This is a genomic window from Pseudomonas sp. PVC-5-1, assembly GCF_057444345.1.
Window position 1 is genome coordinate 4,453,981 of record NZ_CM172024.1, and the last position, 55,353, is coordinate 4,509,333.

A 55,353-nucleotide genomic window follows, 5' to 3' on the forward strand; every position below is an offset into this window, starting at 1 on the left:
TGACCAGCGAAGCCAACGGCCAGCACGTGGAGCTGTGGGTCGCGCCACAACGCTGTGTAGACACCGCCACCGGCGCCATCCGCCACTTGCGTGCCGAACTGCGCATCGACGGCAAGAGCCTGCTGGGCTGCGGTTACTATGGCGGTGCACGCGACAACTGATCGCCGGGTGCTTTTATCCTGCCAGTCGGGGCGGCGAACAGCTTATACTTGGCGGTTTGTGTAAAGCCGCCGGCCGCCCATGGCCGGGATACTGGACCCTGCCATGCTACGAATCACCGAACTGAAGCTGCCCCTGGACCATCCCGACGAAGCCCTGCGTGAAGCGATCGTCCAGCGCCTGGGCATCCGCGACGAGCAACTGCTCAGCTTCAACCTGTTCAAGCGCAGCTACGATGCGCGCAAGAAGAGCAGCGAACTGCTGTTCATCTACACCATCGACCTGGAAGCCAGCAACGAAGCCGAGCTGCTCAGCAAGTTCGCCGACGATCGCAATATCGGCCCGGCGCCAGACGTAACCTACAAGTTCGTCGGCAAGGCCCCTGCCGATCTGCAGGAGCGCCCGATCGTGGTCGGCTTCGGCCCGTGCGGCATCTTCGCCGGCCTGTTGCTGGCACAGATGGGCTTCAAGCCGATCATCCTCGAGCGCGGCAAGGAAGTACGCCAGCGCACCAAGGACACCTGGGGCCTGTGGCGCAAGAGCGTGCTCAACCCCGAGTCCAACGTGCAGTTCGGCGAAGGCGGTGCCGGTACCTTCTCCGACGGCAAGCTGTACAGCCAGATCAAGGACCCGCAGCACCACGGCCGCAAGGTGCTGGAGGAGTTCGTCAAGGCCGGTGCGCCGGACGAGATCCTGTACATAAACAAACCGCACATCGGTACCTTCCGCCTCACCGGCATGGTCGAGCAGATGCGTCAGGACATGATCGCCCTCGGCGCCGAAGTGCGCTTCCAGCAGAAGGTCACCGACCTGCTGATCGAGGATGGGCAACTGACCGGCGTGGTGCTGGAGAGCGGCGAACAGCTGCACTCGCGCCATGTGGTGCTAGCGCTGGGCCACAGTGCCCGCGACACCTTCCGCATGCTGCACGCCAAAGGCGTGTACATGGAAGCCAAACCGTTCTCGGTGGGCTTCCGTATCGAGCACCCGCAAACGCTGATCGACAAGGCGCGCCTGGGCAAGTACGCCGGTCACCCGAAACTCGGTGCCGCCGACTACAAACTGGTGTACCACGCCAAGAATGGCCGCTCGGTGTACAGCTTCTGCATGTGCCCAGGCGGCACCGTGGTCGCAGCAACCAGCGAGCCAGGCCGGGTGGTTACCAACGGCATGAGCCAGTACTCGCGTAACGAGCGCAACGCCAACTCCGGCATCGTCGTCGGCATCGACCCCGAGCGCGATTACCCGGGCGGCCCGCTGGCCGGCATCGAGCTGCAGGAACGCCTGGAAGCCCACGCCTACGTGATGGGCGGCAGCAACTACCAGGCCCCGGCACAGCTGGTGGGTGACTTCGTCGCTGGCCGGCCGTCGACTGCACTGGGCAGTGTCGAGCCGTCCTACAAACCGGGCGTGACCCTGGGCGACCTGGCGCCGAGCCTGCCGGACTTCGCCATCGAAGCCATTCGCGAGGCGCTGCCAGCGTTCGACCGGCAGATCAAGGGCTACAACCTGCATGATGCAGTGCTGACCGGGATCGAGACCCGCACCTCCTCGCCGCTGCGCATTACCCGCGGTGAGGACTTCCAGAGCCTGAACCTCAAGGGGCTGTTCCCGGCGGGTGAAGGGGCCGGGTATGCGGGCGGGATCCTGTCGGCGGGTGTCGATGGGATTCGCATCGCTGAGGCGGTGGCGCGGGATATGCTCGGCCTCTGAGCCTTTATTGCCTGCCAGGGCCCTTTCGCGGGCTTGCCCGCGCCCACACGTGCCGCGCCAGATCTGAATGTGGCGCGGAACCTGTGGGAGCGGGCAAGCCCGCGAATAGGCCCTGACAGCAATCAGAATTATCCAACCCAGAGATCAGACTCTCCCTCCCCCTTCCTTCCCCATCTGCATCTAGGCTTCCCTCAGCCCAGCCAGTAACAACATATAACAAAAACGAATATGGTTTTTGTTTGAAAGCATATCGCCAAAGGCTAGGGTGTACGCCCGTTCCATTGTCAACTGCTCATGGAGAGCCTATAGCCCGTGCGTAGCCTGTTCACCCGCTTCTTCCAGCTCGAAGCCGCCAGTGGCCTGTTGCTGATCGCTGCGGCCATCCTGGCCCTGATAATCAACAACTCGCCGCTGTCCTACCTGTACAGCGGCCTGCTCGACGTTCCCGTCGCCGTTCAGGTCGGTGCGCTGCACATCGCCAAACCGCTGTTGCTTTGGATCAACGACGGCCTGATGGCCCTGTTCTTCCTGCTGATCGGCCTGGAGGTCAAGCGCGAGGTAGTCGACGGCCACCTGTCCAAGCCCTCCCAGGTAATCCTGCCAGCCACCGCCGCAGTGGGCGGCATGGTGATACCGGCACTGATCTACTGGTTCATCAACCGTGACAACCCTGCCGCCATAGCCGGCTGGGCTATCCCCACAGCCACCGACATCGCCTTCGCCCTCGGCGTACTGGCCCTGCTGGGCAAGCGCGTGCCGGTGTCGCTGAAACTGTTCCTGATGACCCTGGCGATCATCGACGACCTGGGTGCGATCATCGTCATTGCCCTGTTCTACTCGGGCACCCTGTCGAGCATGTCGCTGCTGCTGGCTGCCGCCTGCCTGGTATTGCTGGTGTCGATGAATCGGCTTGGCGTGGTCAAGCTTGGGCCCTACATGGTCGTTGGCCTGATCCTGTGGGTCTGCGTGCTCAAGAGCGGCGTGCATGCCACCCTGGCCGGCGTCGCCCTGGCCCTGTGCATCCCGCTGCGCACGCGCCATGCCGAACGCTCACCACTGCTTGCCCTGGAACACGCCCTGCATCCTTGGGTTGCCTACGCCATCCTGCCGCTGTTCGCTTTCGCCAACGCCGGTGTATCGCTGGCAGGCATGACCGTAGAAAGCTTCACCCACCCGGTGCCACTGGGCATCGCCGTGGGGCTGCTGCTGGGCAAGACCGTGGGTGTCTTCGGCCTGACATGGGTCGCGGTAAAGCTGCGCCTGGCCGCGCTGCCTGCAGGCGCCAGTTGGGGGCAATTGCTGGGTGTGGCGATACTTTGCGGTATCGGCTTCACCATGAGCCTGTTCGTCGGCTCGCTCGCCTTTGTGCCTGGCAGCAGTGATTACGCCGGGATGGACCGCATGGGTATTCTCACCGGCTCGTTCTTCGCCGCCGTGATCGGCTATGCAGTAACCGCCATGGCCAGCCGCAAGTCGAACGTCGGCTGACCTGGCCGCAGCATGAAAAAACCCCGACTGGCGAGCGCCATGTCGGGGTTTTGTCTTGTTGGGCTACGGTCAGTGCGTGACGCGGCTGGTGCCATCGACGGTCATGATGCGCACGCGGTCGCCAACGCGGAAGATCTCGTTCTGCTGCACGGCCTGCACATAGGCACGCATGCTGCCATCGTCCTCACGCACGGTGATTTCGACACCCTGGGTACGGGTCAGGCCCTCTTCGGCGGCGGAACCCGCCAGGCCACCGGCAACGGCACCGATCACGGCGGCGACGATGCTACCACGGCCACCACCCACGGCGCTCCCGGCCACGCCACCGACGATGGCGCCAGCACCGCCACCGATCGGGGTCTTGGTGCCTTCGATCTTGACCGGACGCAGGGACTCGATAGTGCCCATGCGCACGGTTTGCACGCGGCGGGCCTCATCACGGGAGTAGCTGTCACCGGTCAGGCTCGAGGCACAGCCACCCAGCAACAGCGACATGGTGGTAAAGGTCGCCACCAGCAAAGCGGATTTACGCATGGGTAAGGTCTCCATAAGTCAGGTGCTAATTAGACGCTGCACGTTGACGGCTGTCACGGTACAAACGTAATAAAATTGTTTTCATTCAGCCAAGGGACAGCCTGCACGGCTGTGTCGAGGCCTTTCAAGTGAGACCAAGGATAGCCATGGATTACTTCATCGTCGTGGTCACCACCGTTGCGGGGCTGTATTTCCACTGGTGGCTGTATGTGCGCATGCGCCGCTGGATGGACCGTGACCTGGCGTTGTCGCTGGCTGGGGCGGACCCCGGAAAACGCGCTTATATGGTGCAAAGGCTGGAGCAGGCGCGGGTGGAGAAGGTGGGGCGCAAGCAGTTGGCGGGGTGGCTGGAGCGGGAAGCTGCGGGGTATCCTGGGTAGCCTGATGGAGTGCCGGGGCTGCTGCGCAGCCCTTTCGCGACACAAGGCCGCTCCTACAGGGGGCCGCGTCAGTTGCCGGGATCGCGATCTCCTGTAGGAGCGGCCTCGTGTCGCGAAAGGGCCACAAAGCGGCCCCAACAATCTCAGGGCGCCAACCGCTCCCGCAGCCATTGCCCATCTACCAGCCGGTAGTTCAGTCGGTCATGCAGACGGCTGGCCCGCCCCTGCCAGAACTCGATGCGTTCAGGCAGCAAACGATACCCACCCCAATGTTCCGGGCAATGCGGCTGGGTGTCGGAAAAGCGCGCCTCGGTGGCCTTGACCAGCCCCTCCAGCTCCTCACGACCGGCAATCACCTGGCTCTGTGGCGAAGCCCAAGCCCCCAGGCGGCTACCCAGCGGGCGCACCTGGTAGTAGGCGTCAGACTCCTCGGGGGTGACCTTTTCCACCCGCCCTTCGATGCGCACCTGGCGCTCCAGCGCTGGCCAGAAGAAGGTCATGGCGGCGAAAGGGTTGACCAGCAGTTGCTGGCCCTTGGCACTATCGTAGTTGGTGAAGAAAGTGAAGCCACGCTCATCGAGCCCCTTCAGCAACAAGATACGGCAGTGCGGGCGGCCTTCACCGTCGACAGTGGCCAAGGTCATGGCGTTGGCTTCCACCGGCACCTGCTCGGTTTTCACCGCTTCGGCGAACCACTGGTGGAACAGGGCGAACGGCTCCCCCGGGGCCTGGGATTCGGCCAGGCCATCACGGGTGTAGTCGCGGCGCATATCGGCCAGGGATTGGGTCATTGCTGCGTTCCTTGACGATCAGTTGGTCTTCGCAGGGCTGTTGGCAGCTACTTTCTTTTCAGTGGTAGCTTTCTTGGCAACCGGCTTGGCCGGTGCAGCTTTTTTCTTGGCCGTGGTCTTGGCTGGCGCCTTGGCCTTGGCTTTGGTCACAGGCTTCTTCGCCACAGCCTTGGTGGCCGGCTTGCTGTCGGCAGGCTTGGCAGCAGGTGCTTTGACATCTTGCACCGCCACCATTGGCGCGCGCGCCGGGGCGGCTTGCTGGTACTTGGCCAGCAGGGCGACCATGGTGTTCTGCGGGGTCAACAGCATTTCCACACGGCGGTTCAGGGCACGGCCCTCGGCGCTGTCGTTGGCGGCGCGCGGCATTTCCGAGCCCATGCCCTTGAGGTTCAGACGGTCACGCTGCAGGCCGCTGAGGCGGAAGATGGCCGACACCGAAGCGGCGCGCTCCAGGCTGAGCTTCTGGTTGGCGGCAGCGACACCGCTACTGTCGGCATGGCCGAGTACCAGCACGGCGGTCTTGGCATCGCCTTCGACAGTCTTGGCCACACGGGTGATCGGGCCCAGGGTCATCGGCAGCAGCATGTTTGGGCGATCGGGGTTGTACGAACTGTCCACCGGGATGGTTACGGCCAGCACGTTGTCACGACGCTCCAGCTCCAGCTTGCTGCCCTTGATCGCCTCACGCAGCTTTGGCTCGTACTCGTCCAGCCAGGCCTGGGTGGCCTTCTGGTCGACCTTCGGCACCACCGGCCCCTTGGCCTGCTTCTGTTCACCGCCGAACGGCCACCACCAACGGCTGGCGTTGTCGGACTTGGCGTCGGCCTTGGCCACATTTTCCGTGACGGCTTGCTTCACTTCCTGCTCGGCAACCTTGTCCGAACCGAAGGGCCACCAGCTCGAGGCGCTGTCCTTCGAGCCGTCCTGGGGGTGACTGGCGCAGCCGGTAACGGCGGTCAGGCACAGGGCGAGTGCTAAGGTTTTGTGTGAAGACATCAGCGATACACCATGAAATAGAAAGAAATTTTGCTTACGCCCTTCAGGCGTTGGCATTGAGGATAGTCAAAGGGCTGGGGCAATACCCGCATTACCCGATCAAAGGCAACTGGCAAGGACGCGTACCAGTTTCTGGGCTCGCGGGTCCATGAGCACATAAGGGCCAAGGGTATTGACCACGAAACCGAAGGCCACATCGTGTTCCGGGTCAGCGAAACCAACCGAGCCGCCGGCGCCTGGGTGGCCGAAGGCGCGGGCCCCGAGGCCGAACGTGGCATTGGCCACGTCTGGCTGGTCGAGCATGCAGCCCAGGCCAAAACGGGTCTGGGTGAGCAGAGTACGATCCTGGCCGAGGCTGTGCTCACGGGTGAGATCGTCGAGCAGCTCTGATTCGAGCAGGCTACCGTCCAGCAGCCCGGCATAGAAGCCCGCCAGGCTGCGCGCATTGCCATGGCCGTTGGCGGCTGGCTGCTGCATGCGCCGCCACTCCGGCTTGTTGGTACTGGTCAGGATCGCCGGCGGGTTGGTGAAGGCGCGGGTCGACAGGGCCTCGGGCTCGCGCATGGTCACCTGCAGCAGGCGCTGAGCTGCAGCGTCCCCGGCGTTGCCCTTGCCACGGGCGATATGCGCTACGCGATGAAACTCATCGTCCGCCAGGCCGATATGAAAATCCAGCCCCAACGGCCGAGCGGTACGGGCCACGATCGAGTCGCCGGGGCCACGGCCGTCGGCACGGCGGATCAGCTCGCCGATCAGCCAGCCGTAGGTAATGGCGGCATAGCCATGCTCGCTGCCGGGTGTCCACCAGGGCGTTTCGGCAGCCAGAGCATCGACCATGGCCTGCCAGTCATACAGTGCCTCGGCCGGCAGCAGCTCACGGATGGCCGGCAAGCCGGCGCGGTGGCTGAGCAGCTGGCGCAGGGTGATCGCCTGTTTGCCTGCCTGGGCGAACTCGGGCCAGTAGTTGGCCACCGGCGCATCAAGGGCCAGCTTGCCCTCGCCGACCAGTTGCAGGGCGGTGACAGCGGTGAAGGTCTTGGTGCAGGAGAACAGGTTGGCGATGGTATCGCTGTGCCAGGCCTGCTGGCCGTCCTTGTCGGCACTGCCGGCCCACAGGTCGACCACGGTTTCGCCACCAACCTGGATGCACAGCGCGGCGCCACGCTCCTGGGGATCATCGAACAGCGCGGCGAAGGCTTCGCGCACTGCTTCGAACTTCAGCTCATAGTGACCCTGGATCTGCACCCGCTGTTCTCCGTACGACCAATTCCGAAAATGGTGTGCATTGTTTCAGTAGTTGCGTGTTTTGCAAACTGGCTTGGGCCAAGTGGTCGCGACGAATGGCAGCCAGAACTAACGGTGCCCCTGTAGGAGCGGCCTTGTGTCGCGATGGGCTGCGCAGCAGCCCCGGCAATTTGTGCATTGCGACTGAGATCCTGGGGCTGCTGCGCAGCCCATCGCGACACAAGGCCGCTCCTACACCAGACCGCGTCGTCCTGGGCTAGGGCGCCGGTTGTTCCAGTTGGACGCGCAGCTGGCTCATTGCCTGGAAGTTGCTCTTGCGCACGGCATCGACAAACCCCGGGTATGGCATATCGGTGATCGCCACCAACCCTAGGTGACCGTTCTCGCCATCGAGCAGGCGGCCGCTGGCCGGCTGGTCGAGGTACTGGAACCAGTGCGCGCCAACGATCATCGGCTGCGCCAGGGCCGCCTTGAGGAAGTTGCCGTAGGCCGGGCCACGGTCTTCTTCCCGCGCCACTTCCAGCGGCCCCGGCCAGAACGGCCCGCGATCGCGCGAGCCGAACTGGAACTCGGACACCAACACCGGCTTGTCCAGCTCGGCCAGGCGGGTGAAGTCGTAGCCGTCCTGCGGCTTGAGGGTATAGAAGTTGAAGCTGAGCACATCGCAGAACTCGGCGCAGGCCTTGACCGCCTCCGGCGTGCTGACGGCATAGCGGCCACCCAGCAGCAAGTGATTGGGCGCATGCCACTTCAACGAGTCGGCAATGGTCCTGAAGTAGGTTTCGGCGAACACCTGCTGGAAGTGCTGGTAGTCACGCTCGATTTCCGGGTGCTCCGGGTTCGGCAACGGTGCCTCGAAGCCCGGGTCCTCCATCAGTTCCCAGGCGCTCAGCTCGATGCCCCAGGCCTTGGACAACCCTTCCTGATTGCGGTACTTGTCACGCAACTGCTTGAGGAAGGCGCGCTTGGCCGGTACATCGGTAGTCAGGCGCAAGGTTCCGTAGGCCAGGCCGTAACGCGCCTTCGGGTCGCTACCGGGGGCGGCCCAGGACAGTTCGTTGTCAGCGAAATAGCCGATCAGCCAGGGGTCGTCACGGTGATCGCGGGCGGCAATGGCAACGGCGCGCTCGGTGGCCATGGCAAAACGCGGGTCGAACGGGTCGGGCATGCGGCCCCACCAGTCCATGCCGGTGCTGATGCTGGCGTAATCCCCCACGATCGATAGCGGCAAGGTGTACGGTATGCGCCTGGCTTGGCCCAGTGCCGGTTCGCTCCAGTTGCCGACCGTGTTGAAACCCCAGGCCTGCAGGCGGTCGAGCGCATGCGCCTGCCAGCGGGCGGTATCCAGCGCCAATGGTGGGCAGCTTGCCGGCTGCCCCTCTACCGCGGGCGGGCAGGGTTTGCCATAGGTGCGCTGCAGGTTGGCGGCATAGAAATCGAACCAGCGCCCCTGCTTGAAGTTGCGACCTTGCGACGAGGGGTTGCCATCGTCGTTGTTGCCATCACCATAGAATGCGGCCAGTGCATCCCCCTTAACCGGCAACCCCTTGAACATCCCCTCACGCCCGGCGACGTAGGTACGCCCGCCATCCGCGGCGACGGCATTCACCCCCAGGGAATAGAACGGATGCCCCTCGGGCGTTACCAGGTACCAGCGGCCGTCACGCTTTTCGGTGCGGAAGAAGCCTTTGGCCTCGAACGCCGGCCCGGCCAGCAGGCCTCCGTAAGCGTCCAGCTGCTGCTTGCCACGCTCTGCCAGCCAGCCTTTGAGCTGTTGCTGCTCGCGTACATCGGCCGCCTTGAGCTGCTCGTCATTGGTAACCTTTTCTGGCCAATGGCCGCGGGTGGACTGGCCATAGGCATCGATCAGCTCCTGGTAGGCCGCCTTGTATGCCTGGTCGTCATCCTGAATGCCCACCCGCTCGATCAGCAGGTTCTGCGCCACCTTGGGGTTGGGGATACTCAGGCTGACCGACGTCACCTGCTTGAGGTCGACCGCACCGGCGCTGCTGGTCAGCAGCAGGCGCTGGCCGCCATGGTTCCAGGGCATGGGCGGGCCGGCGCGCATGCCTTGGCTCAACGGCGAACTGGCCGTCAGCGGTACCATCACGGTTTGTGCAGGACCGGCCGGAAGGTCGATGCGGCTGGTCAACGTGCGCCCATCACTGCCCTGCACCACCACATCCACGGTCAGCGCCCAATCCATCGCGCTTTGCAGGCGCAAGGTCAGGAACTGACCGCCGGACCAGTCCCACACACCGCTTTGCGGGCTCAGGCGCAGGGTCGGCCGCTCGGCCGGGTTGAACACCACGCGCCGCAACACTTCGCCTTCGGCCGTCTGCTCCGCGTTGTACTGCGGCATGCCGGCATCCTCGGTCGCCACATTGACCACCGAGGCCGGGCGCACGAAGCTGAAAAGCGTCTGCTGCCCAGCCAGCAACGGCGAGCTGAACAACAGGGCAAAAACGGCGGGCAGGGTACGGCGGACCATAAGGCTGGGGCTCTCCTTCAGGGCCCTCATGGCCCACGACTGAGTAATGGACAACGCACCGGAGCAAGTGTGCTCCGGCGGTCAGGAAATCTCCCGCCGGAACGGCGGCAGCGCATTGAGAATAGCCTTGCCGTAGCGCTGGGTGACCAGACGCCGGTCAAGCAAGGTGATAACACCGCGGTCCTGTTCGGTTCGTAGCAGGCGGCCGCAGGCCTGGATCAGCCGCAGCGAGGCATCGGGCACGGCAATTTCCATGAACGGGTTGCCACCGCGAGCCTCAATCCACTCGGCCAACGCCGCTTCGACCGGATCATCAGGCACGGCAAAAGGAATCTTGGCGATCACCACGTGCTCGCAGTAGGCACCCGGCAGGTCGACACCCTCGGCAAAGCTGGCCAGGCCGAACAGCACGCTGTGCTGGCCATCGTCGACCCGTGCCTTGTGCTTGTTCAGGGTTTCCTGCTTGGACAGGTTGCCTTGGATCAGCACTAGCTTGCGCCAGTCACGGTCCAGGCCATCGAACACGTCCTGCATCTGCTTGCGCGAGGAGAACAGCACCAGCGCGCCACGGGCATCTTCGACGATGTTCGGCAGTTCGCGGATGATCGCTGCGGTATGCGCCGCCGCATCCCGCGGGTCGGCCTTTAGGTCGGGGACCCGCAGCAGGCCGGCATCGCCATGCACGAACGGGCTGGGCACCACGCAAGTAACCGCGTCACGGGGCAACCCCGAGCGCATGCGGAAGCGGTCGAACTTGCCCAGCGCAGTCAGCGTCGCCGAGGTCACCAGTGCGCCATGTGCCACGCTCCACAGGCTGCGGCGAAGCATTTCGGCGGCCAGGATGGGGCTGGCATTGACTTCGATGTCGAACAGCGCACCGCTCTCGGCCAGGGTCAGCCAACGGGCCATGGGTGGGCTGTCTTCCGGGTCTTCGGCGGTAAAGGCCGTCCACAGTTCCCAGTTGCCCTGGGCACGGGTGACCAGGCTACCGAACAGCGGGTACCACTCCTCGGCCTGGTGGCTGGCGATGCCGATGTTGACCTCACCGTCCATGCCTTCCTTGAGCAGGTCGGCCAAGCGGGTGAACAGGTCGTTGAGGCGGGCAAAGCCTTTTTTCAGCTCGATGCCCACTTCGCGAATCTGCTCCGGCACCACGCCGCCTTCGAAGCGGTAGCGCGGGCGCTCACGGCCTTCGTTGTCCTCGCTGGGGCGGAAGTCGGCAACCTGCTCGCACAGGGTGAACATGAACTGCTGCTGGGTGCGCACTTCCCGCGCAAGCTCCGGCACCTGCTCGATGTACTTGCCCAGGTCACCGGGCAGCGGGTGCTGGGCCAGCAGCTTGGTCAGGTTCTTGGCGGTCTGCTCCAGCCAGTCGGCAGTAGAGCGCAGGCGCGAATAGTGGGCGAAATGGCCGATAGCCTTGTCCGGCAGGTGGTGGCCTTCGTCGAACACGTACATGGTGTCGCGCGGGTCGGGCAATACCGCGCCGCCGCCCAGGGCCAGGTCGGCCAGCACCATGTCGTGGTTGGTGACGATCACGTCGACCTTGCCCATGCCTTCGCGGGCCTTGTAGAACACGCACTGCTGGAAGTTCGGGCAATGACGGCCGGTACACTGGCTGTGGTCGGTGGTCAGGCGTGCCCAGTCCTGGTCTTCCAGGGCTTCGGGCCAGCTGTCGCGGTCACCGTCCCAGCGGTTGCCGGCAAGCTTCTCGATCATGCTGTTGAACAGCTTCTGGCTGCGCTCGTCGACTTCGATGTGGAAGCCTTCTTCCTCGAACAGCTGGGCGGTGGCCGACTGGGCGTGGCCCTCCTGCAGCAGGATGTCGAGCTTGGACAGGCACAGGTAGCGGCCACGGCCCTTGGCCAGGGCGAAGCTGAAGTTCAGCCCGCTGCTGCGCATCAGGTCGGGCAGGTCCTTGAAGACAATCTGCTCCTGCAGCGCCACGGTGGCGGTGGCGATCACCAAACGCTTGCCAGCGGCCTTGGCGGCCGGAATGGCAGCCAGGCTGTAGGCCACCGTCTTGCCGGTACCGGTGCCCGCCTCCACTGCCACCACGGCAGGCTCGCCGGCACGGCGGCCTTCTTCGTCGCAGGCGATGTCGCCGAGCACCTTGGCCACTTCGGCGATCATCAGGCGCTGGCCATAGCGCGGCTTGAGGCTCTTGGCTTCGAGAAAACGCGTGTAGGCGCCCTGGATGGTGGCTTTGAGTTCGTTGCTGATCATGGTCTGCAGGCGCCCGGAGGGCTGGATATATTTTCAGTGTTTCGCATGGGGCGGCTATCATACCCCGCTATTGCCCTTTATGCCGCATGGAGATCCGGATGCTTGCCTTTGCCCTGCCCTACACACTGCATGTCCTGGCCGCCCTGGTGTGGGTCGGCGGCATGTTCTTCGCCTGGCTGGTGCTGCGCCCGGCAACGGTTGCAGCCCTTGAAGGGCCTGCCCGGCTGCGCTTGTGGGTGGAAGTTTTCCGACGCTTCTTCGGTTGGGTCTGGCTGGCCGTGGCGATTTTGGCGATAAGTGGTATCGGCATGTTGCACATGCGCTTCAGCGGCTTCGAGACTGCACCGAAATATGTGCAGGTGATGATCGGTGGGGGCATCGCCATGTTTGCCCTGTTCATGCGCATCCAGGCGCTGCTGCTGCCGGAGCTGAGGGCGGCGGTGCAGGCCGAGGACTGGCCGGCAGGTGCGGTCGTGCTGGGGCGGATTCGGCGGATGGTGGGGATCAACCTGCTGCTCGGTCTGGCGGTGGTAGCCGTGGCCAGTTCGCGGCTGATGTTCTGATATTGCCTGCACCGGCCCTATCGCCGGCAAGCCAGCTTGTGTCTTCAAGGTCTCTTAAACTCGAAAGGGTGAGAGCAGTGGATGGCAGACTGAAAGCCAGATGTGCTCTAAAGCACGAGTGGGAGCCTAGTCGCCATCCACCTCTCACTCTGACCTAAGCCCGAACAGTTGAATGAGTGGCGAACTCGTAGTCACAAGCTAGGGCTAAGTCAGAGTGCTCTCACTTCTTGAGTGTAAGAGGGCTTGGCGATGATTTCCTACTTCGTTGGTCTCGACGTTTCGAAAGCGACTCTGGATGTGGGCTTTCTTCCTGAAAGTATTCCCCAGTTCCAGGTCAGGAATGACCCAGAGGGCTTTGCGCAACTGATCGCATGCCTGAACGAGCTTGAGGTCGAACGGGTCTTGCTGGAAGCCACTGGTGGCTATGAACGAGCCGTATTCAAAGCCTTGCGACTGGAGGGTTTGAACGTCATCAGGGTCAACCCCAAGCGCTGTCGGGACTATGCGAGTGCCATGGGCAAAATTGCCAAGACTGACAAGATCGACGCCCAGATGCTGGCGCGGTTTGCCAGGGATTTCGAGGACTTGCCGCAGATAGAGCCTAATCAAGATCGGGATGAACTGGGAGAGCTCATCAAACTCCGTGGCAATCTTGTCCAGCATCGGGATGATGACAAGCGTCGGATGAAACAAACCACTTCAGTTACGGCCATTACCGTTTATACCGAGCATGTCGCTTACCTGAATGATCAGATTAAGGCTTTGGACAAGGCGATTGAGCGCGCCTCGAACGTGCTGGATCGCACGACAGCCATGCGGCTAAGGTCTGTGAAAGGGATTGGCGTCATCAGTTGTGGCACCTTCATGGCCTACCTACCTGAGCTGGGAAGCGTGACGGGGCGCGAAATTGCAGCCTTGGCTGGGTTAGCGCCGTACAACAAAGACAGCGGCAAGAAGAGTGGCCCGAGGAAGATCGAAGGCGGGCGTTACAGAGTCCGCAAGGCGGCCTACATGTCGATCTGGTCAATGATCCAGCATGTCCCAGAAGTTAGAACCCGCTATGAAGACCTGATAGCCCGAGGCAAGTGCGCAAAAGTTGCCGCAGTGGCGTGCATGCGCGTGTTGCTGGTGCGCCTGAACGCAATGCTGCGTGACGGAACGGAGTGGAAAGAGCTCAAGCCTCAGGTACCCGCAACCTGATCACGAACGAGGATCGATTTTCTACAAATGCGGGCTTCGCCAACGACACCGCTACGCGGTATCGAGCGAAGCCCTGCCCGAATGGCACGCTTGAAAATAAACTTCTAAAGACAGTTGCTCCCACAGGTACTGCACATGGCTTGCAGCCGATGCGGTCGCAGTGGGAGCTGGCTTGCCGGCGATAGGGCCAGTACAGGTTTTCACAAGCGCTGCAGAATCAGCTCACCTGCAGCGCCGGCCAACCCAGGTTGGCCCGGCTGCCCCGGCCGGCCATTGGCGCCGGCGTCTGTGCGGTACACCAGGCAACCCTTGCTAGCCCCGCCCTTGCCGGCCTTGCCTGCAGCCCCGGCCTTGCCCGGTGCGCCGCCGTCCAGGCGGACCACGATGCGTTCCTGCGGGAAGCCCTGCGGCACGCTCAGGCGGATGCGCCCACCCGGCGCGCCATCGTGCCCGTTGCCGCCGTCATCGCCGTTGGCACCGCGGCTGGCCTGGCCCCAGGTGCAGCCACCGGCCTGGCCGTTGGCGCCATCCAGCCCCACGTACCCCGGCGCACCGGCACCGCCACGGGCATCGATGGCCAGGCGCTCGGCATCCACTTCAGCCAGTTTCAGGTCCAGGCTGCGGCCTGACCGGGCTCCCCGCTGGTAAGTGCCCGCCGCTCCCGGCGCACTGAATTCGCTACCCTCACCCAGCCGCGCGCTGCGCGCCTCGATCAGCAACGGGCTATCGGACGGCGCAATGGCGATACGCGCATCGCGCCCCAGCTCCAGCTGGTCGACCTTCAATTCCGCGAGCGTGGCAGGCAGCAGCAGGGTTGCGGCATCGGCGACACGCAACTGTGCCAGGTGCACGCTGGCAGACTTGTCGGGCAGGCGCAGCATGGAATTGGCAGCAACCTCCAGGCTTTCGGCCTGGGCCAGGGGAGCGGCCAACATGGCCAGCAACATCAGATTACGCATTTCGCGGCGCCTCCTGCACACGGGGGATGGACATGACATGGAAGATACCCGTCAACAGGATCTGCAGACGATCAAACCAGCGGTGGCTGCGCCCGCGCAGGCTGCCATTGAAGAACAGCACCTCGAGCAGGTGCAGGCCCAGCAAGGTGATGCCGGCGGCGTTGATCAGCAGGTTGAAGGGCAAGGGTTGTGGCATCAACTGATTGAACAACACCACACCCCAGAAAGCGACTGTCAGGACCTTGCCCAAGCCCAGGATGAACCTCATATCCCGCCCCCATGGATTGCTGTTATGTCGAGACGGCCCGTTCGAGCGGGCCGTGCGACCAACATTAACTGCAATGCCAGGACAGGCGCCAGCACCACTCAGTTGAGGTGCAGCTCCACCCGTCGGTTGCGGGCGCGGCCCTCCTCGCTTTCGTTGTCGGTGAGCGGTTCACTCTCGCCGCGCCCCTGGCTGGTGACCTTGCCCGCCTCCAGCCCCTGGCTGATCAGGTAAACGGCCACGCTGCTGGCGCGGCGTTCGGAAAGTGCCTGGTTGTAGCTGTCGGAGCCGACGTTATCGGTATGCCCGATCACGCTTACTTTCGCCACCGTCGGTGAATCGAGTTTTGCCACCAGGCCTTGCAGGCGCTGCTGGGCCGCAGGGGTCAGCTCGGCGGAATCGAAGGCGAACATCACCGCGCCGTTGTCATCCAGGATGATCACCTCCGGCGAGGGTTCAGGTTCAGTGGCAGGCGGCGATGCGGGGTACACCTTCAACGGGCAACCCATGTGGTCGACCGCAGTGTTGGCGGGGGTATCGGGGCAACGATCGCGGCGGTCGAAAATGCCGTCGCCATCTTCGTCGCCATCCTGGGCGTAACAGATCAGGCCCCCGGCGATGGCGCCAAGGGCACCGCCGCCAGCCGCCCAACTCGAACTTTCGATGGCGCCAAGGCCACCACCGACCAGGCCGCCGAGCAGGCTGCAGATGGGCCAGGTCCTCTGGTTGAGCGGCGCGCTGCCATCGCTGTGGGTGGCGCAGCCCGCTAGCAGGCTGGCAGCCACCAACAGCGGCAGCGCCGCCTTCGACGTCACACTCATGCTGAATGCTCCTGTGTCATTGGCCACGGACGGCTGACCGCCGTGAAGACGCGCCCGTACCACTGCTCAAGGCACGGGCGCACGCCGATCTACCGCTGGATCTTGATCTCGGTACGGCGGTTCATGGCACGCCCCTCGGCCGTGGCGTTGTCTGCCACCGGCTGGGTTTCACCAGCACCGACCACCGACACGAAGCTGCTGCGCGGCACACCGCTCTCGACCAGGTAATCGGTCACCGAGTGGGCACGGCGCTCGGACAGTTTCTGGTTGTAGCTGTCGGAGCCGACGCTGTCGGTATGGCCGCTGACGCTCAGGCGGGCGGACGGCGCCTCCTGTTTCAGGCGCGTGGCGATGGTGTTGAGGCGCTCCTTGTCGCTGGCGGTCAGGCGCGCAGAGTCGAACTCGAAGTGCACATCGCGGATGACGATGACTTCTTCCTTCTGCACCACCACTTCCTCGACCACCGCGGCCGGCTCCGGCGGGCAGCCGTTGGCATCGACCTGCACACCGCGCGGGGTGCCTGGGCACTTGTCACGGCTGTCCGGCACGCCGTCGCCATCCTCGTCGCCATCGCCATGGGCCCAGCAATAGCCCGCCGCCAGGCCACCGCCCAGCAACGCGCCCCAACCAGCCCAGCTGGAGCTCTCGATGGCGCCCAGGGCAGCGCCGCTTACACCCCCGACGGCGGCACATTTCGGCCAGTCGGTCTTTTGCAAACCTGCACAACCAGTCAACACACTGGTGAGCAGAACCAGGGGTATCGCTGTGCGTACTATGCTCATTTCATTGCTTCTCCTAGGGGGAATCGGCATAAGGCCGATTTCAGGGAGTAAAGACCGAGCATCTGATCCCTGCCACCAATAAGCCACGACACAGTCACATGCCTCTTTGCCCGCACGCTGCGGCCCGCTAGTCTTGGACGACTTCAACGAGGATTGGCAATGACCGACGGTTTTTCCCAGCGCACCCCGCAGCAGGCCCTGGCGGCCCTGCTCGAGCGCTTCACCCCGCAACGCCTGCTGCTGGTGGGCACGCGCTTCCCGGCGCTGGACGCCTTCGCCCAGGCGCACCCACAGGTAACCATCGCCACGGCCGCCCCAGGCCCGCTGCCGGCCGAACTGGCAGCCCAGCGCTTTGACCTGGCGGTACTGGTGGACTGCCTGGAGCACCTGCCCAAGCGTACCGGCCTGGAATTGCTCGGTGGCATTCGCAACCTCAATGCCAGCCGGGTCGCGGTGCTGGCCGACCTGGCCGCCTGTGGCTGGCAGGACACCGATTTCTTTGCCCTTGCCCTGTCGGCCAGCGAGAAATTCCGCCGTGACCAGCAGGTATTGAGCCTGTTCACCTATGATCTACATGACTACAAGCAGGTACCGGACTGGCTGAATGCCAAGTTCTGGGCCAACCCTGAAAACTTCGGCAAGTACTGGTGGTAATGATGAGTCTCTCGGTCTGCCCTTGTGGCAGTGGCAACCTGCTCGACGCCTGCTGCGGGCACTACCATGCCGGCACCCCGGCACCGGATGCCCAGGCGCTGATGCGCTCACGCTACAGCGCCTACGTGCTTGGCCTGGTCGACTACCTGGTGGCCACCACCCTGCCCGCCCAGCAAGCCGGCCTGGACCGTGCCGCCATGGCCGCCTGGAGCGCCCAGAGCACCTGGCTGGGCCTGGAGGTGGAAAGCGCAGAGGTGCTGGGCGGCCAGCCAGAGCACGGTTTTGTCACCTTCACTGCTCGCTGGCACGACCAGGAGGGCGACCATCAGCACCGCGAGCGCTCGGCATTCGTCCAGCACGCCGGGCGCTGGTACTTCATCGACCCCACGGTCGGGCTCAAGGCCGGGCGCAACGACCCCTGCCCCTGCGCCAGCGGCCAGAAGTTCAAGAAATGCTGCGCCAGTTACGTGGGTAGCTGACCATGATCGCCCGCACCCGCCCGCTGCTGCTCGCCACCCTGATGGCATGGCTTGCACTGCTGGCGGGCTGCGCCAGCTGGGGCGGTGACGACTGGCGCGAACCCGAGGTGCACCTGGTCGAGGTGGAGACAGTCAAGGCAAGGTTGCTGGAGCAGGAGTTCGTGCTGCATCTGCGAATCGACAACCCCAATGACAGCCGCCTGTTCATCCGCAACCTGTCGTATGCCATACGCCTCAATGACCTGTTGCTGGTGCAGGATGAAACCAGCGTGTGGCGCAGTGTCGGCGGGCATGCCCGGCGTACTTTCAAGATCACCGCACGGACCAACCTGTGGCAGCACCTGAAACCGCTGGCCAAGCTGCTGAAAAGCGAACAGCCACTGCATTACAGCCTGCAGGGCGAGCTGGCGACCGGGTTGCTCATCCATCGGGACCTGCACTTGTCGCGCAGTGGTGAGATAATCCCCGGCGATTACAAACCGGAGTGACCCTGCAATGTCCCAGCAACCCCACGTTCATGGCCCTGACTGCAACCACGATCATGATCACCACCACGATCATGGCCATGTACACGGCCCGCACTGCAACCACGGCCACCAGGAGCCGGTACGCAACGCCCTGAAGGACGTTGGCCGTAACGACCCGTGCCCGTGTGGTAGCCAGAAAAAGTTCAAGAAGTGCCACGGCGCCTGACCTGAACAGCACTCGCGCGTCCCTGCTGCGGGCCGCGCGGAGGGTAGCCGGGGTCTAACTGGCCCTGGCAGGCCCTGAAACCTTGCGCTGCAGCAACCCTGCGGTGGCCATGAGCAGCACAATGCAGAGGGCCATGCAAATGGCATTGGTGCCATCCCAGCCGACCGTACCCAGCAACAGCGATGGGCTGAATGCACCAACGGTCGCGAACACCGCAATGGCCAGATCGTTCTTCCCCTGCATCTGCATCGCTGCCGGGCTGTTTTGCAGCGTCTGCGCCAACAGCGCCCCACCGCCCACGTAGGTCAGGTTCCAACCCAGGCCCAGGGCTATCAGTGACAAGGTCATCATCGCGTAGCTGTGCGACCACATGTTCATGGCCGTGCAACCGATCAGCAGGCACAGGCCGAGACAGATGGTGGCCCTGATGCCGAGCTTGTGGATGATGGCGCCGGTGAAGAACGACGGCGCAAACATGGCAATCACATGCCATTGAATCGCCAGGCGAACGTCGGAAAAGTCCTCATGCATGTGTTTCATGTGCATGGACGCCTGGATCATCAGCAAATTCATGATCCCATAGCCCAGCGCGGCCACGGCCATGGCCACGGCAACCACCGGGCTCAGCGGCTCGGCGGTAGTGCCAGCCGGTTTCGCTGCACGGTCGTTACTGGCGGTGCCGGTATCGCCGGGCAGGCAGGCCGCTGTCAGCAACGACATCACCGCCAGGCCGACAAAAGCGGCGTAGCACAGCGAAAACAGCGGATACCCACCAACGTCCCTCAGCCACTCGGTGAGCGCCGGCCCGACCACGGCGGCGATCACCCCACCGGCCACCACCAGGGAAAGCGCCTTGGGCTTCAGGTTCTGGGCCAGATTGTCGGTGGCCGCGAAGCGATTGAAGTTGGCAAACGCAATGTAGATGCCCAATGCCGAATGGCTGATCACCAGCATCGGGAACTGCTGGTACTGCACCGCCAGGTAACCACTGATGCCAGACACCGCCAAAGGGATCGAGCCCAGCATGAAGGCGCGCTTGCGGCCAATACGGCTCATCAGCCTGGAGACCGGATAGGTGGCCAGCATCAGGCAGAGGAACTGGAAACCATAGGGCACGGTGGACCACGTGGCGGCAGGCGCCAGCGCCGCCCCGACAATGGCCGCCATGGTCACGGACATGACCGCAGTCGTCAGGTTGATCGATTGCGCGGTGAAATACAGGTACGTGCGCCGCGGAAGTGTGCTCGACATAGCGTGTGCTCACGGTTGGTGGACGGGTCGATTCGGCATTGGGAAAGATGCCGACAGGCGCATGGTCGCATCTGCCACGCCCTGAAATTCGAACAGTCGACGCGCTTTCCGGTTAACTGTTAGGCTGTTTTTTCTAACAGCAGCTGGACCCGCCATGCGCCCGCACAGCCTTCATGACCAGTTGAAACAGCGCCTCGAAGCCGGCGAATGGCTGCCCGGCCAGCGCATGCCGTCCATCCGCAAGCTGACGGCGGCGGCTGGCTGCAGCTACCACGATGTCGTCTCCAGCTATGCCCGGCTGGTCAGCGAAGGTGTGTTGACCGCCATTCCTGGCCGCGGCTACTTCGTCGCCAGCCACACACGGCAAACCAGCGCGGTGGATGCGCCCGCAGGCATGGCCGGCGACCCGCTGTTCAAGCTGCTGCAGGGGGGCCAGCACTACATCAAACTGGGCAGCGGCTGGCTGCCACCCGCCTGGCGTGACACCGAGCTGCTGGCCAAGGCGATTCGGCGCACGGCGCGGCTGGAGCAGAGTTCGCTGGCGGAATATGGCGACATCCAGGGCTACCTGCCCATGCGCAAACAGCTGTGCGTGCACCTGAAACGCCTGACCCGTGTCGATGCCCGGCCAAGCCAGTTGCTGACTACGCTGGGCGCCACACAAGCGCTGGACCTGGTGGCGCGGTTGTTGATCAAGCCAGGCGATCACGTGTTCGTCGACGAGCCCGGCAACGGCAACCTGATCAAACTGATCCAGTTGGCCGGCGGCCACGTGGTCGGGGTGCGCCGAACCCAGGACGGACCAAGCGTGGAGGACATGAAGGAGCACCTGGCCAGGCACAAGGTGAAGGCGTTCTTCTGCAACAGCACCTTCCACAACCCGACCGGCGGCAACATCAGCCCGCACAATGCCTTCAGCGTCCTGCGCCTGGCGGTGGAACACGACTTCTTCGTGGTCGAGGACGATGTCTACGGCGACTTCAGCCCGGGTGTGCGCCAGACCTTTGCCGAACTGGACGACCTTGAGCGGGTCATCTACATCGGCAGCTTCTCGAAATGCCTGTCCGCCTCATTGCGCGTGGGCTACATCGCATGCTCGGCAGAGCTGATGGAGCCGCTGACACGCCTGAAGCTGCTGACCTGCGTGGCGGTACCGGCGTTTTGCGAGCGCTTCGTCAACACCATTTTGTCCGACGGCACCTATGCCCGGCACATGCAAGACCTGCAGCAGCGCCTGATCCGGCAGCAGGCGCAGACCCAGCAGTTGTTGCGGGCGCGTGGCTGGCAATTCGACATAACGCCCCAAGGTGGCATGTTCCTGTGGGTCTACCACCCCGAACTGGCCGACCTGAAGCCCTTCATGCGTCGCCTGGAACAGCACAAGGTGCTATTGATGCCAGGCTCTGCCTTCGCCGTCAGCCGTGACTATCAACGCCTTGCTCGCATCAATTGCACGCACTTTTCCGACGCCGTGGCCGAACATTTCAAGGTTTGATTGCATGTCTTGATTTTTGAGGTGGCGCGCAAATCGAGCGCCGCCCGCGCGGCGCTTCGCAGCACAAGGCTGCTCCTACATCTGTTTCGGGCCAGTAATGCCTATGCCAGTGCACGCGACCGCCTTGTTCGTACAACGCGATATCGAGCCATGCGCCAAAGCGTTCGCGCACAAACCTCACAGGAATAATTGGCCTGAAACAAATGTAGGAGCAGCCTTGTGCTGCGAAGCGCCGCGCGGGCGGCGCTCGATCTGACAGGCACCATACACCCCACGCCAAGCACAAAAAATAAACCGCCCAGGGACCTTGCACGGCGCCTGCGCGCTCACTACCTTAGCGCCTTTCGAAACCCGCCACGCCTTGCAGGAGCCCTTGTCATGGCCGCCCCCGCCTTTCCTCCATTCCGCCCGCGGTTCGCAACCGCTGCCACGCTGCTCGGCATGCTCGTGCTGGCCGGCTGCCAGACGGGCGGCTACCAGGACAGCGTGCCGCCGACCAGCGGTGTGCAGCCACTCAAGGGCCTGGCGCAGAACGTCTCGGTACGGCGCAACGCAATGGGCGCACCACTGATCGAAAGCAGCAGCTTCCATGACGCCCTGTTCAGCCTGGGCTATGTGCATGCCGGCGACCGCATCGAGCAGATGGTCGCCATGCGCCTGCTGGCCCAGGGCCGCCTGGCAGAACTGGCCGGCAGCGACGCGCTGGACATCGACCGTTTGATGCGCGCGGCCAACCTCAAGCAAAGCGCCGCCCAGCAGTACGCCGACGCGTCGCCACGGCTCAAGCGCTTCTTCGAAGTGTATGCACGCGGGGTCAACGCCTACCTGTTCCGCTACCGCGACAAGCTGCCCGCCGGCTTGGCCAGCAGTGGATACCGCCCCGAATACTGGAAGCCCGAGGACTCGGCACTGATCTTCAGCCTGTATGCGTTCAGCCAGTCGGTGAACCTGCAGGAAGAACTGAGCGCCCTGACCCTGGCGCAAAAAGCCGGCAGCGACAAGCTGGCCTGGCTGCTACCCGGTGCCCCGGACGAGCCGTTGGCCGAAGCCGAAGTGGACAAGCTCAAGGGCCTGAACCTGGCCAGCCAGTTGCCGGGGCTGCCAGCCCTGGCAGCCGCCAGCCAGAAGCTGGCCGACCTCGACCTTCTGGGCAGCCCGGGCTCGGCCAACCTGGCCCTGGCGCCGCAGCGCAGCCGCAGCGGCAAAAGCTTGCTGGCCAGCGACAGCCGAGCCGCCTGGGCCCTGAGCCCGGTGCAGATCCACACCGGCAAGTACCAGGTCGCCGGCCTGTCGTTGCCTGGCCTGCCGATCGTGCTGGCCGGCTACAACGGCAAGCTGGCCTGGAGCAGCAGCGCGGTCATGGCCGACAACCAGGATTTGTATCTGGAGCAACTGCGCTACCAGGGCAGCCAACTGAGCTACCTCGCCGACGGCAAATGGCTGCCGGCCCGCGCCCGTAGCGAAACCTTCTTCGTCCGCGGCCAGCGCCCGCTGCGCGAGGTGATGTACGACACCCGCCACGGCACCCTGCTGGCCCAGCCAGGCAATGCCAGCCTGGGCCTGGCGCTGAACCTGCCACAGTTCAAGGGCGACCGCAGCCTGGATGCGCTGTTCGACCTGACCCGTGCCAAGAGCGTGGAGCGTGCCTTCGACAGTACCCGTGAAGTGACCGCCGCCGCCCTCAACTTCGTCTTCGCCGAACCTGAGCACATCGGCTGGCAAGTCAGTGGCCGCTACCCCAACCGTCGCGAAGGCCAGGGCCTGCTGCCGTCGCCGGGCTGGGACGGGCGCTACGACTGGGACGGGTATGCCGACCCGATGCTGCACCCTTACGACCAGGACCCGCCCGCCGGCTGGATCGGCCACGCCAACCAGCGCAGCCTGCCGCGTGGCTATGGCATGCAGCTGTCCAGCACCTGGTACTACCCCGAGCGCGCCGAGCGCCTGGCCCAGCTGGCCGGCAATGGCCGCCACGACAGCCGCAGCCTGATGGCCCTGCAGAACGACCAGACCACCCTGCTGGCCGACAAGCTCAAGCAGATGTTCGACGCCCCGGGCATGGCCCAGCCGCTCAAGCAGGCGATCGACGCCCTGCCCGCCGCACAGCGCGACAATGCCCGCGACGCGCTGGCCCGGCTCAAGGCCTTCGATGGCCGCCTGAGCCCGGTGTCGGCCGATGCCGCACTGTACGAACTGTTCCTCCAGGAAGTCGCCCGGCAAACCTTCCTCGACGACCTGGGCCCGGAATCCGGCCCGGCCTGGCAGGCCTTCGTCAGCAATGCGCGGTTGTCGTTCTCGGCGCAGGCTGACCACCTGCTGGGCCGCGACGACAGCCCGTTCTGGGATGACCGCAGCACCCCGCAGAAAGAAGACAAGCCGGCCATTCTCGCCCGCAGCCTGGCGGGCGCGGTGGATGCCGGCATCGCGCAACTGGGCGCCGACCGCCGCGCCTGGCAGTGGGGCAAGCTGCACCAGTACCGCTGGCCTGCACCGGCCTACCATGGCCTGGGCGATGCCCTCGGTCGCCCGCCGCTGGCTGCCGGTGGCGACTTCACCACCCTGGCCCTGACGCCATATGCCTGGGGCAGCGAATTCGACACCCGCCTGCCGGCCTCGGCACGGATGATCGTCGACTTCGGCCAGGCCGAGCCGTTGCAGGTGCTGACCAGCAGCGGGCAGTCCGGCAACCCGGCCAGCACGCATTACAGCGATGGGCTGGATGCCTGGTTCCAAGGGCGCTTCATGAGCCTGCCACTGCAGCAGCAGAACTTCGGGCGGGCGTATGGCAACCAGCGTTTGACGTTGGTACCTGGGAAATAAACAATGGCGCCTTTGTTGGGGCCACTTTGAGCCCCAACCATCTCCAGTCGAACTTCCCGCACCTACCATGGTTCCTAACTGGTAACCCAAGCCAGCGCCCATGCCATGGACCTCGTCATCGCCCGCCCCGAAGGCCTGTACTGTCCGCCAGGTGATTTCTACATCGACCCCTGGCGGCCGGTGGAGCGTGCCGTCATCACCCACGGCCACGGCGACCATGCCCGCGTCGGCAACCGCCATTACCTCACCGCCGCCCCAGGCGCCGGCATCCTGCGCAGCCGCCTGGGCCAGGACATCGACCTGCAAACCCTGCCGTACGGCGAACGCCTGCTGCACCATGGCGTAACCCTTAGCCTGCACCCGGCCGGGCATGTACTGGGCTCGGCGCAAGTGCGCTTGGAGTACCAGGGCGAGGTCTGGGTCGCCTCCGGCGACTACAAAGTGGAGCCCGACGGCACCTGCACGCCGTTCGAACCGGTGCGCTGCCACACGTTCATCACCGAATCGACCTTCGGCCTGCCCATCTACCGTTGGCCCAGCCAGGGCGAGATCTTCACCGGCATCAATACCTGGTGGCGCGCCAATAGCGAACAGGGCAAAGCCAGCGTGCTGTTCTGCTATGCCTTCGGCAAGGCCCAGCGAATCCTCCATGGGCTGGACGCCAACATTGGTCCTGTCCTCGTGCATGGCGCTGTCGAACCACTCAACCGGGTGTACCGGGACGCTGGCGTCTACCTTCCGCAAACCCGCTATGTCGGCGATATCCCACGCAACGACCCGCTGCTGCGCCAGGCACTGGTCCTGGCACCGCCTTCGGCGGGTGGCAGCAGCTGGATGCGCCGTTTCGGCGACTACAGCGATGCCTTTGCCAGTGGCTGGATGCTGTTGCGCGGCACCCGCCGCCGGCGCGGGGTAGACCGAGGCTTCGTGCTCTCGGACCATGCCGATTGGCCGGGGTTGCTCTGGGCCATCGGCCAGACTGGCGCAGAACGCGTGATGGTCACCCATGGCTCGGTCAATGTGCTGGTGCGCTACCTCATCGAACAAGGCCTCGATGCCCGCGCTTTCGTGACCGAGTACGGCGAGGAAGATGACGTGGTAGCCGCGGAGCCAGACGCATGAAAGCATTCGCCGAGCTGTACCTGAGGCTGGATGCGACTACCTCCAGCACTGCAAAGCTCACGGCGCTACGCGAATATTTCAGCACCGCCCCGGCTGGGGATGCCGCCTGGGCGGTGTACTTCCTGGCAGGTGGCCGCCCTCGCCAACTGGTGCCTACACGCGTGCTGCGGGAGCTGGCCGGCAGGTTGGCGGGGCTGCCTGACTGGCTTTTCGAGGAGTGCTACCAGGCCGTTGGCGACCTGGCCGAAACCATTTCCCTGCTGGTACCGGAAAGCCACCACCCTGGCGACGACGGCCTCGCCCGCTGGGTCGAAGCCCATCTGCTGCCATTGCGCGGCCTGCCAGTCGAGGAGATCCAGCAACGCCTGCCGCCTCTTTGGGCCCAGCTGGACCGCCCCAGCCTGATGCTTTGCCTGAAACTCATCACTGGCAGCTTTCGCGTGGGCGTATCGAAGCTGTTGGTCACTCGCGCCCTCGCGCAACTGGCCGGGCTGGATGCCAAATGCGTGGCCCAGCGCCTGGTTGGCTACACCGACATCAGCCACCGCCCGACGGCAGCCAGCTATCAACGGCTGATAGCCCCGGAATCAGACGATGAACATAGCTTGCGTGGCGGCCAGCCCTACCCGTTTTTCCTGGCCCACCCCCTGCAGGTATCAACCGAACAGCTAGATACACTGCTCGGGCCGCCGAGCGAATGGCAAATCGAGTGGAAATGGGACGGCATTCGTGCCCAGGTGGTCAAGCGCGAAGGCCAGCTGTGGGTCTGGTCGCGCGGTGAGGAACTGGTCACCGAACGCTTCCCCGAATTGCACAGCCTGGCGCAGACGTTACCCGACGGTGTCGTGCTCGATGGCGAGATCCTGGTTTGGAAACCTGGTGGCTCAGCGGCTGAGCTGGCCGTGCAGCCATTTGCCCTGTTGCAGCAGCGCCTGGGACGCAAGACCTTGGGCAAGAAGCTGCTGAGCGACGCACCGGTCGTGCTGCAGGCCTACGACCTGCTGGAATGGCGAGGCGAGGACTGGCGCAGCCGGCCGCAGCATGCACGCCGCCAGCAGCTGGAACACGTGCTTGAGGAGCACCCATTGGCCCCGGTGTTGCTCTCGCCTCTACTCGAAGGCCGGGACTGGGCCGACCTTGCCTGCCAGCGCGAACAGTCCCGCAGCCTGGGGGTGGAAGGGCTGATGCTGAAACAGCGCGAGGCCTTGTATGGCGTGGGGCGCACCAAGGACATGGGCACCTGGTGGAAGTGGAAGATCGACCCGTTCAGCGTCGATGCCGTGCTGATCTATGCCCAGCGCGGCCACGGCCGGCGGGCCAGCTTGTACAGCGACTACACCTTCGCCGTGTGGGACGCGCCAGCCGGTACGCCGGGTCGGGCACTGGTCCCCTTTGCCAAGGCCTATTCAGGGCTCAGTGACGAAGAAATGCGCAAGGTCGACGCCATCATCCGCAAGACCACGGTTGAAACCTTCGGGCCGGTGCGCAGCGTGACGCCGACGCTGGTGTTCGAGTTGGGCTTCGAGGGCATCGCCCTGTCCAGGAGGCACAAGAGCGGCATCGCCGTGCGCTTTCCGCGGATGCTGCGCTGGCGGCTGGACAAGCCAGTGGAAGAAGCGGATGACCTGGCTACATTGCAGGCGCTGCTGGCCTGAAACCATTTCGATACCGCGTTGGCTTTTTCGCGGGCTCGCCCGCTCCCACAGGTTCATCACAGGCCGGGAGGATTGTGAAGTTCCTTGTGGGAGCGGGCACGCCCGCGAAGAAGCCGACGGTAATCGGGGCGCAATCGAAGGAGGCGCAAGCCCGAAAACTGTGCTTCCATCTTTGTGCCGACTGTGTCGCAGACCGTTTTCGCCACGCACCCAGGACCACCATGCACCATTCAACTCACGACCTGCTCTCGCCCGTTCCGGGCATCACCCGCCAGTTGCACAGCTTCCACTTCGGACCTCGCGGTGGCGGCAAAGTCTATATCCAGGCCTCGCTGCATGCCGACGAGCTGCCCGGCATGCTGGTGGCCTGGCACCTCAAGCGCCGCCTGGGTGAACTGGAACAGCAAGGCCGCCTGCAGCGCGAGATCATCCTGGTGCCGGTGGCCAACCCGGTCGGCCTGGAACAGGTGCTGCTGGACGCGCCGCTGGGGCGTTTCGAACTGCAAAGCGGCGAGAACTTCAACCGTAACTTCGTCGATCTTTCCGACAGCATCGGCGACCAGATCGAAGAACACCTGACCGAAGACCCGGCACACAACCTCGCGCTGATCCGCGAATACCTGCGGCGGGGGCTGGACGCACACCCGGCGCGCACACCGTTGCAGGCCCAACGCCTGATATTGCAGCGCCTTGCCTGCGATGCCGACATGGTGCTGGACCTGCACTGCGACTTCGAGGCGGTCGAGCACCTGTACACCACGCCAGACGCCTGGCCGCAGATCGAACCTCTGGCCCGCTACCTGGGTGCCCAAGCCAGCCTGCTTGCCACCGACTCTGGCGGGCAGTCGTTCGATGAATGCTTCAGCCTGGTCTGGTGGCAGTTGCAGCAACGCTTCGGCAAACGGTTCCCGATTCCGCTGGGCTGCTGCTCGGTCACCGTCGAGCTGCGCGGCCAGGCCGATGTCAGCCACGACCTGGCCAGCAAGGACTGCCAGGCGATCCTCGACTTCCTTACCCATGCGGGGGTCATCGAAGGCGCAAGCCCGGCCCTGCCCGCCTTGCGCTGCCCGGCCACGCCGCTGGCCGCAGTAGAACCGGTGATAACGCCACTGGGCGGGTTGCTGGTGTACCACGCCCGGCCAGGCCAGCACCTGGAGGCGGGCCAGTTGATCGCTGAAGTCATCGACCCGCTCAGCGACCGGGTGACGGCCATCCACAACAGCCAGCCCGGCCTGCTGTATGCACGTAACGTACGGCGCATGGCTACCGCAGGCATGGTCATCGCCCACGTCGCAGGCGAGCAGGTGTGCCGCAGCGGCTATCTGCTGGCAAACTGATCCGGTAAAACCATTGCGCCTGACTGGTTGTCTGTAGAAACACAGCCACCGAAGGACCCTATGCCCCATGCCCGCCGCCACCGACCTCGCCAAGGCCTGGTTCGCCAAGCGTGGCTGGAAGCCTTTCGCTTTCCAGCGCCGTGTCTGGGCCGCCGTGGAACGGGGCGAATCCGGCTTGCTGCATGCCAGTACCGGTGCCGGCAAGACCTACGCGGTATGGCTCGCCGCACTGAGGGCCTTCAAGGCCGAAGCCCAAGGGCGTCATGCAGCACCCTTGCAGGTGGTGTGGGTTACCCCCATGCGAGCCTTGGCCGCCGACACCGCCCGCGCACTGCAAATGCCGCTGGACGACCTGGGCCTGCCCTGGAGCGTGGGCATTCGCAGCGGCGACACCGGCAGTGCCGAACGTGCCCGGCAAGCACGGCGCCTGCCCAGCGTACTGGTCACTACCCCTGAAAGCCTTACGCTGCTGTTGACCCGGGCACAAGCTCGCGAAGACTTCGCCACACTGCGCCTGGTAGTGGTGGACGAATGGCACGAACTACTGGGCAACAAGCGTGGGGTACAACTGCAACTGGCTTTGGCCCGCCTGCGCCACTGGCACCCGAGCCTGCCGACCTGGGGCCTGTCCGCGACCCTCGGCAATCTCCAACATGCGCTGGACGTATTGCTGCCAAAAGGCGGCCTGCTGGTACAAGGCCGACAGGACAAGCAGTTGCAGGTCGATACCCTGCTGCCAACGGCCATCGAGCGCTTCCCCTGGGCCGGGCACATGGGTTTGAAGATGCTCGATCAGGTCAGCCGGGAGATCGATGCCAGCACTAGTTGCCTTGTCTTCACCAACACTCGGGCGCAGGCCGAACTCTGGTACCAGGCCCTGCTCGAGGTACGCCCCGAGTGGGCCGGACTGATTGCCTTGCACCATGCCTCACTGGCCCGCGATACCCGTGACTGGGTCGAGCGCAGCCTCAAGCAAGGCAACCTGAAGGCAGTGATCTGCACCTCCAGCCTGGACCTGGGGGTGGACTTCCTGCCCGTGGAGCGAGTACTGCAGATCGGTTCCGCCAAGGGCATTGCCCGCCTCGTGCAACGGGCCGGGCGCTCCGGCCATGCGCCGGGGCGGCGCTCCCGGGTTACTCTGGTGCCCACCCACAGCCTGGAACTGGTGGAAGCAGCCGCCGCCAGGCACGCCCTGGCAGCCGGGCACATCGAAGCCCGGCATTCGCCGCGCTTGTGCATGGACGTGCTGGTGCAACACTTGGTAAGCATGGCTTTGGGCAGCGGCTTTCACCCGCAGCAGTTGCTGGCCGAAGTGCGCAGTACCTGGGCCTTCAGCGAATTGCGCGACAGCCAGTGGCAATGGGCGCTGGACTTTGTCTGCCATGGCGGCAGCTCACTCAGCGCCTACCCAGACTACCAGCGCGTCGAGCGCCAGCCCGACGGCACTTACAAGGTTGCCAGCGAACGTTTGGCACGTCGCCACCGCATGAGTATCGGTACCATCGTCAGCGACGCCAGCCTGCAGCTCAAGTACTGGAGCAAGGGTGGTGGGGGCAAGGCGCTGGGCAGCGTCGAAGAGGCGTTCATTGCCCGTTTGCGCCCTGGCGACACCTTGGTGTTCGCCGGGCGAGTGCTGGAACTGGTGCGCGTGGAAAACATGACGGCCTACGTACGCCGCAGTACCGCGCGCAAGGCAGCGGTTGCACGCTGGAATGGTGGCCGCATGCCGCTCTCCAGCGAACTGGCCGACGCACTGGTCGAGCAGCTCGGCGCAGCATCCCAAGGGCGCTTTCAAAGCCCGGAGATGCGAGCAGTACGCCCCCTGCTGGCCTTGCAGGCGCAATGGTCGGCGCTGCCCACCACCGAAACGCTGCTGGCAGAAACCTTCAAGTCGCGCCAGGGTTGGCACCTGTTCCTGTATCCGTTCGCCGGACGCATGGCCAACCTTGGCCTGGCCAACCTGATCGCCTGGCGGGTGAGCCGCGTGCAGCCGCTTTCGGTTTCGATTGCGGTCAATGACTACGGTTTCGAACTGCTCAGTCCAGGCAAGGTGGACTGGACGACGCACCTGCCGCAGGCACTTGGTACCGAACACCTGCTGGATGATGTGCTGGCCAGCCTCAACGCAGGAGAAATGGCGTTGCGTCGTTTTCGCGAGATCGCACAGATTGCCGGGTTGGTGTTTGGCGGGTATCCGGCGGCGCAGAAAAGCCTCAGGCAGATCCAGGCCTCCAGCGGCTTGTTCTATGAGGTATTTCGCAAGCATGACACCGGCAACCTGCTGCTGGCCCAGGCACGGGACGAGGTGCTGAATGAGGAGCTGGAGATCGAGCGGTTGCACCGGCAATTGCTGAAGATGGGGCAGTTACAGCTGGAACTGCGACCACTCAAGCGGCCCGGACCGTTGGCATTTGCCTTGCTGGTGGAAGGCATGCGCGAAACGTTGAGCACCGAGAGACTGGCGGACCGAATTGCGAGGATGGTCGCGGAGCTGAACAGTGCGGCGGACGCTACGGAATGACCAACCTTCTACCCATCGAACACCATGGCCAAGTGCTCTGGCTGCTTTCGGACAAGGCCATCTACTGGCCAGCCCGTCATGCCCTGCTGGTGGCCGACGTGCACATCGGCAAGGCAGCAAGCTATCGCGCCTTGCACCAACCAGTACCGCGCGGCACCACCGAGGCGACACTCTCCCGCCTGGATGCATTGCTGGCAAGGCATGATTGCGAGCAACTGATCATTCTTGGCGATTTTCTGCATGCGCGCGCAGCGCAGGCGCCGCCAACTTTGGCAACGCTGCAGGCCTGGCGAGAGCGCCACAGAATCCTGAAAATCGTGCTGATCCGCGGCAATCACGATCGAAACGCCGGTGACCCGCCCGCGTCACTCGGTATCGAAGTCGTGAGCGAACCTTGGCTGTTGGAACCCTTTGCGCTACAGCACGAACCCCGCCCCCACCCGACCCAACCGGTGTTGGCAGGGCACGTACACCCGGTATTCGTCCTGCGCGGCAAGGCTCGGCAACGCCTGCGATTGCCCTGCTTCCTGATCGATGGACAGGTCAGCCTGCTGCCGGCGTTCGGTGAATTTACCGGGGGTTGGGAAATCGCCCCCACGGGCGCCAGCCGGGTGTTCCTGACCGGTGCAGACCGCGTCTGGCCGCTCTAGCCCGGATCACTCAGGCTACAGGTGCCGGTGGAGGCTCGTCCGGCAGGGTCGGCTCGCCCGGCTCCATGGGTGGTGTATCACCGGGCTCCGGCGGTTGCGGGGTATCCGGGTCAGGCTGGTGGGGCACGCCCCCCGCCTGCATCGGCAGCGGGTGTGCCAGCAGTGACCATGGTAGCAACCCGACGTGGTTGGGCTGCAGGCCTGCCAGCTTGGCACTGATTGCGGGGTGGAGTTTCATTGGCTGCTCCTGGCAAGGCCGCTACGCGTCATGCGTACCGGCGTTATCCAGTTGGAGTGCCAAAGGCGCGGGGAATTCCCCGCGCTTGTCGGCTCAGGTACGCGGCAGGGTGACGCCGCGCTGGCCCTGGTACTTGCCGCCACGGTCCTTGTACGACACTTCGCATTCTTCGTCGGACTGCAGGAACAGCATCTGGGCCACACCTTCGTTGGCGTAGATCTTCGCCGGCAGCGTGGTGGTATTGGAGAACTCCAGTGTCACATGGCCTTCCCACTCGGGCTCGAGCGGGGTGACATTGACGATGATGCCGCAACGGGCGTAGGTGCTCTTGCCCAGGCAGATGGTCAACACATCACGCGGAATGCGGAAATACTCGACGGTACGCGCCAGGGCGAAGGAGTTCGGCGGGATGATGCACACGTTGCTCTTGATGTCGACGAAACTGCCTGCATCGAAGTTCTTCGGGTCGACGGTGGCCGAATTGATGTTGGTAAACACCTTGAATTCGTCGGCGCAGCGCACGTCGTAGCCGTAGCTGGAGACGCCGAAGGAGATCACCCGGCTGTCCTGTTCGCCGCGCACCTGGCGCTCGACGAACGGCTCGATCATGCCGTGTTCCTGCGCCATGCGGCGAATCCACTTGTCCGATTTGATGCTCATGGCGGGGTGTCCTGAAGAGTTGCGAGGTGAAAATTCGAGACGCGCATCTTACCGGTCCCGGCGCCCAGGTTAAAGTTCCATGCCTCATCCCGCGCCGGGCGGGGGCTTCAGCCGCCGTCGATCCGAATTTGCGTAAAGCGCCTTCTGACCATTGGCAGGTTGCGGAAAGTGGGGTAAGGTGGCGCCACTGTGCTGCACGTGACACCGAGAATCTCTAGTTTGATGCACGATCCTGATCGGCCCATCGCTGAATTTTCTGCTCTCTTTGCGCTCAGTCCCGGCCAGGGTTTTTCCTGACCGTTATCAAATTGTCCAAGGAGACAGAAAAATGTCCAACCGTCAATCCGGTGTTGTTAAGTGGTTCAACGATGAGAAAGGCTACGGCTTCATCACCCCTCAGTCGGGCGACGACCTGTTCGTGCACTTCAAAGCCATCCAAGCTGACGGCTTCAAAACCCTGAAAGAAGGCCAGGCTGTTACTTTCGTCGCTACCCGCGGCCAGAAAGGCATGCAGGCTGAAGAAGTTCAGATCGCCTAAGTCGATCGAAGCTTCCTAGCTTTCAAAAAACCCGCCTTCCGGCGGGTTTTTTTATGCCTGACCGAAAGACCGAGTCGCCTGCTTCGCGGGCTTGCCCGCTCCCACAGGTACAACACAAGCTTCAAATGCTGTGCAGTCCCTGTGGGAGCGGGCAAGCCCCCGAAGAGAGCGACGCGATCTGACAGGTCAATCTTCGCTGATGGTAATGCTTGGCATCGCCGGCGCAGCAGCTTCCTGCAGCACGATCCGCGCGCCCACCTGGCGGGCCAGCTCCTGATAGACCATCGCAATCTGGCTTTCCGGCTCGGCGATCGCCGTCGGCTTGCCACTATCGGCCTGCTCGCGAATCAGCATCGACAGCGGCAACGACGCCAACAGGTCGACGCCATACTGGCTCGCCAGCTTCTCGCCACCGCCTTCGCCGAACAGGTGCTCGGCATGGCCGCAGTTCGAGCAGATGTGCACGGCCATGTTCTCCACCACGCCCAGCACCGGGATGTTGACCTTGCGGAACATCTCCACGCCCTTCTTGGCATCCAGCAGGGCCAGGTCCTGCGGGGTGGTGACGATCACCGATCCGGCAACCGGTACCTTCTGCGCCAAGGTCAGCTGGATGTCTCCGGTGCCCGGCGGCATGTCGATCACCAGGTAATCCAGGTCGTCCCAGGCAGTCTGGGTCACCAGCTGCAGCAGCGCGCCGGAAACCATAGGGCCACGCCATACCATCGGCGTGTTGTCGTCGGTAAGGAACGCCATGGACATGACTTCCACGCCATGGGCCTTGATCGGCACGAACCACTTCTGCTCGCGAATTTGCGGGCGGGTGCCTTCGGCGATGCCGAACATCACGCCCTGGCTGGGGCCATAGATATCGGCATCGAGAATACCCACCCGCGCGCCCTCGCGAGCCAGCGCCAGGGCCAGGTTGGCCGCGGTGGTCGACTTGCCCACACCGCCCTTGCCCGAGGCCACGGCGATGATGTTCTTGACGTTGGCCATTGCCGGCACCTGAGCCTGGGCCTTGTGCGCAGCCACCACGCAGTCGATCGACACCTGGGCACTGCTGACGCCCTCCAGGTTGCCGATGGCGGTCTGCAGCACCTGGGCCCAGCCATTCTTGAACAGCCCTGCGGCATAACCCAGTTGCAATTGCACGCTGACCTGGCCGCCCTGGATATCGATTGCGCGCACACAGCCGGCGCTGATCGGGTCCTGGTTCAGGTAGGGGTCGGTGTACTGGCGAAGCACGCCTTCGACGGCGGCACGGGTGACGGCACTCATGGAGACTCCCAATGGCAAACTGAATGTAAAACAGACGCCTATCCTAACCCGTCAATCGTCAGCAGATGTGCATGCGGGGTGAAATATCTTCGCCAGCCCTTTATAGTGGCCGATCAACCTCATTTTTACCCCGTCGCCAGATAAGTAGCCGAGCCACCATGTCCGAGCCACGTCAGATTCTCGTCACCAGCGCCTTGCCCTATGCCAACGGATCGATCCACCTTGGCCATATGCTCGAGTACATTCAGACAGACATGTGGGTCCGCTTCCAGAAGCTGCGCGGCAACCAGTGCATCTACGTTTGCGCCGACGACGCCCACGGTTCGGCCATCATGCTGCGCGCCGAGAAAGAAGGCATCACCCCGGAACAGCTGATCGCCAACGTCCAGGCCGAACACAGCAGCGACTTCGCCGACTTCCTGGTGGACTTCGACAACTTCCACTCCACCCACAGCGAAGAAAACCGCGAGCTGTCGGGCCTGATCTACGCGCGCCTGCGAGACGCCGGGCACATCGCCACCCGTTCGGTAACCCAGTATTTCGACCCGGAAAAGGGCATGTTCCTCGCCGACCGCTTCATCAAGGGCACCTGCCCCAAGTGCGCGGCCGAAGACCAGTACGGCGACAACTGCGAGAAATGCGGCGCCACCTACGCGCCCACCGAGCTGAAGAACCCCAAGTCGGCCATCTCTGGTGCCACCCCGGTATTGCGTGATTCCCAGCACTTCTTCTTCAAGCTGCCGGACTTCCAGGCCATGCTGCAGCAGTGGACCCGTAGCGGCACGCTGCAGGACGCGGTAGCCAACAAGCTGGCCGAATGGCTGGACTCGGGCCTGCAGGAGTGGGACATCTCGCGCGACGCGCCGTACTTCGGCTTCGAGATCCCAGGCGAGCCAGGCAAGTACTTCTACGTGTGGCTGGATGCACCGATCGGCTACATGGCCAGCTTCAAGAACCTTTGTGCACGCCGCCCGGAGCTGGACTTCGACGCGTTCTGGAACGAAGGCTCCAAGGCCGAGCTGTACCACTTCATCGGCAAGGACATCGTCAACTTCCACGCCCTGTTCTGGCCAGCCATGCTCGAAGGCGCGGGCTTCCGCAAGCCGAGCGCGGTCAACGTGCACGGCTACCTGACCGTGAACGGCGCCAAGATGTCCAAGTCGCGCGGTACCTTCATCAAGGCCCGCACCTACCTCGACCACCTGCAGCCGGAATACCTGCGCTACTACTACGCCGCCAAGCTGGGCCGTGGCGTCGATGACCTGGACCTGAACCTGGAAGACTTCGTACAGAAGGTCAACTCCGACCTGGTTGGCAAGGTGGTTAACATCGCCAGCCGCTGCGCCGGTTTCATCCACAAGGGCAATGAAGGCGTGATGGTGGCTGGCGATGCTGCACCGGAGCTGACCGAAGCCTTCCTGGCGGCCGCCCCGTCGATCGCCGACGCCTATGAAGGCCGCGACTTCGGCCGTGCCATGCGCGAAATCATGGCGCTGGCCGATCGCGCCAACGCCTGGATCGCTGACAAGGCCCCATGGTCGCTGGCCAAACAGGAAGGCAAGCAGGATGAAGTGCAGGCCATCTGCGCCCAAGGCATCAACCTGTTCCGTCAGCTGGTGATCTTCCTCAAGCCGGTGCTGCCGGTACTGGCTGCCGACGCCGAGGCCTTCCTCAACGTGGCACCACTGACCTGGAACGACCACCTGTCGCGCCTGGAAAACCACCAATTGAACCCGTTCAAGGCGCTGATGAGCCGCATCGAACCGGCCAAGGTCGAAGCCATGGTCGCCGCCAGCAAGGAAGACCTGCTGGCCGCCGAAGCCAAGGCCCCGGCCGGCAATGGCGAGCTGGCCAAGGACCCGCTGTCGGCGGAAATCGAGTTCGACACCTTCGCTGCCGTCGACCTGCGCGTGGCGCTGATCGTCAAGGCCGAGGCCGTACCGGGCGCGGACAAGCTGCTGCAACTGACCCTGGACATCGGTGACGAGCGCCGCAACGTGTTCTCCGGCATCAAGTCGGCCTACCCCGACCCGTCCCAGCTGGAAGGCCGCCTGACCATGATGGTGGCCAACCTCAAACCACGGAAGATGCGCTTTGGGGTGTCCGAAGGGATGGTCATGGCGGCCGGGCCTGGCGGTGAAGAGATCTACCTGCTGAGCCCGGACAGCGGTGCCAAGCCAGGCCAGCGCATCAAGTAACAAAACCTGCTGGACCTTGTGGGAGCGGGCGTGCCCGCGAAACTGACTACGCGGTGCATGGCACTGGCGTTGCCGGTGCTCGCGGGCACGCCCGCTCTCACAATGACTCCGGCACCTTGATGCCAAACCCGGACAATCGCCCCGATTCCCGGCTATCGTCATCTCATGAGCGACTACATCCTGGTACTGATCAGCGCTGCGCTGGTCAATCACCTGTGCCTGCAACAACAGCCATTCCCAAGGCTGCACCTCCACGTGCACGGCCTCGCCTGCGCACTATGCATTGCCTTGGGCGTGATCGGCGCACAACTACTGGTGCGCGGGGTGCTTGCCCCACTGCAAGCCCAGGACCTTGCCCTGTTCCTGTTGTTGCCCTGGCTGGCCGTGCTTGCCTGGGGCGTACCATGGCTACTGACAAGATGGCGCCCGAGCTGGCCGGTGACGCAACTGCCCGCGCTGCTGTTGAGCAACGCGGTAGTACTGGGCTTGACCCTGCAACAGGCAAGCGACGAAAGCACATGGCTCGCTACCTTGCTGCAAGGCCTGCTGGCCGGCGGCGGCTTCTGGCTGGCGTTGGTGCTGTTCGCCGACCTGCGCCAGCGCAGCGCTCATGCCGACGTCCCCGGGGCAATGCGCGGCCTGCCCATCGAACTGCTTGGGGCCGGAATAATGGCCATGGCGTTTTCCGGCTTCAACGGGCTGTTCGCCCAATGACCGCCAAGCCCGACCCGCGGCTACGCACCAGCATGGGCCTGGTGTTGCTGGCCTGCGTACCTGGCCTGCTGACGCTGTTCTGGCTGCATGGCTGGAGTTTGCTACTGAACCTGTTGCTGTGCGCCAGCACCGCGCTGCTGTGCGAGGCGCTGTTGCTTACCTTGCGAGCACAACCGCTGCGCACGGCGCTGAACGACGGCAGCGCGCTGGTGACCGCCGTGCTGCTGGCCGCCGCCCTGCCCACCTTGGCACCCTGGTGGTTGCCGGTGGTCGCTACCAGCGTTGCCATCGGCATCGGCAAGCAGGCTTTTGGCGGGGTTGGGCGCAACCTGTTCAACCCGGCCATGGTCGGCTACGCCTTCGTGCTGCTGAGCTTCCCGTTGCAGATGAACCATTGGCCGGGGCCGGCACCAGGCCTGCTCGACAGCCTGCAGCTGGTGTTCGCCGGCGGCGAGCAGATCGATGCCTGGGCCAGGCCGACGCTGCTCGACGGCCTTCGCCACAACCACAGCCTGACCATCGATGAACTGTTCGCCGGTCACCCGGGCTTCGGCAGCATCGGTGGACGGGGCAGCGAATGGGTCAACCTGGCGTTCCTGCTGGGCGGCCTGTTCCTGCTGCAACGCAAGGTTATCAGTTGGCATGCGCCGGCCGGTCTGCTGGCTGGGTTGTTCCTGTTCAGCCTGCTGGGCTGGAATGGCTCGGGCTCGGACTCCAACGGCTCTCCCCTGGTGCACCTGTTCTCCGGCTCGACAATGATGGCGGCGTTCTTCATTGCCACCGAACCGGTGTCCGGGCCCCGGCAGGAGTGGGCGAAGCTGGGTTTCGGCCTGGGGGCGGGCCTGCTGATCTATCTGATCCGCACCTGGGGTAGCTACCCGGACGGTACAGCGTTCGCCGTCCTGCTCATGAACCTCATGGCGCCGAGCCTCGAACGCCTGGCTCTGCAGCGCCAGCAGGTTGCCCGATGAAGCGCCTGGTACGTGATGTGGGTTTGTTGCTCCTGACCGGAGCACTGGCGCTGTCGACCACTTTGGCCTGGCGGCACTGGACCAGCGCAGCCATCGCCGACGCCGAGAAGCAACTGAATAGCCGCCAGCGGCTGGCGGTGTTGCCAGAAGGCAGTTACGACAACCAACCTTTGGACAGCCCGTTGCCTAGGCCCGCCGCACAGCGGCCAAACAGCCGCATCCTGGCAGCTTACCGGGCAACGCTGGCGGGTAAACCGGCCGCCGTCATACTGGTCACAAAGGCCCAGGGCTATGCCGGGCCTATCGTGCTGAGCGTGGCCATCGCAGCGGACGGCCGACTGATCGGCAGCCAGGTGGTCGAGCACCAGGAAAGCCCTGGGTTGGGTGCACGCCTGGGTGATGCGCAGCTGAACTGGCTGGGGCAATTTGCCAACCGTCAGCTGGGCGACCACTGGGCGCTGAAGCGCGACCAGGGCGACTTTGACCAGTTGGCCGGCGCAACCGTGACCTCACGTGCAGTGATCGTCGCGCTACAGGAAGCGCTGAGCTACTTCGATGAGCAGCGCAGCGTATTGCTGGAGGGCGCCACGCATGAATAGGCTCTACCTGCTCGGCGCAAGCCTGGTGCCTCTGCTGGGCGCCACCCGAACACTGAGCGAAGGCGCCACCATAGGCGTGTGCGCAGTGCTGCTGAGCAGCCTTCACCAGCTATCAATGGCACCCCTGCGCCGACGGTCCGCCACCTGGACCTATGTACTGGCCAGCCTGCTGGTTCTGGCGGCCCTGGCCAGTTGCTTGCAAATGGCACTGCGTGCCTGGCTGCTGCCACTGGCACTCGCCCTCGGCCACTATCCCGCACTGCTGTGCCTGCAATGCCTGGCCATTGACTACCTACTGCCCGATCAAGGGCGCTGGCGCCTGCTCGCCGGCCACCTTTGCGCGTTGTTTGCCACATGCCTGCTGCTTGGTGCCAGCCGCCAATGGCTGGCCGACGGTATCGGCCTGCACCTGGCCAGCCTGGCCCCGGGCGCCTTGCTGCTGCTCGGACTGCTGTTGGCCTTGTACAATCGTCTGCGTCCGGGCCCTGCCCAATCACGTCATCAAGGAAAGCTCTGATTTCATGAATGCCGCCAAACGCCTGGAGATCTTTCGCAGGCTGCACGAAGACAACCCCGACCCGAAGACCGAACTGGCGTACACCACCCCGTTCGAGTTGCTGGTCGCCGTGACACTGTCTGCGCAATCCACCGATGTCGGCGTCAACAAGGCCACCGCACGCCTGTTCCCGGTCGCCAACACCCCCGAGGCCATCTATGCGCTGGGCGTCGAAGGCCTGAGTGAGTACATCAAGACCATTGGCTTGTACAACAGCAAGGCGAAGAACGTTATCGAAGCCTGCCGGCTGCTGATCGAACGCCATGACAGCCAGGTCCCGCAGACTCGCGAAGCCCTGGAGGCGCTACCCGGCGTTGGCCGCAAGACCGCCAACGTAGTGCTCAACACAGCGTTCCGCCAGCCGACCATGGCCGTGGATACCCATATCTTCCGGGTCAGCAACCGTACGGGCATTGCGCCAGGCAAGACGGTGCTGGAAGTGGAGAAAAAGCTGATCAAGTTCGTACCAAAGGATTACCTGCTCGACGCCCACCACTGGCTGATCCTGCACGGGCGCTATGTGTGCCAGGCACGCAAGCCACGCTGCGGCAGTTGCCGGATTGAAGACTTGTGCGAGTACAAGCACAAGACCTCCGACGATTGAGTCGATAGCTCGAAACCACACACTGCGATTGAAAAAATCTTTTTTACCAGCGTCTGCTTTCTGGTTATAAGGACGGCCAATGGCCCCTTGGCTTGGAGCGACTCATGAGTAGCGATAAAGACGACCTGTCGATCGAAGATGATTTTGTTGCCGCAGATGACGAAGCGGAACCCCAGGTGGAAACCGCAAAGACCAACCTGAGCAAGCGCCGCACCATCGACAATATGCTGGAGGAAAGGCGCCTGCAGAAGCAGTTGGCCGACTTCGACTACGATCTGTAACCTTGGCAAAGCCTCCTGGCTGGAGGCTTTACGGCCTTGGCGATCAGCTCAACCCTTGCCGTTGCGCCAGCTCGATCAAGTCGACCAGCGACCGTGCATTGAGCTTGAGCAACAGGCGCGACTTGTAGGTACTGACCGTCTTGTTGCTGAGGAACATGCTGTCGGCAATTTCCTTGTTGGAACGCCCTCGCGCCAGCTGCTGCAACACGGTCATCTCCCGTGCCGAGAGGCGGTTGACCATGTCCGTCTCGCTCCCCCCCCTTCCACGTGATACATGCAGGGCCTGGTTGGGGAAGTAGCTGTAGCCCGACAGTACGGCCTTGATGGCGCTCAGCAGTTCGGTGAGTTCCTGCTGCTTGCACACATACCCCGCCGCCCCCGCCTGCATGCAGCGCATCGAGAAGTTGCCGGGGGCCTGCGATGTCAGCACCAGCACCTTGCTGCCCGGACTGAAGGCCGTCATGCGGGTGATTACTTCCAGGCCATCCAGCTTGGGGATGCCGATATCGAGCACCACGATATCCGGCAGGTGTTGCCGTGTCAGTTGCAGCGCAGCCACTCCGTTGTCGGTTTCCGCCACGACGTCATACCCATGCCGCTCCATCAGCATGCGTACGGCCAGGCGTATGACCGGATGATCATCCACGATAAGCACTTTATTCATGCGATATCCATTCATTGCTTTTGCTTTGGCCCGCCAAGATAACCTACAGAGCGCCTGCTGGCGCGGTGATTTACCGGCGAAATATATGAACAGATGGAACCTACAACACTTACAGAAATTTCCTACACTCAACTGATGTACTTGTAACAATCAAATTCCCTGTTACCGAATGAACGGTATCACCGGCCTGTAAAAGTGCACCAGTTGAAAACCGGCCGATACCTCGGGAAATATTCAATTCAAATGCCTGAACAGGCAACGCCACCAGGATTTCGAGCGATTATTCTCACCCGGGAAACAATCCAGTCTTTAGTTGAGCAGCGCCGTAAGGCAAAGATGTGCAAAATCGCTGGAGACGACCCATATGCACCAAGTACAACCTGTCGCCCCGCTGACGATCATTGCCATCTTCGCAGGGATTATCGAAGCCTCCGCCCTTGCCACATTGCCGTTTCTCAGCGAGTCCAGTCAAAAGCTCTATACTTGGTTCCTGGTGGGCTTCCCATTCTTCCTGACGGCACTGTTCTTCCTCACGCTCAACTTCAATTACAAGTCGTTCTACGACCCGTCGCCAAACAGGACGCCAAACGACAACACATCGACACCGAGTGATGTGGCCAAGCATGCAATTCCCGGTAGTACCGGCGAAGCGCTGCAGGGCGAGCCTGTCACGTTCATGTTTTCCGGCCCCGATGCCTATCGCATGATGGAGCAGCAATTGCTGTCCGCCCTCGCCCAACCGCCTCAGCAATCTCGCACCTGGCGCTTTTGCAACCTGGACAGACGCCAGTGCGCGCAACTATCGATCAGCGCGCTTGATGAACAGGTGGCAAACGACGGCCACTGATTCCACAGAAAAAAAAACCCCGGCCTGAGCCGGGGTTCTTGCTGCACATGACGGCAATCAGAGCAGCGAGCGGCCCTTGTTGGCAGCAATGCGCATACGCAGGGCGTTGAGCTTGATGAAGCCAGCTGCATCCGCCTGGTTGTAGGCGCCGCCATCTTCCTCGAAGGTAGCGATGTTGGCGTCGAACAGCGAGTCGTCCGACTTGCGGCCGACAACGGTGACGTTGCCCTTGTACAGCTTCAGGCGTACCACGCCGTTCACGTTGACCTGCGAAGCGTCGATCATCTGTTGCAGCATCAGACGCTCCGGGCTCCACCAGTAGCCGGTGTAGATCAGGCTGGCGTACTTCGGCATCAGCTCATCCTTCAGGTGAGCGACTTCGCGGTCCAGGGTGATCGACTCGATGGCACGGTGGGCCTTGAGCATGATGGTGCCACCAGGGGTCTCGTAGCAACCGCGCGACTTCATGCCGACGTAACGGTTCTCGACGATATCCAGACGGCCGATGCCATTGGCACCACCGATACGGTTCAGGTCGGCCAGGACGGTGGCCGGAGTCTTCTCGACACCGTCGATGGCAACGATGTCACCGTTGCGGTAGGTCAGCTCGATGTAGGTAGCCTGATCCGGGGCGTTCTCAGGCGAGACACTCCAGCGCCACATGTCTTCTTCGTGCTCGGTCCAGGTATCTTCCAGGACACCGCCTTCGTAGGAGATGTGCAGCAGGTTGGCGTCCATCGAGTACGGCGACTTCTTCTTGCCGTGGCGCTCGATCGGGATGCCGTGCTTCTCGGCGTAGTCCATCAGCTTCTCGCGGGACAGCAGGTCCCACTCACGCCATGGGGCGATTACCTTGACGCCTGGCTTCAGCGCGTAGGCACCCAATTCGAAACGCACCTGGTCGTTGCCTTTGCCGGTGGCGCCGTGGGAAATGGCGTCGGCGCCGGTTTCGTTGGCAATTTCGATCAGGCGCTTGGCGATCAGCGGACGGGCGATGGAAGTACCCAGCAGGTACTCGCCCTCGTAGACGGTGTTGGCGCGGAACATCGGGAACACGAAATCACGCACGAATTCTTCGCGCAGGTCGTCGATGTAGATCTCTTTAACGCCCATTGCCTGGGCCTTGGCACGAGCCGGCTCGACCTCTTCGCCCTGCCCCAGGTCAGCGGTGAAGGTCACCACTTCGCAGTTGTAGGTATCCTGCAGCCACTTGAGAATCACCGAAGTATCAAGGCCGCCGGAATACGCCAGTACGACCTTTTTTACGTCCGCCATGCCATCACTCCACGGGGTTGTACGGAAAGGGATCGATTCTAACGACGTTACGGATAAATTTACAGTGGGGCGACAGCTTCTGACGACAAAGCGACAAGAAGTTTCGGAAGGGCGACTTACCATCGGAAATTATGAAATGCCGTATGGGAGCAGCCTTCAGGACTTGGCAGGTGTTGACTCAGGGGCCTTTTCGACAGGCTTCTCAACCGGCTTCTCGATTACCGCAACCCTATCCAGTTCGATATTCACCCGACGATTACGCGCCCGGTTGGCAGCACTGTTGTTCTTGGCCAATGGGTAACGCTCGCCATGGAAACGCACGGTAATCTGCTCTTCCGGAACGCCATGGGCCTTGAGGTAGTCGGCTACCGCCAGTGCCCGGCGGCGCGACATGTCGCGATTGGTCAGGCGATTGCCACTGTTGTCGGAGTGGCCGTTGAGCTCTACATGGTTAACGGTCGGGTCAGCCTTGATGTAGTCGAGGATCACGTCCAGCCGTGCCTTGGCCGCGCCATCCAGCTCGAAGCCTCCCCCGGGGAAGCCCACCTGGGTCTGACGCACCTGATCGTAGTTCATCGGCAGCAGCTTGCCGGCACAGGCCTGATAGTCGTTGTAGGCCTTGGCGAAGCTGACCGGCAGCACACGCACTTCCATCGGCCTGCCCGCCTCGCCGGCATAATTGCGTACCACCGTGCTGCGCCCATCGAGCAGGCCGTTGATCAGGCGACTGGCCTGGCCCTGGGACGAACTGAACAACACCCCGGTACGGGCCATGCGCACGCTGCCCAGATTGATGTCGCTGCGCCCAGGCTGCCACGGCGCAGCAGCTGCCAGCAATGTGGCCGTGCCCGCCCCCAGTACGTTGCTGTCCGAGCGCAACTGGAACACAGGCTGCTCGCCCGCGCGGCGCACGAACTCGCCACTGCCGAAACCGTCGATCGGCTGGATCAGCCGGCATTCGAACTGGTCACCCTCGACCTTCCAGGCAATGTTTTCCATGCGCGTCTGGAAGGTCAGCGCACCGGCCGGCAGGCTGGCGAACAGGGTCAACAGGGCTAGGTAACGCTGGCGCACGGGCGGCTCCACAAATTCTGACGGCTTACCTGCAGGCTATCGGACGCCTGGCGGAAAACTTGATAGCCGTGCTCCACCCAGGGTTTTCCGGTAGCATTGGGGCTTGAGTTCGACCCGCCTGGAATCCCCAATGTCCGATCGCCTGACCCTCCTGCGTCCCGACGACTGGCACATCCATCTGCGCGATGGTGCCGTCCTGCCCCACACCGTTGGCGATGTGGCGCGTACTTTCGCCCGTGCCATCATCATGCCCAACCTGGTTCCGCCGGTACGCAATGCCGTAGAGGCCGGCGCCTACCGTGAGCGCATCCTGGCCGCCCGCCCGGCTGGCAGCCGCTTCGAGCCGCTGATGGTGTTGTACCTCACCGACCGCACCAGCCCCGAGGACATCCGCGCGGCCAAGGCCAGCGGTTTCGTGTATGCCGCCAAGCTGTACCCTGCTGGCGCCACCACCAATTCAGACTCGGGCGTGACCAGCATCGACAACATCTTCCCGGCCATCGAGGCGCTGGCGGAAGTTGGCATGCCGCTACTGGTGCATGGCGAAGTGACCCGTAGCGAGATCGACGTGTTCGACCGCGAGAAGCGCTTCATCGACGAGCATATGCGCCGCGTGGTCGAGCGCTTCCCGACACTGAAGGTGGTGTTCGAGCACATCACCACCAGCGATGCCGCGCAGTTCGTCACCGAGGCCCCGGCCAACGTCGGCGCGACCATCACCGCGCAGCACCTGCTGTACAACCGCAACCACATGCTGGTTGGCGGCATTCGCCCGCACTTCTACTGCCTGCCGATCCTCAAGCGCAACACCCATCAGGTGGCGTTGCTGGATGCGGCCACCAGCGGCAACCCGAAGTTCTTCCTGGGTACCGACTCGGCCCCACACGCCCGACACGCCAAGGAAGCCGCCTGCGGTTGCGCCGGTTGCTACACCGCGTACGCAGCCATCGAGATGTACGCCGAAGCGTTCGAGCAGCGGAACGCGCTGGACAAGCTGGAAGGCTTTGCCAGCCTGCACGGCCCGGCGTTCTACGGCCTGCCGGCAAACACCGACACCATTACCCTGGTCCGCGAAGAATGGACCGCCCCGGATAGCCTGCCGTTTGGCGAGCAGACCGTAGTCCCGCTGCGCGCCGGCGAAAAACTGCGCTGGCGCCTGCTGGAGGAAAACGCGTGAGCGAAGACCTCTACGAAGACGACCTCGACACCCAAGGCAGCAGCGGCTCGCGCCATCCGATGGCCGAGCGTTTCCGCGGCTATCTGCCGGTAGTGGTAGACGTTGAAACCGGCGGCTTCAACAGCGCTACCGATGCCCTGCTGGAAATTGCCGCAGTCACCATCGGCATGGACGAAAAGGGCTTCCTGTTCCCCGAGCACACCTACTTCCACCGCGTGGAGCCATTCGAGGGCGCCAACATCGAGGCGGCCGCGCTGGAATTCACCGGGATCAAGCTGGACCACCCGCTGCGTATGGCAGTCAGCGAAGAAAGTGCGCTGACCGACATCTTCCGTGGCGTACGCAAGGCGCTCAAGGCCAATGGTTGCAAGCGGGCGATCCTGGTCGGCCACAACAGCAGCTTTGACCTGGGCTTCCTCAATGCGGCGGTGACGCGCAATGACCTGAAGCGCAACCCGTTCCACCCGTTCTCCAGCTTCGACACCGCTACCCTGGCGGGCCTGGCTTATGGCCAGACCGTACTGGCGCGGGCCTGCCAGAGCGCCGACATCGACTTCGACGGACGTGAGGCGCACTCGGCGCGCTATGACACCGAGAAGACGGCCGAGCTGTTCTGCGGCATCGTCAACCGCTGGAAAGAGATGGGCGGCTGGCGCGATTTCAACGATTGATCTGCAAAAGCGTTCGCGCGCATTCCCGCTCCCACCGGTACTGCAGTGGCCTCAGCCATTGTGCTATTCCTGTGGGAGCGGGCAAGCCCGCGAAAAGGCCGGCACAGGACGGCACAAAAAAACCGGCCACAAGGGCCGGTTTTTTCATGCACGCGGCAATTACAGCTTGCCAGCGTTCTCGCTCAGGTAGGCAGCAACGCCTTCCGGCGAAGCGTTCATGCCTTTGTCGCCTTTTTTCCAGTTGGCAGGGCAGACTTCGCCGTGCTCTTCGTGGAACTGCAGGGCGTCGACCAGGCGCAGCAGCTCGTCCATGTTGCGGCCCAGTGGCAGGTCGTTGACGATCTGCGAACGAACAACACCGTTGGTGTCGATCAGGAAGGCGCCACGGAAGGCTACGCCGCCTTCGGACTCGACGTCGTAGGCCTTGCAGATTTCGTGGGTCATGTCGGCAGCCAGGGTGTACTTGACCTGGCCGATACCACCGTTGTTGACCGGGGTGTTACGCCAGGCGTTGTGGGTGAAGTGCGAGTCGATCGACACGCCGATCACTTCCACGTTGCGCGCCTGGAAGTCAGGGATGCGGTTGTCCAGGGCGATCAGCTCGGACGGGCAGACGAAGGTGAAGTCCAGCGGGTAGAAGAACACCAGGCCGTACTTGCCCTTGATGGCCGAAGCCAGGTTGAAGCTGTCGACGATCTCGCCGTTGCCCAGCACGGCCGGAACGGTGAAATCGGGGGCTTTCTTACCAACGAGTACGCTCATTGTAATCTCCTGATGAGGGTGAAAAACCGTTTGCCGGGCCAGACGGGCTTGCCCGACATCCAACAAAGGCCGTCCATCATACACGGCTTCTGGTGACAGGCCGACTCCAACGACGAAGCAACCGCCGGTCGCTCAAGCACGGCCCTTTCAGAAACTCCTTTGACAAGCATTCTCATTAACATTAAGCTCCACTCCATCGAGCCCACCAACGATGGTCAGCCTTTATGTATGTGTGTCTTTGTGTCGGCGTTACCGACGGACAGATCCGCGATGCGATCTATGAAGGATGCTGCAGCTACAAGGAAGTGCGAGCCGCCACCAACGTCGCCAGCCAGTGCGGCAAATGTGCCTGCGTTGCCAAGCAGGTGGTCCGCGAGACCCTGACCGAGCTCCAGGTCAGCCAGGCAGCCCTGCCCTACCCCGTGGAATTTACCGCAGCCTGAAAACAAAGAATTCGAAGAACCGGACCTTGCGTCCGGTTTTTTTATGCCCGCAATTCAATAAGTTAGCGCTCCAACGCGGTTCACAAACATTCTTATTTCCATTAATTTTCACTTATTATTCAAGAACTTAGGTTTGACACACCTAAGTATCGGGCTCAAACTTCACTGTATTGGCACACTTCTACAGGGCAGGAACCCGACATGAAAGGCGACGTAAGCGTCATCCAGCATCTCAACAAGATCCTCGGAAACGAGCTGGTCGCGATCAACCAGTACTTCCTGCACGCACGCATGTACGAAGATTGGGGCCTGAACAAACTCGGCAAGCACGAGTACAAGGAATCCATCGACGAGATGAAGCACGCTGACAAACTGATCAAGCGTATTCTCTTCCTCGAAGGCATCCCCAACGTCCAGGACCTGGGCAAGCTGCTGATTGGCGAGCACACCAAAGAGATGCTCGAATGCGACCTGAAGATCGAACAGAAAGGCCTGGTCGACCTGAAAGCGGCCATCGCCCATTGCGAAACCGCTGGCGACTTTGGCTCGCGTGACATGCTCGAAGATATCCTCGAGTCCGAGGAAGAACACATCGACTGGCTGGAAACCCAGCTGGGGCTGATCGACAAGATTGGTATCGAGAACTACCTGCAGTCGCAGATGGGCGAAGAATAAATATTCGCTCCATAAAAAAACCCGCGATCAGCGGGTTTTTTCATGCTTGCCGGAAAATCAGGCCTCGGAAGCCTTGGCCTTGGCAGCCGCTTCCTTGATCAGGGTCTGCAGCTCACCCTTCTCGAACATTTCCAGCATGATGTCGCTGCCGCCGACCAGTTCACCGGCTACCCACAGCTGCGGGAAGGTCGGCCAGTTGGCGTATTTTGGCAGGTTCGCACGGATTTCCGGGTTCTGCAGGATGTCGACGTAGGCGAACTTCTCGCCACAACCCATCACGGCCTGCGATGCACGCGCAGAGAAGCCACACTGCGGGGCATTCGGCGAGCCTTTCATGTAAAGCAGAATGGTGTTGTTGGCAATCTGCTCTTTGATCGTTTCGATGATATCCATGTAGCACCTCGGCTGAACTTTCCGACGCGGTCGTCGGCACGGTGACGCATTGTAACGGAAAGCCGAGCAGCATGCTCGGCCTTACCATTCCTTACGCGGCCTCTACCTGCACGGGTACGCCATTGAGGGCGGCGTTGCCGGAAACCTGATCACGCAGGCGCTCATCGGTGAGGTCGTTGGCACTCACCCCAGGTTGCGCCTTGGCGATCTGCATGTGCACGCCTTGACGAGAGTGACCGAAGCCATGGGGCAGGCTGACTACACCGGGCATCATGTCCTCGCAGGCCTGAACCTCGACTTCAAGATCCCCGGTACGCGAGCGGATACGAACTCGCTGGCCGTCCTGCAACTGACGATGCTGCAGGTCCTGCGGATGCATCAACAACTGATGGCGCGGTTTGCCTTTCACCAGTCGATGAAAGTTGTGCATCCATGAATTGTTGCTGCGAACATGGCGACGGCCGATCAGCAGCAGTTCGCCCGGCACCGGAGGGGCCTGTTGCGCCAGTCGCCCCAAGTCATCCAGCAGCACTTGGGGCGCCGCTTCGACGGCCTTGCTGGCAGTCGTCAGGCGCGCAGCGAGGTTGGCGCGCAATGGCCCCAGGTCGAGGCCATGCGGGTGCTCGTCCAGCGCTGCCAGCGACAGCTGCCAGGGTGTCGTTTCACCATAACGCCCCTTGCGCAGGGCCAGGTCGATCATCTGCGCCGGTGCCAAGGTCGGCTTCAATTCCAGCTCGGCGCGTTTGGCGAACGCTTGTGCCAGCCCGACAAAAATCTCCCAGTCATGCAATGCCCCTTCGGGCTTGGCCAGGATCGCCCGGTTGAAGCGGGTCACGTTGCGCACGGCCAGCAAGTTGAATGTGCTGTCGTAATGGTCGTTTTCCAGCGCCGAGGTGGAGGGCAGGATCAGGTCGGCATGGCGGGTGGTTTCGTTGATGTACAGGTCAATGCTGAGCATGAACTCCAACCCCTCCAGCGCCACATCCAGCTGGCGGCCATTGGGCGTTGAGAGCACGGGGTTGCCAGCCACCGTCACCAGCGCGCGCACCTGCCCTTCGCCTGGCGTCAGCATTTCCTCGGCCAAGGCCGCCACGGGCAGTTCGCCGCCGTATTCGGGCAAGCCCGACACCCGGCTCTGCCAGGCGTTGAAATGGCCACCCGAGGTGGTCGCCACCAGGTCGACGGCAGGCTCGGTGCACAACGCGCCGCCTTCACGGTCAAGGTTACCGGTCACCAGGTTGATCAGTTGCACCAGCCAGTGGCAAAGGGTGCCGTAGGCCTGGGTCGAAACCCCCATGCGGCCGTAGCACACCGCCTTGTCGGCCGCGGCGAAGTCCCGTGCCAGCTGGCGGATGTCTGTCGCGGCAATGCCACAGTGCGCGCTCATGGCCTCCGCGCTGAACGGCGCGATCGCTTCGCGCACCTGCTGCAGGCCGACGACCGGCAAGTGCGAGCCGCGCGCCAGGCCTTCAGCGAACAGGGTATTGAGCAAGCCACACAACAAGGCGGCATCCCCTCCGGGGCGTATGAACAGGTGACTGTCGGCCATCGCCGCCGTTTCGCTGCGCCGCGGGTCCACCACCACCAGGCGCCCACCCCGGGCCTGCAGGGCTTTCAGGCGCTTTTCCACATCCGGCACGGTCATGATACTGCCGTTGGAGGCCAGCGGGTTGCCGCCAAGGATCAGCATGAAACCGGTCTGGTCGATGTCCGGGATCGGCAGCAGCAGGCCATGGCCGTACATCAGGTGGCTGACCAGGTGCTGCGGCAACTGGTCCACCGAGGTGGCAGAGAAGCGGTTGCGGGTTTTCAGCAGGCCCAGGAAGTAGTTGCTGTGAGTCATCAGGCCGTAGTTGTGCACGCTCGGGTTGCCTTGGTACACCGCCACGGCATTGCGCCCATGTGCCTGCTGGATCGCCCATAGCCTGTCGGCGGCCAGGGCAAAGGCCTCGTCCCAGCCGATGGCCTGCCAGTGCTCGCCCACCCGCTTGTGCGGTTGGCGCAGGCGGTCGGGGTCGTTCTGGATGTCCTGCAGGGCCACGGCCTTTGGGCAGACATGGCCGCGGCTGAACGGGTCCAGGGGGTCGCCCTTGATCGAACTGATCAGCGCCCGCCCATCGTCGTCATGGCTGACTTCAATGTTCAGCCCACAGATCGCTTCGCACAGGTGACAGGCACGGTGATGCAGGGTCTTGGTCATGGCCGCCTCTGCCTTGTTGTTGTGGAGGATGTGTAGAAGGTTGTCGAACATCGACTATGCGCCCAGCCCCCGCCACCGGCCAGCGCACTTCGCGGTGTGAATCCACCGACATCAGGCACACGATTTGCGACAGCCATTTGCCAAATTGCCGGCAAGCCGTGTACAAACCTCTGTAGCAAATAAAAAACAGCACTGCCCGTCGGGTAAAGACACCCTTTGCAACACCCTTTGGTACTGGGCAGCTGTTTCCCCTCTTGGCTTCAGGCGACATTTACTTATAGTATTGCGCCTTTCCCTATTTCGTCCGCCCCCGTGCGGCTTACGCCGCAGGTCACTCCCGTTGTCAAAAAAAACCATACGGTCGACCTGCATACCGTTGCAGATAAGGTAGTCAATCATGAGCGCTAGGCACTTTCTCTCCCTGCTGGACTTCACCACCGACGAATTGCTCGGGGTGATCCGCCGCGGCATCGAGCTGAAGGACCTGCGCAAGCGAGGCGTGCTGTTCGAGCCGCTGAAGAACCGCGTGCTGGGCATGATCTTCGAGAAGTCCTCGACCCGTACCCGCGTGTCGTTCGAGGCCGGCATGATCCAGCTCGGCGGCCAGGCCATCTTCCTGTCCCCGCGCGACACCCAGCTGGGCCGTGGCGAGCCGATCGGCGACAGTGCCATCGTGCTGTCGAGCATGCTCGACGTGGTGATGATCCGTACCCACGCCCACAGCACCCTGACCGAATTCGCCGCCAACTCGCGTGTGCCGGTGATCAACGCGCTGTCCGACGAGTCGCACCCGTGCCAGTTGCTGGCCGACATGCAGACCTTCCTCGAACATCGCGGCTCGATCCAGGGCAAGACCGTCGCCTGGATCGGCGATGGCTTCAACATGTGCAACTCGTACATCGAGGCAGCCAGGCAGTTCGACTTCCAGCTGCGCATCGCCTGCCCGGAAGGCTACGAGCCGGACCCACGCTTCATGGCCATTGGTGGTGACCACGTGCAGATCGTGCGTGACCCGAAGGAAGCCGTGCGCGGCGCCCATCTGGTGACCACGGATGTCTGGACTTCCATGGGCCAGGAGGAGGAAACTGCACGGCGCCTGGCGCATTTCGCGCCTTACCAGGTCACCCGCGAACTGCTCGACCTGGCGGCACCCGACGCCCTGTTCATGCACTGCCTGCCAGCCCACCGTGGTGAGGAAATCAGCCATGACCTGCTCGACGACCCACGTTCGGTCGCCTGGGACCAGGCTGAAAACCGCCTGCATGCACAGAAGGCCCTTCTCGAATTCCTTGTAGAACCGGCTTACCACCACGCATGAGTCAACCCCTACTGCTCAACCTGCGCAACCTCGCCTGCGGCTATGGCGACCAGCGCATCGTTCAGAACCTCAATCTGCACCTGAACGCAGGCGACATCGGTTGCCTGCTGGGTTCATCCGGTTGCGGCAAGACCACCACCCTGCGCGCCATCGCCGGTTTCGAACCCGTGCACGACGGCGAGATCCAGTTGGCTGGCGAAGTCATTTCCCGGGCCGGTTTCACACTGGCCCCGGAAAAACGCCGCATCGGCATGGTGTTCCAGGATTACGCGCTGTTCCCGCACCTGACCGTGGCGCAGAACGTTGCCTTCGGCATCGCCAAGCACCCCCGCCAGGCCGAGGTCATCGAAGAGATGCTCGAGCTGGTCAAGCTGGGCGGCCTGGGCGGGCGCTACCCGCATGAACTGTCCGGCGGCCAGCAGCAACGGGTCGCCCTGGCCCGTGCACTGGCACCGGAGCCGCAACTGCTGCTGCTCGACGAGCCATTTTCCAACCTCGACGTAGAGCTGCGCCGGCGCCTGAGCCATGAGGTTCGCGACATTCTCAAGAGCCGCGGCACCAGCGCCATCCTGGTGACCCATGACCAGGAAGAAGCCTTTGCCGTCAGCGACCAGGTTGGCGTGTTCAAGGAAGGCCGCCTGGAGCAGTGGGACACGCCCTACAACCTTTACCACGAGCCGCAGACGCCATTCGTGGCCAGCTTCATTGGCCAGGGGTATTTCATCCGTGGGCAGATGATCAGCCACGAGGCGGTCAATACCGAGCTGGGTGAATTACGCGGCAACCGTGCCTACATCATGGCGCCGGGCAGCTCGGTGGATGTGCTGCTGCGCCCTGACGATATCGTCCACGCACCGGGCAGTGCGCTGCAGGCGAATATCGTCGGCAAGAGCTTCCTTGGGGCATCGACCCTGTACCGCCTGCAATTGCCGACCGGCAGCCAGCTCGAGGCGATCTTCCCTAGCCATGACGACCGTCAGGTCGGTGAGGATGTGGGGATTGCGGTCAAGGCCGATCACCTGGTGCTGTTCCCGGTGCCGGGCAGCGTGGCGGCGCAGTTGCCGCGGCAGGAGAACGGGGTGCGCCGGTACAGTTCGGCGACCTGATTCGAAATTTTGGGGCCGCTCTGCGGCCCATCGCGACACAAGGCCGCTCCTACAAGGGTACGTATTCCCCCTGTAGGAGCGGCCTTGTGCCGCGATGGGCTGCAAAGCAGCCCCAGAAATCTCAGCCCCGACCAATCCCGGCAAACTTGCCCTGGGTGTACTCAGCCAGCACCACCGCCGCCAACTCCACCTCCAGCCCACGCCGCCCGGCGCTGACATGGATGGTTGCAAAGTTCTGCGCCGAGTCATCGATGAAGGTGCGCAGGCGCTTCTTCTGCCCCAGCGGGCTGATCCCGCCCACCAGGTACCCCGTGGCTCGCTGCGCCGACGCCGGGTCGGCCATCTCGCACTTTTTCACCCCGGCAGCCTGGGCCAGGGCCTTGAGGTCGAGCGTACCCACCACAGGTACCACCGCCACCAGCAATTCACCCTTCTCACTGCTCGCCAGCAAGGTCTTGAACACCTGCTGCGGGTCGAGACCGAGCTTTTCCGCCGCCTCCAGGCCATATGACGCCGATTTGGGGTCATGTTCGTAACTGTGCACACGATGCTCGGCACGGTGTTTCTTCAACAGGTCTAGGGCGGGGGTCATGCGGGGGCTCCGGTCGGGACAGCTCGGCGGCTACTTTAGGACAATTCCCACACCGCAGCCAGCGCACCGCAATTGCGCGGCTCTAGTACGCGGATCCGCACCTGAAATCAGCATCCAGATCGTGACCGACCGTTCACTTTCGACCTTTGACATCAGCGTTTCTTGTCTATATTTTTTCGTTTCTGAATAAATGGTGCACTTTTAAGGTGCATTTCCAACATCTGCCCGGGTCAACGGGGATAGACTCCGGGCTTTGCTGTCGAGCGCCACGCGCCTCACAACAAAAAAAACGAGGTCATACATGACGACTGCTCTACGCCAACCCACGCTTTCCAGCCAATGCCTGGCCGAGTTCCTGGGCACTGCACTGCTCATCTTTTTCGGTACCGGCTGCGTCGCCGCGCTCAAGGTCGCGGGCGCAAGCTTCGGCCTTTGGGAAATCAGTATCATCTGGGGCGTGGGCGTCAGCATGGCGATCTACCTCACCGCCGGTATTTCCGGCGCGCACCTGAACCCCGCGGTGAGCATCGCCCTCACCCTGTTCGCCGGCTTCGACAAGCGCAAGCTGCCCTTCTACATGCTGGCCCAGGTATGCGGCGCGTTCTGTGGCGCAGCGTTGGTCTACACCCTGTACAGCAACCTGTTCTTCGATTTCGAACAGGCCCACGCCATGTTGCGCGGTAGCGAAGCCAGCCTGGAGCTGGCCTCGGTCTTCTCCACCTATCCGCACCCATCGCTGTCCACCGGCCAGGCGTTTCTGGTCGAGGTGATCATCACCGCCATCCTGATGGCCGTGATCATGGCCTTGACCGACGACAACAACGGCCTGCCGCGCGGTGCCATGGCCCCGCTGCTGATCGGCCTGCTGATCGCGGTGATCGGCAGCGCCATGGGCCCGTTGACCGGCTTTGCCATGAACCCGGCCCGCGATTTCGGGCCAAAACTCATGACCTTCCTGGCCGGTTGGGGCGAAATCGCCTTCACTGGCGGTCGGGACATGCCTTATTTCCTGGTTCCGGTGTTCGCACCGATCCTTGGCGCCTGCCTGGGTGCCGCGACCTATCGCGGCCTGATCGCACGCAACCTGCCAATGGCAGCCGCCGTGAACCCTGAGACAAATGACAATCGCCAGGGCGATACTCAAGTCAACTGACGCCGGCATCACGCCCAGCCCTGACCCCCTATTTTCGCAAGGCCTACGACCATGACAGACACCCAGGATAAGAACTACATCATCGCCCTGGACCAGGGCACCACCAGTTCGCGGGCCATTATTTTCGACCGCGACGCCAATGTGGTGGGGACCTCCCAGCGCGAGTTCGCCCAGCACTACCCGCAGGCGGGCTGGGTCGAGCACGACCCGATGGAAATCTTTGCCACGCAGAGCGCGACCATGGTCGAGGCCTTGGCTCAGGCGGGCATCAGCCACGCCCAGGTCGCCGCACTGGGTATCACCAACCAACGTGAAACCACCGTGGTGTGGGACAAGGAAACCGGCCGCCCGGTGTACAACGCCATCGTCTGGCAGTGCCGCCGCAGCACCGAGATCTGCGCCCAGCTCAAGCGCGACGGCCATGAAGACTACATTCGCGAAACCACTGGCCTGGTCACCGACCCATACTTCTCCGGCACCAAGCTGAAGTGGATCCTCGACAATGTCGAGGGTACCCGCGAACGCGCCGAGCGCGGCGAGCTGCTGTTCGGCACCATCGATACCTGGCTGATCTGGAAGTTCTCCGGCGGCAAGGTGCATGTCACTGATTACACCAACGCCTCGCGCACGCTGATGTTCAACATCCACAGCCTGCAGTGGGACGACAAGCTCCTGGAAATCCTCGGCATCCCACGGCAGATGCTGCCCGAGGTACGCCCTTCCTCCGAGGTCTACGGCCATACCAAGAGCGGTATCGCCATTGCCGGTATCGCCGGTGATCAGCAATCGGCACTGTTCGGCCAGATGTGCGTGGAACCGGGCCAGGCCAAGAACACCTATGGCACCGGCTGCTTCCTGCTGATGAACACCGGTGACCAGGCGGTGAAGTCGTCCCATGGCCTGCTCACCACCATCGCCTGCGGCCCGCGAGGCGAAGTGGCCTACGCGCTGGAGGGCGCGGTGTTCAATGGTGGTTCCACCGTGCAGTGGCTGCGTGACGAACTGAAGATCGTCAACGACGCACTGGATACCGAATACTTCGCCAGCAAGGTCAAGGACAGCAACGGCGTATA

At 63.1% G+C, this 55,353-nt stretch carries 55 protein-coding genes (2 of these 55 cut by a window edge); 34 read left to right on the forward strand and 21 right to left on the reverse strand.

The window, feature by feature from the left end; all coding sequences use genetic code 11:
* The 3 genes from AC2T3R_RS20390 to nhaA form a co-directional block, all read left to right on the forward strand.
* Nucleotides 1-161, forward strand: partial view of a COG3650 family protein gene (locus tag AC2T3R_RS20390; protein ID WP_410953236.1) — the 3' end only. The gene continues 514 nt to the left of window position 1, outside the view; 161 of the gene's 675 nt are visible here — the last part of the coding sequence; its start codon lies beyond the left edge, outside the window; its stop codon occupies nt 159-161.
* A gap of 103 nt (nt 162-264) precedes the next feature.
* Nucleotides 265-1,872: an NAD(P)/FAD-dependent oxidoreductase gene (locus AC2T3R_RS20395; RefSeq protein WP_486744181.1), complete on the forward strand. Its 1,608-nt coding sequence runs from the start codon at nt 265-267 to the stop codon at nt 1,870-1,872.
* A 312-nt stretch (nt 1,873-2,184) separates the two neighbouring features.
* Complete coding sequence (nhaA, locus tag AC2T3R_RS20400; protein ID WP_024087644.1) at nt 2,185-3,360, forward strand: Na+/H+ antiporter NhaA; 1,176 nt, start codon at nt 2,185-2,187, stop codon at nt 3,358-3,360.
* Between the two features lie 69 nt (nt 3,361-3,429).
* Here nhaA and AC2T3R_RS20405 read toward each other — a convergent pair whose 3' ends face one another.
* Nucleotides 3,430-3,894: an outer membrane lipoprotein gene (locus tag AC2T3R_RS20405; RefSeq protein WP_013973925.1), complete on the reverse strand. Its 465-nt coding sequence runs from the start codon at nt 3,892-3,894 to the stop codon at nt 3,430-3,432.
* A 146-nt stretch (nt 3,895-4,040) separates the two neighbouring features.
* On the opposite strand from AC2T3R_RS20405, the gene AC2T3R_RS20410 reads away from it, so the two are divergent.
* A complete protein-coding gene (locus AC2T3R_RS20410) occupies nt 4,041-4,274 on the forward strand; it encodes a hypothetical protein (protein WP_410953235.1) in 234 nt (77 codons plus the stop codon).
* A 143-nt stretch (nt 4,275-4,417) separates the two neighbouring features.
* Here the strand turns inward: AC2T3R_RS20410 and pdxH are convergent, their stop codons facing one another.
* The 5 genes from pdxH to dinG form a co-directional block, all read right to left on the reverse strand.
* Complete coding sequence (gene pdxH, locus AC2T3R_RS20415) at nt 4,418-5,065, reverse strand: pyridoxamine 5'-phosphate oxidase (protein ID WP_013973927.1); 648 nt, start codon at nt 5,063-5,065, stop codon at nt 4,418-4,420.
* Between the two features lie 18 nt (nt 5,066-5,083).
* Nucleotides 5,084-6,061 carry an OmpA family protein gene (locus tag AC2T3R_RS20420; RefSeq protein ID WP_486744182.1) on the reverse strand — a complete coding sequence of 326 codons (978 nt, stop codon included), beginning with the start codon at nt 6,059-6,061 and terminating at the stop codon, nt 5,084-5,086.
* 99 nt (nt 6,062-6,160) lie between these two features.
* Nucleotides 6,161-7,306, reverse strand: a complete 1,146-nt coding sequence (locus tag AC2T3R_RS20425; protein WP_410953234.1) for a serine hydrolase domain-containing protein — start codon at nt 7,304-7,306, stop codon at nt 6,161-6,163.
* A gap of 256 nt (nt 7,307-7,562) precedes the next feature.
* On the reverse strand, nt 7,563-9,797 hold the full coding sequence (locus tag AC2T3R_RS20430) for a beta-galactosidase (RefSeq protein ID WP_486744183.1): 2,235 nt from the start codon (nt 9,795-9,797) through the stop codon (nt 7,563-7,565).
* Nucleotides 9,798-9,878: 81 nt separating this feature from the next.
* A complete protein-coding gene (gene dinG / locus AC2T3R_RS20435) occupies nt 9,879-12,023 on the reverse strand; it encodes an ATP-dependent DNA helicase DinG (RefSeq protein WP_013973931.1) in 2,145 nt (714 codons plus the stop codon).
* A gap of 98 nt (nt 12,024-12,121) precedes the next feature.
* Between dinG and AC2T3R_RS20440 the strand changes: the two genes are divergently transcribed.
* Nucleotides 12,122-12,586 (forward strand): CopD family protein, encoded by a 465-nt coding sequence (locus AC2T3R_RS20440; RefSeq protein ID WP_486744184.1) that lies wholly within the window; start codon nt 12,122-12,124, stop codon nt 12,584-12,586.
* A 249-nt stretch (nt 12,587-12,835) separates the two neighbouring features.
* On the forward strand, nt 12,836-13,786 hold the full coding sequence (locus AC2T3R_RS20445; protein ID WP_486743821.1) for an IS110 family transposase: 951 nt from the start codon (nt 12,836-12,838) through the stop codon (nt 13,784-13,786).
* 200 nt (nt 13,787-13,986) lie between these two features.
* On the opposite strand, the gene AC2T3R_RS20450 is transcribed toward AC2T3R_RS20445, so the two are convergent.
* The 4 genes from AC2T3R_RS20450 to AC2T3R_RS20465 all read right to left on the reverse strand — a co-directional run bounded on the left by AC2T3R_RS20450 (nt 13,987) and on the right by AC2T3R_RS20465 (nt 16,613).
* Nucleotides 13,987-14,745 carry a hypothetical protein gene (locus AC2T3R_RS20450; RefSeq protein ID WP_024087646.1) on the reverse strand — a complete coding sequence of 253 codons (759 nt, stop codon included), beginning with the start codon at nt 14,743-14,745 and terminating at the stop codon, nt 13,987-13,989.
* Nucleotides 14,738-15,013: a DUF1145 domain-containing protein gene (locus AC2T3R_RS20455; RefSeq protein ID WP_023663398.1), complete on the reverse strand. Its 276-nt coding sequence runs from the start codon at nt 15,011-15,013 to the stop codon at nt 14,738-14,740. Before AC2T3R_RS20455 ends, AC2T3R_RS20450 begins: the two co-directional genes overlap by 8 nt.
* 98 nt (nt 15,014-15,111) lie before the next feature.
* Nucleotides 15,112-15,831: a PA1041 family peptidoglycan-binding anchor lipoprotein gene (locus tag AC2T3R_RS20460; RefSeq protein WP_025340370.1), complete on the reverse strand. Its 720-nt coding sequence runs from the start codon at nt 15,829-15,831 to the stop codon at nt 15,112-15,114.
* A gap of 89 nt (nt 15,832-15,920) precedes the next feature.
* Entirely contained in the window at nt 15,921-16,613 is a 693-nt protein-coding gene (locus tag AC2T3R_RS20465) for a PA1041 family peptidoglycan-binding anchor lipoprotein (RefSeq protein ID WP_003258902.1), read from the reverse strand.
* Nucleotides 16,614-16,772: 159 nt separating this feature from the next.
* Between AC2T3R_RS20465 and AC2T3R_RS20470 the strand changes: the two genes are divergently transcribed.
* The 4 genes from AC2T3R_RS20470 to AC2T3R_RS20485 are packed head-to-tail and all read left to right on the forward strand — an operon-like array spanning nt 16,773 to nt 18,439.
* Nucleotides 16,773-17,267 (forward strand): DUF6231 family protein, encoded by a 495-nt coding sequence (locus AC2T3R_RS20470; protein ID WP_025340372.1) that lies wholly within the window; start codon nt 16,773-16,775, stop codon nt 17,265-17,267.
* Between the two features lie 2 nt (nt 17,268-17,269).
* On the forward strand, nt 17,270-17,746 hold the full coding sequence (locus tag AC2T3R_RS20475; protein WP_410953229.1) for a YchJ family protein: 477 nt from the start codon (nt 17,270-17,272) through the stop codon (nt 17,744-17,746).
* 2 nt (nt 17,747-17,748) lie between these two features.
* Nucleotides 17,749-18,234, forward strand: a complete 486-nt coding sequence (locus tag AC2T3R_RS20480; protein WP_015271543.1) for an LEA/WHy family protein — start codon at nt 17,749-17,751, stop codon at nt 18,232-18,234.
* Between the two features lie 7 nt (nt 18,235-18,241).
* Nucleotides 18,242-18,439, forward strand: coding sequence for an SEC-C metal-binding domain-containing protein (locus AC2T3R_RS20485; protein ID WP_003258907.1), 198 nt, complete (start codon nt 18,242-18,244; stop codon nt 18,437-18,439).
* Between the two features lie 54 nt (nt 18,440-18,493).
* Here the strand turns inward: AC2T3R_RS20485 and AC2T3R_RS20490 are convergent, their stop codons facing one another.
* Nucleotides 18,494-19,690, reverse strand: coding sequence for an MFS transporter (locus AC2T3R_RS20490; protein WP_486744185.1), 1,197 nt, complete (start codon nt 19,688-19,690; stop codon nt 18,494-18,496).
* A 154-nt stretch (nt 19,691-19,844) separates the two neighbouring features.
* Here AC2T3R_RS20490 and AC2T3R_RS20495 point away from each other — a divergent pair, with 154 nt between their 5' ends.
* The 7 genes from AC2T3R_RS20495 to pdeM all read left to right on the forward strand — a co-directional run bounded on the left by AC2T3R_RS20495 (nt 19,845) and on the right by pdeM (nt 31,290).
* Nucleotides 19,845-21,185 carry an aminotransferase-like domain-containing protein gene (locus tag AC2T3R_RS20495; protein WP_486744186.1) on the forward strand — a complete coding sequence of 447 codons (1,341 nt, stop codon included), beginning with the start codon at nt 19,845-19,847 and terminating at the stop codon, nt 21,183-21,185.
* Nucleotides 21,186-21,563: 378 nt separating this feature from the next.
* Nucleotides 21,564-24,005, forward strand: a complete 2,442-nt coding sequence (locus AC2T3R_RS20500) for a penicillin acylase family protein (RefSeq protein ID WP_486744187.1) — start codon at nt 21,564-21,566, stop codon at nt 24,003-24,005.
* A gap of 105 nt (nt 24,006-24,110) precedes the next feature.
* Entirely contained in the window at nt 24,111-25,127 is a 1,017-nt protein-coding gene (locus AC2T3R_RS20505; protein ID WP_402912567.1) for a ligase-associated DNA damage response exonuclease, read from the forward strand.
* Nucleotides 25,124-26,782: an ATP-dependent DNA ligase gene (locus tag AC2T3R_RS20510; RefSeq protein ID WP_410953224.1), complete on the forward strand. Its 1,659-nt coding sequence runs from the start codon at nt 25,124-25,126 to the stop codon at nt 26,780-26,782. Before AC2T3R_RS20505 ends, AC2T3R_RS20510 begins: the two co-directional genes overlap by 4 nt.
* A 221-nt stretch (nt 26,783-27,003) precedes the next feature.
* Nucleotides 27,004-28,119 carry a succinylglutamate desuccinylase/aspartoacylase family protein gene (locus AC2T3R_RS20515; protein ID WP_486744188.1) on the forward strand — a complete coding sequence of 372 codons (1,116 nt, stop codon included), beginning with the start codon at nt 27,004-27,006 and terminating at the stop codon, nt 28,117-28,119.
* A gap of 67 nt (nt 28,120-28,186) precedes the next feature.
* Nucleotides 28,187-30,640: a ligase-associated DNA damage response DEXH box helicase gene (locus AC2T3R_RS20520; protein WP_486744189.1), complete on the forward strand. Its 2,454-nt coding sequence runs from the start codon at nt 28,187-28,189 to the stop codon at nt 30,638-30,640.
* Nucleotides 30,637-31,290, forward strand: coding sequence for a ligase-associated DNA damage response endonuclease PdeM (gene pdeM, locus AC2T3R_RS20525; protein WP_486744190.1), 654 nt, complete (start codon nt 30,637-30,639; stop codon nt 31,288-31,290). Before AC2T3R_RS20520 ends, pdeM begins: the two co-directional genes overlap by 4 nt.
* Nucleotides 31,291-31,300: 10 nt before the next feature.
* On the opposite strand, the gene AC2T3R_RS20530 is transcribed toward pdeM, so the two are convergent.
* On the reverse strand, nt 31,301-31,528 hold the full coding sequence (locus AC2T3R_RS20530; protein ID WP_015271553.1) for a hypothetical protein: 228 nt from the start codon (nt 31,526-31,528) through the stop codon (nt 31,301-31,303).
* Between the two features lie 93 nt (nt 31,529-31,621).
* The gene (gene dcd, locus AC2T3R_RS20535; RefSeq protein WP_486744191.1) at nt 31,622-32,188 is read right to left on the reverse strand and encodes a dCTP deaminase; all 567 of its coding nucleotides are present in this window, start codon (nt 32,186-32,188) and stop codon (nt 31,622-31,624) included.
* 328 nt (nt 32,189-32,516) lie between these two features.
* Here dcd and AC2T3R_RS20540 point away from each other — a divergent pair, with 328 nt between their 5' ends.
* A complete protein-coding gene (locus AC2T3R_RS20540) occupies nt 32,517-32,726 on the forward strand; it encodes a cold-shock protein (RefSeq protein WP_003254922.1) in 210 nt (69 codons plus the stop codon).
* A 186-nt stretch (nt 32,727-32,912) separates the two neighbouring features.
* Here AC2T3R_RS20540 and apbC read toward each other — a convergent pair whose 3' ends face one another.
* The gene (apbC, locus tag AC2T3R_RS20545; RefSeq protein WP_015271554.1) at nt 32,913-34,007 is read right to left on the reverse strand and encodes an iron-sulfur cluster carrier protein ApbC; all 1,095 of its coding nucleotides are present in this window, start codon (nt 34,005-34,007) and stop codon (nt 32,913-32,915) included.
* Between the two features lie 158 nt (nt 34,008-34,165).
* Here apbC and metG point away from each other — a divergent pair, with 158 nt between their 5' ends.
* From metG to AC2T3R_RS20580, 7 genes are all read left to right on the forward strand, one after another.
* Nucleotides 34,166-36,205, forward strand: coding sequence for a methionine--tRNA ligase (gene metG, locus AC2T3R_RS20550; RefSeq protein WP_015271555.1), 2,040 nt, complete (start codon nt 34,166-34,168; stop codon nt 36,203-36,205).
* A gap of 165 nt (nt 36,206-36,370) precedes the next feature.
* The gene (locus AC2T3R_RS20555; protein WP_486744192.1) at nt 36,371-36,919 is read left to right on the forward strand and encodes an Rnf-Nqr domain containing protein; all 549 of its coding nucleotides are present in this window, start codon (nt 36,371-36,373) and stop codon (nt 36,917-36,919) included.
* On the forward strand, nt 36,916-37,890 hold the full coding sequence (locus tag AC2T3R_RS20560; protein ID WP_486744193.1) for an RnfABCDGE type electron transport complex subunit D: 975 nt from the start codon (nt 36,916-36,918) through the stop codon (nt 37,888-37,890). The genes AC2T3R_RS20555 and AC2T3R_RS20560 overlap by 4 nt, the downstream gene beginning before the upstream one ends.
* On the forward strand, nt 37,887-38,489 hold the full coding sequence (locus AC2T3R_RS20565) for an RnfABCDGE type electron transport complex subunit G (RefSeq protein ID WP_015271557.1): 603 nt from the start codon (nt 37,887-37,889) through the stop codon (nt 38,487-38,489). The genes AC2T3R_RS20560 and AC2T3R_RS20565 overlap by 4 nt, the downstream gene beginning before the upstream one ends.
* On the forward strand, nt 38,482-39,006 hold the full coding sequence (locus AC2T3R_RS20570; RefSeq protein ID WP_486744194.1) for an Rnf-Nqr domain containing protein: 525 nt from the start codon (nt 38,482-38,484) through the stop codon (nt 39,004-39,006). Before AC2T3R_RS20565 ends, AC2T3R_RS20570 begins: the two co-directional genes overlap by 8 nt.
* A 4-nt stretch (nt 39,007-39,010) precedes the next feature.
* Entirely contained in the window at nt 39,011-39,649 is a 639-nt protein-coding gene (gene nth / locus AC2T3R_RS20575; protein ID WP_013973953.1) for an endonuclease III, read from the forward strand.
* A gap of 104 nt (nt 39,650-39,753) precedes the next feature.
* Nucleotides 39,754-39,930, forward strand: a complete 177-nt coding sequence (locus AC2T3R_RS20580) for a PA3496 family putative envelope integrity protein (protein ID WP_003258006.1) — start codon at nt 39,754-39,756, stop codon at nt 39,928-39,930.
* A 43-nt stretch (nt 39,931-39,973) separates the two neighbouring features.
* Here the strand turns inward: AC2T3R_RS20580 and AC2T3R_RS20585 are convergent, their stop codons facing one another.
* Complete coding sequence (locus AC2T3R_RS20585) at nt 39,974-40,594, reverse strand: response regulator transcription factor (RefSeq protein ID WP_015271559.1); 621 nt, start codon at nt 40,592-40,594, stop codon at nt 39,974-39,976.
* A gap of 364 nt (nt 40,595-40,958) precedes the next feature.
* Between AC2T3R_RS20585 and AC2T3R_RS20590 the strand changes: the two genes are divergently transcribed.
* Nucleotides 40,959-41,441 carry a hypothetical protein gene (locus tag AC2T3R_RS20590; protein ID WP_013973955.1) on the forward strand — a complete coding sequence of 161 codons (483 nt, stop codon included), beginning with the start codon at nt 40,959-40,961 and terminating at the stop codon, nt 41,439-41,441.
* A 57-nt stretch (nt 41,442-41,498) separates the two neighbouring features.
* Here AC2T3R_RS20590 and AC2T3R_RS20595 read toward each other — a convergent pair whose 3' ends face one another.
* The gene (locus AC2T3R_RS20595) at nt 41,499-42,716 is read right to left on the reverse strand and encodes an argininosuccinate synthase (protein WP_013973956.1); all 1,218 of its coding nucleotides are present in this window, start codon (nt 42,714-42,716) and stop codon (nt 41,499-41,501) included.
* A 156-nt stretch (nt 42,717-42,872) separates the two neighbouring features.
* Nucleotides 42,873-43,790, reverse strand: coding sequence for a flagellar protein MotY (locus AC2T3R_RS20600; protein ID WP_486744195.1), 918 nt, complete (start codon nt 43,788-43,790; stop codon nt 42,873-42,875).
* A 130-nt stretch (nt 43,791-43,920) separates the two neighbouring features.
* Between AC2T3R_RS20600 and pyrC the strand changes: the two genes are divergently transcribed.
* Both pyrC and rnt read left to right on the forward strand, forming a co-directional pair.
* Complete coding sequence (gene pyrC / locus AC2T3R_RS20605; RefSeq protein WP_015271562.1) at nt 43,921-44,967, forward strand: dihydroorotase; 1,047 nt, start codon at nt 43,921-43,923, stop codon at nt 44,965-44,967.
* Between the two features lie 59 nt (nt 44,968-45,026).
* Nucleotides 45,027-45,638, forward strand: coding sequence for a ribonuclease T (rnt, locus tag AC2T3R_RS20610; protein WP_230388460.1), 612 nt, complete (start codon nt 45,027-45,029; stop codon nt 45,636-45,638).
* 159 nt (nt 45,639-45,797) lie between these two features.
* Here rnt and AC2T3R_RS20615 read toward each other — a convergent pair whose 3' ends face one another.
* On the reverse strand, nt 45,798-46,400 hold the full coding sequence (locus tag AC2T3R_RS20615; protein WP_003254945.1) for a peroxiredoxin: 603 nt from the start codon (nt 46,398-46,400) through the stop codon (nt 45,798-45,800).
* Between the two features lie 224 nt (nt 46,401-46,624).
* On the opposite strand from AC2T3R_RS20615, the gene AC2T3R_RS20620 reads away from it, so the two are divergent.
* Nucleotides 46,625-46,843 carry a bacterioferritin-associated ferredoxin gene (locus AC2T3R_RS20620; protein ID WP_003254947.1) on the forward strand — a complete coding sequence of 73 codons (219 nt, stop codon included), beginning with the start codon at nt 46,625-46,627 and terminating at the stop codon, nt 46,841-46,843.
* A 201-nt stretch (nt 46,844-47,044) separates the two neighbouring features.
* On the forward strand, nt 47,045-47,518 hold the full coding sequence (bfr, locus tag AC2T3R_RS20625; RefSeq protein ID WP_003258014.1) for a bacterioferritin: 474 nt from the start codon (nt 47,045-47,047) through the stop codon (nt 47,516-47,518).
* A 57-nt stretch (nt 47,519-47,575) separates the two neighbouring features.
* On the opposite strand, the gene grxD is transcribed toward bfr, so the two are convergent.
* Entirely contained in the window at nt 47,576-47,911 is a 336-nt protein-coding gene (grxD, locus tag AC2T3R_RS20630) for a Grx4 family monothiol glutaredoxin (RefSeq protein ID WP_003254949.1), read from the reverse strand.
* A gap of 91 nt (nt 47,912-48,002) precedes the next feature.
* Nucleotides 48,003-50,111: a molybdopterin oxidoreductase family protein gene (locus AC2T3R_RS20635; protein ID WP_486744196.1), complete on the reverse strand. Its 2,109-nt coding sequence runs from the start codon at nt 50,109-50,111 to the stop codon at nt 48,003-48,005.
* Nucleotides 50,112-50,508: 397 nt separating this feature from the next.
* Between AC2T3R_RS20635 and argF the strand changes: the two genes are divergently transcribed.
* Together argF and AC2T3R_RS20645 are read left to right on the forward strand one after the other, a co-directional pair.
* Nucleotides 50,509-51,429, forward strand: a complete 921-nt coding sequence (argF, locus tag AC2T3R_RS20640; RefSeq protein WP_013973960.1) for an ornithine carbamoyltransferase — start codon at nt 50,509-50,511, stop codon at nt 51,427-51,429.
* Nucleotides 51,426-52,535 carry an ABC transporter ATP-binding protein gene (locus AC2T3R_RS20645; RefSeq protein WP_486744197.1) on the forward strand — a complete coding sequence of 370 codons (1,110 nt, stop codon included), beginning with the start codon at nt 51,426-51,428 and terminating at the stop codon, nt 52,533-52,535. Before argF ends, AC2T3R_RS20645 begins: the two co-directional genes overlap by 4 nt.
* A gap of 121 nt (nt 52,536-52,656) precedes the next feature.
* On the opposite strand, the gene ybaK is transcribed toward AC2T3R_RS20645, so the two are convergent.
* Nucleotides 52,657-53,127 (reverse strand): Cys-tRNA(Pro) deacylase, encoded by a 471-nt coding sequence (gene ybaK, locus AC2T3R_RS20650; protein WP_015271567.1) that lies wholly within the window; start codon nt 53,125-53,127, stop codon nt 52,657-52,659.
* Between the two features lie 301 nt (nt 53,128-53,428).
* Here ybaK and AC2T3R_RS20655 point away from each other — a divergent pair, with 301 nt between their 5' ends.
* Complete coding sequence (locus AC2T3R_RS20655) at nt 53,429-54,280, forward strand: MIP/aquaporin family protein (protein WP_015271568.1); 852 nt, start codon at nt 53,429-53,431, stop codon at nt 54,278-54,280.
* A 51-nt stretch (nt 54,281-54,331) separates the two neighbouring features.
* Nucleotides 54,332-55,353 carry the 5' portion of a glycerol kinase GlpK gene (gene glpK, locus AC2T3R_RS20660; protein WP_486744198.1) on the forward strand. The gene runs 478 nt beyond the window's last position, so only the first 1,022 of its 1,500 coding nucleotides appear in the window; its start codon is at nt 54,332-54,334; the stop codon falls past the right edge of the window.

Bases quoted from the DNA above. Each gene is read 5' to 3' on its own strand.
- AC2T3R_RS20395 (WP_486744181.1), top strand. From the start codon at position 265: ATGCTACGAATCACCGAACTGAAGCTGCCCCTGGACCATCCCGACGAA.
- AC2T3R_RS20405 (WP_013973925.1), bottom strand. From the start codon at position 3,894: ATGCGTAAATCCGCTTTGCTGGTGGCGACCTTTACCACCATGTCGCTG.
- AC2T3R_RS20410 (WP_410953235.1), top strand. From the start codon at position 4,041: ATGGATTACTTCATCGTCGTGGTCACCACCGTTGCGGGGCTGTATTTC.
- pdxH (WP_013973927.1), bottom strand. From the start codon at position 5,065: ATGACCCAATCCCTGGCCGATATGCGCCGCGACTACACCCGTGATGGC.
- AC2T3R_RS20420 (WP_486744182.1), bottom strand. From the start codon at position 6,061: ATGTCTTCACACAAAACCTTAGCACTCGCCCTGTGCCTGACCGCCGTT.
- AC2T3R_RS20430 (WP_486744183.1), bottom strand. From the start codon at position 9,797: ATGGTCCGCCGTACCCTGCCCGCCGTTTTTGCCCTGTTGTTCAGCTCG.
- dinG (WP_013973931.1), bottom strand. From the start codon at position 12,023: ATGATCAGCAACGAACTCAAAGCCACCATCCAGGGCGCCTACACGCGT.
- AC2T3R_RS20440 (WP_486744184.1), top strand. From the start codon at position 12,122: ATGCTTGCCTTTGCCCTGCCCTACACACTGCATGTCCTGGCCGCCCTG.
- AC2T3R_RS20445 (WP_486743821.1), top strand. From the start codon at position 12,836: ATGATTTCCTACTTCGTTGGTCTCGACGTTTCGAAAGCGACTCTGGAT.
- AC2T3R_RS20450 (WP_024087646.1), bottom strand. From the start codon at position 14,745: ATGCGTAATCTGATGTTGCTGGCCATGTTGGCCGCTCCCCTGGCCCAG.
- AC2T3R_RS20455 (WP_023663398.1), bottom strand. From the start codon at position 15,013: ATGAGGTTCATCCTGGGCTTGGGCAAGGTCCTGACAGTCGCTTTCTGG.
- AC2T3R_RS20460 (WP_025340370.1), bottom strand. From the start codon at position 15,831: ATGAGTGTGACGTCGAAGGCGGCGCTGCCGCTGTTGGTGGCTGCCAGC.
- AC2T3R_RS20465 (WP_003258902.1), bottom strand. From the start codon at position 16,613: ATGAGCATAGTACGCACAGCGATACCCCTGGTTCTGCTCACCAGTGTG.
- AC2T3R_RS20470 (WP_025340372.1), top strand. From the start codon at position 16,773: ATGACCGACGGTTTTTCCCAGCGCACCCCGCAGCAGGCCCTGGCGGCC.
- AC2T3R_RS20475 (WP_410953229.1), top strand. From the start codon at position 17,270: ATGAGTCTCTCGGTCTGCCCTTGTGGCAGTGGCAACCTGCTCGACGCC.
- AC2T3R_RS20480 (WP_015271543.1), top strand. From the start codon at position 17,749: ATGATCGCCCGCACCCGCCCGCTGCTGCTCGCCACCCTGATGGCATGG.
- AC2T3R_RS20485 (WP_003258907.1), top strand. From the start codon at position 18,242: ATGTCCCAGCAACCCCACGTTCATGGCCCTGACTGCAACCACGATCAT.
- AC2T3R_RS20490 (WP_486744185.1), bottom strand. From the start codon at position 19,690: ATGTCGAGCACACTTCCGCGGCGCACGTACCTGTATTTCACCGCGCAA.
- AC2T3R_RS20495 (WP_486744186.1), top strand. From the start codon at position 19,845: ATGCGCCCGCACAGCCTTCATGACCAGTTGAAACAGCGCCTCGAAGCC.
- AC2T3R_RS20500 (WP_486744187.1), top strand. From the start codon at position 21,564: ATGGCCGCCCCCGCCTTTCCTCCATTCCGCCCGCGGTTCGCAACCGCT.
- AC2T3R_RS20505 (WP_402912567.1), top strand. From the start codon at position 24,111: ATGGACCTCGTCATCGCCCGCCCCGAAGGCCTGTACTGTCCGCCAGGT.
- AC2T3R_RS20510 (WP_410953224.1), top strand. From the start codon at position 25,124: ATGAAAGCATTCGCCGAGCTGTACCTGAGGCTGGATGCGACTACCTCC.
- AC2T3R_RS20515 (WP_486744188.1), top strand. From the start codon at position 27,004: ATGCACCATTCAACTCACGACCTGCTCTCGCCCGTTCCGGGCATCACC.
- AC2T3R_RS20520 (WP_486744189.1), top strand. From the start codon at position 28,187: ATGCCCGCCGCCACCGACCTCGCCAAGGCCTGGTTCGCCAAGCGTGGC.
- pdeM (WP_486744190.1), top strand. From the start codon at position 30,637: ATGACCAACCTTCTACCCATCGAACACCATGGCCAAGTGCTCTGGCTG.
- AC2T3R_RS20530 (WP_015271553.1), bottom strand. From the start codon at position 31,528: ATGAAACTCCACCCCGCAATCAGTGCCAAGCTGGCAGGCCTGCAGCCC.
- dcd (WP_486744191.1), bottom strand. From the start codon at position 32,188: ATGAGCATCAAATCGGACAAGTGGATTCGCCGCATGGCGCAGGAACAC.
- AC2T3R_RS20540 (WP_003254922.1), top strand. From the start codon at position 32,517: ATGTCCAACCGTCAATCCGGTGTTGTTAAGTGGTTCAACGATGAGAAA.
- apbC (WP_015271554.1), bottom strand. From the start codon at position 34,007: ATGAGTGCCGTCACCCGTGCCGCCGTCGAAGGCGTGCTTCGCCAGTAC.
- metG (WP_015271555.1), top strand. From the start codon at position 34,166: ATGTCCGAGCCACGTCAGATTCTCGTCACCAGCGCCTTGCCCTATGCC.
- AC2T3R_RS20555 (WP_486744192.1), top strand. From the start codon at position 36,371: ATGAGCGACTACATCCTGGTACTGATCAGCGCTGCGCTGGTCAATCAC.
- AC2T3R_RS20560 (WP_486744193.1), top strand. From the start codon at position 36,916: ATGACCGCCAAGCCCGACCCGCGGCTACGCACCAGCATGGGCCTGGTG.
- AC2T3R_RS20565 (WP_015271557.1), top strand. From the start codon at position 37,887: ATGAAGCGCCTGGTACGTGATGTGGGTTTGTTGCTCCTGACCGGAGCA.
- AC2T3R_RS20570 (WP_486744194.1), top strand. From the start codon at position 38,482: ATGAATAGGCTCTACCTGCTCGGCGCAAGCCTGGTGCCTCTGCTGGGC.
- nth (WP_013973953.1), top strand. From the start codon at position 39,011: ATGAATGCCGCCAAACGCCTGGAGATCTTTCGCAGGCTGCACGAAGAC.
- AC2T3R_RS20580 (WP_003258006.1), top strand. From the start codon at position 39,754: ATGAGTAGCGATAAAGACGACCTGTCGATCGAAGATGATTTTGTTGCC.
- AC2T3R_RS20585 (WP_015271559.1), bottom strand. From the start codon at position 40,594: ATGAATAAAGTGCTTATCGTGGATGATCATCCGGTCATACGCCTGGCC.
- AC2T3R_RS20590 (WP_013973955.1), top strand. From the start codon at position 40,959: ATGCACCAAGTACAACCTGTCGCCCCGCTGACGATCATTGCCATCTTC.
- AC2T3R_RS20595 (WP_013973956.1), bottom strand. From the start codon at position 42,716: ATGGCGGACGTAAAAAAGGTCGTACTGGCGTATTCCGGCGGCCTTGAT.
- pyrC (WP_015271562.1), top strand. From the start codon at position 43,921: ATGTCCGATCGCCTGACCCTCCTGCGTCCCGACGACTGGCACATCCAT.
- rnt (WP_230388460.1), top strand. From the start codon at position 45,027: ATGGCCGAGCGTTTCCGCGGCTATCTGCCGGTAGTGGTAGACGTTGAA.
- AC2T3R_RS20615 (WP_003254945.1), bottom strand. From the start codon at position 46,400: ATGAGCGTACTCGTTGGTAAGAAAGCCCCCGATTTCACCGTTCCGGCC.
- AC2T3R_RS20620 (WP_003254947.1), top strand. From the start codon at position 46,625: ATGTATGTGTGTCTTTGTGTCGGCGTTACCGACGGACAGATCCGCGAT.
- bfr (WP_003258014.1), top strand. From the start codon at position 47,045: ATGAAAGGCGACGTAAGCGTCATCCAGCATCTCAACAAGATCCTCGGA.
- grxD (WP_003254949.1), bottom strand. From the start codon at position 47,911: ATGGATATCATCGAAACGATCAAAGAGCAGATTGCCAACAACACCATT.
- AC2T3R_RS20635 (WP_486744196.1), bottom strand. From the start codon at position 50,111: ATGACCAAGACCCTGCATCACCGTGCCTGTCACCTGTGCGAAGCGATC.
- argF (WP_013973960.1), top strand. From the start codon at position 50,509: ATGAGCGCTAGGCACTTTCTCTCCCTGCTGGACTTCACCACCGACGAA.
- AC2T3R_RS20645 (WP_486744197.1), top strand. From the start codon at position 51,426: ATGAGTCAACCCCTACTGCTCAACCTGCGCAACCTCGCCTGCGGCTAT.
- ybaK (WP_015271567.1), bottom strand. From the start codon at position 53,127: ATGACCCCCGCCCTAGACCTGTTGAAGAAACACCGTGCCGAGCATCGT.
- AC2T3R_RS20655 (WP_015271568.1), top strand. From the start codon at position 53,429: ATGACGACTGCTCTACGCCAACCCACGCTTTCCAGCCAATGCCTGGCC.